This window comes from Amycolatopsis thailandensis (assembly GCF_042723255.1).
Classification (GTDB): domain Bacteria; phylum Actinomycetota; class Actinomycetes; order Mycobacteriales; family Pseudonocardiaceae; genus Amycolatopsis; species Amycolatopsis thailandensis.
In genome coordinates this window covers 1-51,410 of the sequence record NZ_JBHXJK010000060.1, presented here as the reverse complement: position 1 = coordinate 51,410, position 51,410 = coordinate 1, and the positions used below count along the sequence as shown (strand labels likewise).

General features: G+C 70.2%; 54 protein-coding genes and 1 pseudogene. 40 read left to right on the top strand and 15 right to left on the bottom strand.

What is annotated here, in order from left to right; translation table 11 throughout:
- Positions 1 to 122: 122 nt before the first annotated feature.
- Both ACFWMR_RS23820 and ACFWMR_RS23815 read right to left on the bottom strand, forming a co-directional pair.
- Entirely contained in the window at positions 123 to 803 is a 681-nt protein-coding gene (locus tag ACFWMR_RS23820; protein WP_378379940.1) for a TetR/AcrR family transcriptional regulator, read from the bottom strand.
- Positions 804 to 820: 17 nt separating this feature from the next.
- Positions 821 to 1,243 carry a hypothetical protein gene (locus ACFWMR_RS23815; RefSeq protein ID WP_005157215.1) on the bottom strand — a complete coding sequence of 141 codons (423 nt, stop codon included), beginning with the start codon at positions 1,241 to 1,243 and terminating at the stop codon, positions 821 to 823.
- Positions 1,244 to 1,381: 138 nt separating this feature from the next.
- Here ACFWMR_RS23815 and ACFWMR_RS23810 point away from each other — a divergent pair, with 138 nt between their 5' ends.
- Positions 1,382 to 2,581 carry an endonuclease/exonuclease/phosphatase family protein gene (locus ACFWMR_RS23810; protein ID WP_378379939.1) on the top strand — a complete coding sequence of 400 codons (1,200 nt, stop codon included), beginning with the start codon at positions 1,382 to 1,384 and terminating at the stop codon, positions 2,579 to 2,581.
- A 3-nt stretch (positions 2,582 to 2,584) separates the two neighbouring features.
- Here the strand turns inward: ACFWMR_RS23810 and ACFWMR_RS23805 are convergent, their stop codons facing one another.
- The gene (locus tag ACFWMR_RS23805; RefSeq protein WP_378379938.1) at positions 2,585 to 3,214 is read right to left on the bottom strand and encodes a maleylpyruvate isomerase family mycothiol-dependent enzyme; all 630 of its coding nucleotides are present in this window, start codon (positions 3,212 to 3,214) and stop codon (positions 2,585 to 2,587) included.
- Positions 3,215 to 3,306: 92 nt separating this feature from the next.
- Here ACFWMR_RS23805 and ACFWMR_RS23800 point away from each other — a divergent pair, with 92 nt between their 5' ends.
- Positions 3,307 to 4,248 carry a D-2-hydroxyacid dehydrogenase family protein gene (locus tag ACFWMR_RS23800; RefSeq protein WP_093934308.1) on the top strand — a complete coding sequence of 314 codons (942 nt, stop codon included), beginning with the start codon at positions 3,307 to 3,309 and terminating at the stop codon, positions 4,246 to 4,248.
- Here ACFWMR_RS23800 and ACFWMR_RS23795 read toward each other — a convergent pair.
- The 4 genes from ACFWMR_RS23795 to ACFWMR_RS23780 are packed head-to-tail and all read right to left on the bottom strand — an operon-like array spanning position 4,238 to position 7,471.
- Positions 4,238 to 5,062, bottom strand: a complete 825-nt coding sequence (locus ACFWMR_RS23795; RefSeq protein WP_093934307.1) for a serine hydrolase domain-containing protein — start codon at positions 5,060 to 5,062, stop codon at positions 4,238 to 4,240. The two genes, ACFWMR_RS23800 and ACFWMR_RS23795, sit on opposite strands and share 11 nt — an antisense overlap.
- A gap of 60 nt (positions 5,063 to 5,122) precedes the next feature.
- On the bottom strand, positions 5,123 to 5,389 hold the full coding sequence (locus ACFWMR_RS23790) for an HPr family phosphocarrier protein (RefSeq protein ID WP_093934306.1): 267 nt from the start codon (positions 5,387 to 5,389) through the stop codon (positions 5,123 to 5,125).
- Positions 5,390 to 5,429: 40 nt separating this feature from the next.
- Entirely contained in the window at positions 5,430 to 6,686 is a 1,257-nt protein-coding gene (locus tag ACFWMR_RS23785; RefSeq protein ID WP_378379937.1) for a PTS transporter subunit EIIC, read from the bottom strand.
- On the bottom strand, positions 6,683 to 7,471 hold the full coding sequence (locus tag ACFWMR_RS23780) for a GntR family transcriptional regulator (protein WP_076163796.1): 789 nt from the start codon (positions 7,469 to 7,471) through the stop codon (positions 6,683 to 6,685). The genes ACFWMR_RS23785 and ACFWMR_RS23780 overlap by 4 nt, the downstream gene beginning before the upstream one ends.
- A gap of 224 nt (positions 7,472 to 7,695) precedes the next feature.
- Between ACFWMR_RS23780 and ACFWMR_RS23775 the strand changes: the two are divergent.
- Together ACFWMR_RS23775 and ACFWMR_RS23770 are read left to right on the top strand one after the other, a co-directional pair.
- Positions 7,696 to 7,941 (top strand): annotated as a pseudogene (locus ACFWMR_RS23775) (glucose PTS transporter subunit EIIB); the annotation flags it as partial.
- A complete protein-coding gene (locus tag ACFWMR_RS23770) occupies positions 7,938 to 8,393 on the top strand; it encodes a PTS sugar transporter subunit IIA (protein WP_378379936.1) in 456 nt (151 codons plus the stop codon). The pseudogene ACFWMR_RS23775 and the gene ACFWMR_RS23770, both read left to right, overlap by 4 nt.
- A gap of 72 nt (positions 8,394 to 8,465) precedes the next feature.
- Here the strand turns inward: ACFWMR_RS23770 and ACFWMR_RS23765 are convergent, their stop codons facing one another.
- Positions 8,466 to 8,906 carry a QcrA and Rieske domain-containing protein gene (locus ACFWMR_RS23765; protein WP_093934302.1) on the bottom strand — a complete coding sequence of 147 codons (441 nt, stop codon included), beginning with the start codon at positions 8,904 to 8,906 and terminating at the stop codon, positions 8,466 to 8,468.
- Between the two features lie 132 nt (positions 8,907 to 9,038).
- On the opposite strand from ACFWMR_RS23765, the gene ACFWMR_RS23760 reads away from it, so the two are divergent.
- The 11 genes from ACFWMR_RS23760 to ACFWMR_RS23710 all read left to right on the top strand — a co-directional run bounded on the left by ACFWMR_RS23760 (position 9,039) and on the right by ACFWMR_RS23710 (position 17,669).
- A complete protein-coding gene (locus tag ACFWMR_RS23760) occupies positions 9,039 to 9,407 on the top strand; it encodes a hypothetical protein (protein ID WP_378379935.1) in 369 nt (122 codons plus the stop codon).
- Positions 9,404 to 9,916 (top strand): sigma-70 family RNA polymerase sigma factor, encoded by a 513-nt coding sequence (locus tag ACFWMR_RS23755; RefSeq protein WP_378379934.1) that lies wholly within the window; start codon positions 9,404 to 9,406, stop codon positions 9,914 to 9,916. The genes ACFWMR_RS23760 and ACFWMR_RS23755 overlap by 4 nt, the downstream gene beginning before the upstream one ends.
- Positions 9,913 to 10,542 carry an anti-sigma factor family protein gene (locus ACFWMR_RS23750; RefSeq protein ID WP_093934299.1) on the top strand — a complete coding sequence of 210 codons (630 nt, stop codon included), beginning with the start codon at positions 9,913 to 9,915 and terminating at the stop codon, positions 10,540 to 10,542. Before ACFWMR_RS23755 ends, ACFWMR_RS23750 begins: the two co-directional genes overlap by 4 nt.
- Positions 10,543 to 10,868: 326 nt before the next feature.
- Entirely contained in the window at positions 10,869 to 11,480 is a 612-nt protein-coding gene (locus tag ACFWMR_RS23745) for a prepilin peptidase (protein ID WP_378379933.1), read from the top strand.
- 47 nt (positions 11,481 to 11,527) lie between these two features.
- Positions 11,528 to 12,715 carry a chorismate synthase gene (gene aroC / locus ACFWMR_RS23740; protein ID WP_378379932.1) on the top strand — a complete coding sequence of 396 codons (1,188 nt, stop codon included), beginning with the start codon at positions 11,528 to 11,530 and terminating at the stop codon, positions 12,713 to 12,715.
- The gene (locus ACFWMR_RS23735) at positions 12,712 to 13,236 is read left to right on the top strand and encodes a shikimate kinase (protein ID WP_378379931.1); all 525 of its coding nucleotides are present in this window, start codon (positions 12,712 to 12,714) and stop codon (positions 13,234 to 13,236) included. Before aroC ends, ACFWMR_RS23735 begins: the two co-directional genes overlap by 4 nt.
- Positions 13,233 to 13,655, top strand: a complete 423-nt coding sequence (locus ACFWMR_RS23730; protein ID WP_093939302.1) for a hypothetical protein — start codon at positions 13,233 to 13,235, stop codon at positions 13,653 to 13,655. Before ACFWMR_RS23735 ends, ACFWMR_RS23730 begins: the two co-directional genes overlap by 4 nt.
- Positions 13,656 to 13,663: 8 nt before the next feature.
- Positions 13,664 to 14,773: a 3-dehydroquinate synthase gene (gene aroB, locus ACFWMR_RS23725; protein ID WP_093939303.1), complete on the top strand. Its 1,110-nt coding sequence runs from the start codon at positions 13,664 to 13,666 to the stop codon at positions 14,771 to 14,773.
- Positions 14,770 to 15,201 carry a type II 3-dehydroquinate dehydratase gene (aroQ, locus tag ACFWMR_RS23720; RefSeq protein ID WP_378379930.1) on the top strand — a complete coding sequence of 144 codons (432 nt, stop codon included), beginning with the start codon at positions 14,770 to 14,772 and terminating at the stop codon, positions 15,199 to 15,201. The genes aroB and aroQ overlap by 4 nt, the downstream gene beginning before the upstream one ends.
- Positions 15,198 to 16,124: a GNAT family N-acetyltransferase gene (locus tag ACFWMR_RS23715; protein WP_378379929.1), complete on the top strand. Its 927-nt coding sequence runs from the start codon at positions 15,198 to 15,200 to the stop codon at positions 16,122 to 16,124. The genes aroQ and ACFWMR_RS23715 overlap by 4 nt, the downstream gene beginning before the upstream one ends.
- 60 nt (positions 16,125 to 16,184) lie before the next feature.
- Positions 16,185 to 17,669, top strand: a complete 1,485-nt coding sequence (locus ACFWMR_RS23710; protein WP_378379942.1) for a beta-xylosidase — start codon at positions 16,185 to 16,187, stop codon at positions 17,667 to 17,669.
- Here ACFWMR_RS23710 and ACFWMR_RS23705 read toward each other — a convergent pair.
- A complete protein-coding gene (locus ACFWMR_RS23705; RefSeq protein ID WP_378379941.1) occupies positions 17,624 to 18,064 on the bottom strand; it encodes a hypothetical protein in 441 nt (146 codons plus the stop codon). The two genes, ACFWMR_RS23710 and ACFWMR_RS23705, sit on opposite strands and share 46 nt — an antisense overlap.
- A 490-nt stretch (positions 18,065 to 18,554) precedes the next feature.
- On the opposite strand from ACFWMR_RS23705, the gene ACFWMR_RS23700 reads away from it, so the two are divergent.
- From ACFWMR_RS23700 to nusB, 3 genes are read left to right on the top strand one after another with little or no spacing between them, the layout of a single operon-like run.
- Complete coding sequence (locus tag ACFWMR_RS23700; protein ID WP_093933934.1) at positions 18,555 to 19,646, top strand: M24 family metallopeptidase; 1,092 nt, start codon at positions 18,555 to 18,557, stop codon at positions 19,644 to 19,646.
- A 38-nt stretch (positions 19,647 to 19,684) separates the two neighbouring features.
- Entirely contained in the window at positions 19,685 to 20,248 is a 564-nt protein-coding gene (efp, locus tag ACFWMR_RS23695) for an elongation factor P (RefSeq protein ID WP_093933933.1), read from the top strand.
- On the top strand, positions 20,248 to 20,712 hold the full coding sequence (gene nusB / locus ACFWMR_RS23690; RefSeq protein WP_093933932.1) for a transcription antitermination factor NusB: 465 nt from the start codon (positions 20,248 to 20,250) through the stop codon (positions 20,710 to 20,712). Before efp ends, nusB begins: the two co-directional genes overlap by 1 nt.
- A gap of 109 nt (positions 20,713 to 20,821) precedes the next feature.
- Here the strand turns inward: nusB and bldD are convergent, their stop codons facing one another.
- The gene (gene bldD, locus ACFWMR_RS23685) at positions 20,822 to 21,310 is read right to left on the bottom strand and encodes a transcriptional regulator BldD (protein WP_003096372.1); all 489 of its coding nucleotides are present in this window, start codon (positions 21,308 to 21,310) and stop codon (positions 20,822 to 20,824) included.
- Positions 21,311 to 21,570: 260 nt separating this feature from the next.
- Here bldD and pyrR point away from each other — a divergent pair, with 260 nt between their 5' ends.
- The 13 genes from pyrR to ACFWMR_RS23620 all read left to right on the top strand — a co-directional run bounded on the left by pyrR (position 21,571) and on the right by ACFWMR_RS23620 (position 36,423).
- Positions 21,571 to 22,167, top strand: a complete 597-nt coding sequence (pyrR, locus tag ACFWMR_RS23680; RefSeq protein ID WP_093933931.1) for a bifunctional pyr operon transcriptional regulator/uracil phosphoribosyltransferase PyrR — start codon at positions 21,571 to 21,573, stop codon at positions 22,165 to 22,167.
- The gene (locus tag ACFWMR_RS23675) at positions 22,164 to 23,096 is read left to right on the top strand and encodes an aspartate carbamoyltransferase catalytic subunit (protein ID WP_093933930.1); all 933 of its coding nucleotides are present in this window, start codon (positions 22,164 to 22,166) and stop codon (positions 23,094 to 23,096) included. Before pyrR ends, ACFWMR_RS23675 begins: the two co-directional genes overlap by 4 nt.
- Positions 23,093 to 24,385 carry a dihydroorotase gene (locus ACFWMR_RS23670; protein ID WP_093933929.1) on the top strand — a complete coding sequence of 431 codons (1,293 nt, stop codon included), beginning with the start codon at positions 23,093 to 23,095 and terminating at the stop codon, positions 24,383 to 24,385. Before ACFWMR_RS23675 ends, ACFWMR_RS23670 begins: the two co-directional genes overlap by 4 nt.
- Positions 24,382 to 24,891, top strand: a complete 510-nt coding sequence (locus ACFWMR_RS23665; RefSeq protein WP_093933928.1) for a PH-like domain-containing protein — start codon at positions 24,382 to 24,384, stop codon at positions 24,889 to 24,891. Before ACFWMR_RS23670 ends, ACFWMR_RS23665 begins: the two co-directional genes overlap by 4 nt.
- Positions 24,891 to 26,027 carry a glutamine-hydrolyzing carbamoyl-phosphate synthase small subunit gene (gene carA / locus ACFWMR_RS23660; protein WP_093933927.1) on the top strand — a complete coding sequence of 379 codons (1,137 nt, stop codon included), beginning with the start codon at positions 24,891 to 24,893 and terminating at the stop codon, positions 26,025 to 26,027. Before ACFWMR_RS23665 ends, carA begins: the two co-directional genes overlap by 1 nt.
- The gene (gene carB, locus ACFWMR_RS23655; protein ID WP_093933926.1) at positions 26,027 to 29,341 is read left to right on the top strand and encodes a carbamoyl-phosphate synthase large subunit; all 3,315 of its coding nucleotides are present in this window, start codon (positions 26,027 to 26,029) and stop codon (positions 29,339 to 29,341) included. The genes carA and carB overlap by 1 nt, the downstream gene beginning before the upstream one ends.
- Positions 29,338 to 30,177, top strand: a complete 840-nt coding sequence (gene pyrF / locus ACFWMR_RS23650; protein WP_378379928.1) for an orotidine-5'-phosphate decarboxylase — start codon at positions 29,338 to 29,340, stop codon at positions 30,175 to 30,177. Before carB ends, pyrF begins: the two co-directional genes overlap by 4 nt.
- Positions 30,178 to 30,284: 107 nt before the next feature.
- A complete protein-coding gene (mihF, locus tag ACFWMR_RS23645; protein ID WP_003096398.1) occupies positions 30,285 to 30,602 on the top strand; it encodes an integration host factor, actinobacterial type in 318 nt (105 codons plus the stop codon).
- The gene (gene gmk / locus ACFWMR_RS23640) at positions 30,599 to 31,255 is read left to right on the top strand and encodes a guanylate kinase (protein ID WP_378379927.1); all 657 of its coding nucleotides are present in this window, start codon (positions 30,599 to 30,601) and stop codon (positions 31,253 to 31,255) included. The genes mihF and gmk overlap by 4 nt, the downstream gene beginning before the upstream one ends.
- Positions 31,252 to 31,521 (top strand): DNA-directed RNA polymerase subunit omega, encoded by a 270-nt coding sequence (gene rpoZ, locus ACFWMR_RS23635; protein ID WP_005152353.1) that lies wholly within the window; start codon positions 31,252 to 31,254, stop codon positions 31,519 to 31,521. Before gmk ends, rpoZ begins: the two co-directional genes overlap by 4 nt.
- Positions 31,514 to 32,734 (top strand): bifunctional phosphopantothenoylcysteine decarboxylase/phosphopantothenate--cysteine ligase CoaBC, encoded by a 1,221-nt coding sequence (coaBC, locus tag ACFWMR_RS23630; protein WP_378379926.1) that lies wholly within the window; start codon positions 31,514 to 31,516, stop codon positions 32,732 to 32,734. The genes rpoZ and coaBC overlap by 8 nt, the downstream gene beginning before the upstream one ends.
- Positions 32,735 to 32,830: 96 nt before the next feature.
- Complete coding sequence (metK, locus tag ACFWMR_RS23625; protein WP_364215911.1) at positions 32,831 to 34,033, top strand: methionine adenosyltransferase; 1,203 nt, start codon at positions 32,831 to 32,833, stop codon at positions 34,031 to 34,033.
- A gap of 293 nt (positions 34,034 to 34,326) precedes the next feature.
- A complete protein-coding gene (locus tag ACFWMR_RS23620) occupies positions 34,327 to 36,423 on the top strand; it encodes a primosomal protein N' (RefSeq protein ID WP_378379925.1) in 2,097 nt (698 codons plus the stop codon).
- Between the two features lie 72 nt (positions 36,424 to 36,495).
- On the opposite strand, the gene ACFWMR_RS23615 is transcribed toward ACFWMR_RS23620, so the two are convergent.
- Positions 36,496 to 37,884 (bottom strand): hypothetical protein, encoded by a 1,389-nt coding sequence (locus ACFWMR_RS23615; protein ID WP_378379924.1) that lies wholly within the window; start codon positions 37,882 to 37,884, stop codon positions 36,496 to 36,498.
- Between the two features lie 97 nt (positions 37,885 to 37,981).
- On the opposite strand from ACFWMR_RS23615, the gene ggt reads away from it, so the two are divergent.
- From ggt to ACFWMR_RS23595, 4 genes are all read left to right on the top strand, one after another.
- Positions 37,982 to 39,793, top strand: a complete 1,812-nt coding sequence (ggt, locus tag ACFWMR_RS23610; protein WP_378379923.1) for a gamma-glutamyltransferase — start codon at positions 37,982 to 37,984, stop codon at positions 39,791 to 39,793.
- Positions 39,794 to 40,035: 242 nt separating this feature from the next.
- On the top strand, positions 40,036 to 40,962 hold the full coding sequence (fmt, locus tag ACFWMR_RS23605) for a methionyl-tRNA formyltransferase (protein WP_378379922.1): 927 nt from the start codon (positions 40,036 to 40,038) through the stop codon (positions 40,960 to 40,962).
- A complete protein-coding gene (locus ACFWMR_RS23600) occupies positions 40,959 to 42,395 on the top strand; it encodes an RsmB/NOP family class I SAM-dependent RNA methyltransferase (RefSeq protein WP_378278556.1) in 1,437 nt (478 codons plus the stop codon). The genes fmt and ACFWMR_RS23600 overlap by 4 nt, the downstream gene beginning before the upstream one ends.
- The gene (locus ACFWMR_RS23595) at positions 42,392 to 42,898 is read left to right on the top strand and encodes a flavoprotein (protein WP_378379921.1); all 507 of its coding nucleotides are present in this window, start codon (positions 42,392 to 42,394) and stop codon (positions 42,896 to 42,898) included. The genes ACFWMR_RS23600 and ACFWMR_RS23595 overlap by 4 nt, the downstream gene beginning before the upstream one ends.
- Here ACFWMR_RS23595 and ACFWMR_RS23590 read toward each other — a convergent pair.
- The 4 genes from ACFWMR_RS23590 to ACFWMR_RS23575 all read right to left on the bottom strand — a co-directional run bounded on the left by ACFWMR_RS23590 (position 42,895) and on the right by ACFWMR_RS23575 (position 47,483).
- On the bottom strand, positions 42,895 to 44,010 hold the full coding sequence (locus ACFWMR_RS23590) for a serine hydrolase domain-containing protein (protein ID WP_378379920.1): 1,116 nt from the start codon (positions 44,008 to 44,010) through the stop codon (positions 42,895 to 42,897). The two genes, ACFWMR_RS23595 and ACFWMR_RS23590, sit on opposite strands and share 4 nt — an antisense overlap.
- An 88-nt stretch (positions 44,011 to 44,098) precedes the next feature.
- Positions 44,099 to 45,484, bottom strand: coding sequence for an alkaline phosphatase (gene phoA, locus ACFWMR_RS23585; protein ID WP_378278585.1), 1,386 nt, complete (start codon positions 45,482 to 45,484; stop codon positions 44,099 to 44,101).
- A 107-nt stretch (positions 45,485 to 45,591) separates the two neighbouring features.
- Positions 45,592 to 46,251, bottom strand: a complete 660-nt coding sequence (locus ACFWMR_RS23580; protein ID WP_378379919.1) for a response regulator — start codon at positions 46,249 to 46,251, stop codon at positions 45,592 to 45,594.
- Entirely contained in the window at positions 46,248 to 47,483 is a 1,236-nt protein-coding gene (locus tag ACFWMR_RS23575) for a sensor histidine kinase (RefSeq protein WP_378379918.1), read from the bottom strand. Before ACFWMR_RS23575 ends, ACFWMR_RS23580 begins: the two co-directional genes overlap by 4 nt.
- 155 nt (positions 47,484 to 47,638) lie before the next feature.
- On the opposite strand from ACFWMR_RS23575, the gene rpe reads away from it, so the two are divergent.
- The 5 genes from rpe to ACFWMR_RS23550 all read left to right on the top strand — a co-directional run bounded on the left by rpe (position 47,639) and on the right by ACFWMR_RS23550 (position 51,336).
- A complete protein-coding gene (gene rpe, locus ACFWMR_RS23570) occupies positions 47,639 to 48,307 on the top strand; it encodes a ribulose-phosphate 3-epimerase (protein ID WP_093933912.1) in 669 nt (222 codons plus the stop codon).
- Positions 48,308 to 48,420: 113 nt separating this feature from the next.
- Positions 48,421 to 49,044, top strand: coding sequence for a riboflavin synthase (locus tag ACFWMR_RS23565; protein ID WP_005152328.1), 624 nt, complete (start codon positions 48,421 to 48,423; stop codon positions 49,042 to 49,044).
- Positions 49,045 to 49,097: 53 nt separating this feature from the next.
- A complete protein-coding gene (locus tag ACFWMR_RS23560; RefSeq protein WP_208635937.1) occupies positions 49,098 to 50,372 on the top strand; it encodes a bifunctional 3,4-dihydroxy-2-butanone-4-phosphate synthase/GTP cyclohydrolase II in 1,275 nt (424 codons plus the stop codon).
- Positions 50,369 to 50,875: a 6,7-dimethyl-8-ribityllumazine synthase gene (ribH, locus tag ACFWMR_RS23555; protein ID WP_093933910.1), complete on the top strand. Its 507-nt coding sequence runs from the start codon at positions 50,369 to 50,371 to the stop codon at positions 50,873 to 50,875. Before ACFWMR_RS23560 ends, ribH begins: the two co-directional genes overlap by 4 nt.
- A gap of 17 nt (positions 50,876 to 50,892) precedes the next feature.
- Positions 50,893 to 51,336, top strand: coding sequence for a PH domain-containing protein (locus ACFWMR_RS23550; protein WP_093933935.1), 444 nt, complete (start codon positions 50,893 to 50,895; stop codon positions 51,334 to 51,336).
- Positions 51,337 to 51,410: the final 74 nt, after the last annotated feature.

Genomic DNA, 51,410 nt, shown 5'->3' with positions numbered 1-51,410 from the left:
AGATGTGAATAAGAGCCAGCCCCTCACCAACGAGACCGAGCGTGGAGGATCCGGGACGTTCAACGTCCCAAATCCTCCACGCTCGCCAGTCACACCAGTGGGCAGGCGACGCATTCAGAGGACTAAACGCGATCCGGAGCGGCATCGTCCCGCTTCGACAGGTCCCGGATCAGCGAGACGATCTCCCGGCTGACCGGGCGCAGCACCCGCAGCCGCGAAAGCCCCACCAGCCGCGCGATCAGCGGCACCGTCCGCTCCACCAGCACGCGGCTGCGTTTCTGGCCGCGAGAGCGATCGTGGACCCAGAACAGCACGACCCCCATCTGGTACAGCCACAGCAGATCGGGCAGTTCGTCGCGCAGGTCCGGGTCGAGTTTGGCGTCGGAGCCGTCGATGACGTCGCGCATCAGGCCGACGGAGGACTCCCGCGCGGGAGTCGACTCTTCGCTGAAAGGGCTCAGCGGCGATTCCGGGTCGGCGGCGTTGACGAAGAGCTGTGTGCCGAAGCGGTGGTACGGCTCGGCGACGTCGAGCCAGGTGAGCAGGACCGTCTTGAGCCGCTCGCTGAAGTCCCGCTCACCTTCGATCGCCTGGCGCGCCATCGTCAGGTGCCCTTTGGCGATCTCGTCGTAGAAACCCTGGATCAGCTGGTCTTTCGAGGCGAAGTAGTAGTAGGCGTTCCCGACCGACACGCCCGCTTCGCCCGCGATGGCCCGCATGGTCGTGCGGTCGTAGCCGTTCTCCGCGAACAGCCGCAACGCGGTCGCCACGATCAGCGACCTGGTTTCCTCACTCTTCGCCACCACTGCACGTTATCCGGTCAGGGCGCCGGGTGCGGAGCGGGCGCCGGGTAGCCGGGGTAGGGCTGCGGGGCCGGCGCGGGCCGCGGGGTGACGTGGTTGAGGTGCTTGCGCCGGATGCCGTTGAACACCAGCACGTTCCCGACGTGCATCACGCCGAGCACGAGTGCCACGGTGCCGACCTTGACCGACACCATCTCGAAGACGTCGCGCGCGTCGAGGACGGTGTCGTTGCTGGTCAGGAACAGGGTCACGAAACCCAGGCTGACCAGGTAGAACCCGACGACGAGCAGTTGGTTGACCGAATGCGCCAGCGCCTGCTTGTCCTGGAAGACGTCCTCCAGGAACGTCTTGCCGTGCCTGCTCAGGGTGCGGGCGACGAGGACGGTCAGGGGGACGGTGATGGCCAGGTAGAGCGCGTAGGCCACGACTACGGGTTGCATGGGGACCTCCCTTTTGAACGTGTTCAAGAAGTACCGTAGCCGAGATTTTGAACGCGTTCAAGAGATGCTGTTCACCTGAAGCTCACCCGGGCATGCGCGCGGTGTGCGTAAGGTCGCACCGACTCTGGGAGGTAAGACGTGAAACGCATCGCCGCCGTGCTCACATCGGGTGCCTTGCTGGCCGGGACGCTGCTGGCCGCCACCCCGGCGGAAGCCACCGTCGGGCAGAACGTCCGGTTCGCGACGTTCAACGCTTCGCTCAACCGCGGAGCCGCCGGTCAGCTGGTGACCGACCTGTCGCAGCCGGGCAACGTGCAGGCGAACGAGGTCGCCGAGGTGATCCAGCGCAACCGGCCGGACGTGCTGCTGATCAACGAGTTCGACTACGTGCCCGGCAACCGCGCTGCGGACCTGTTCCGCGAGAACTACCTGAAGCGCAGTCAGAACGGCGCCGCGCCGATCGACTACCCGTACGCCTTCACCGCGCCGTCGAACACCGGTGTCGCGACCGGTTTCGACCTCGACCGCGACGGCAAGGTCGGCGGCGGAAACGACGCGCACGGCTTCGGCCTCTTCGAGGGGCAGTACGGCATGCTCGTGCTGTCCAAGTACCCGATCGACACGAAGAGCGTGCGGACCTTCCAGAAGTTCCTGTGGAAGGACATGCCCGGCGCGCTGCTGCCGGACGACCCGGCCACGCCGGCGCCGAACGATTGGTACTCGCCGCAGGCGCTCGACGTACTGCGCCTGTCGTCGAAGTCCCACTGGGACGTCCCGATCCGCGTCGGCCGCTCGACCGTGCATTTCCTGGCCGCGCACCCGACGCCGCCCACCTTCGACGGTCCCGAAGACCGCAACGGCACCCGCAACAACGACGAGATCCGCTTCTGGGCGGATTACGTGACCCCGGGCAAGGGCCGCTACATCCACGACGACCGGGGCCGCCGCGGTGGGCTGGGCGCGCACGAGAAGTTCGTCATCGCCGGCGACCACAACTCCGACCCGCTCGACGGCGACAGCGTCCCGGGCGCGATCTCACGCCTGCTGAACGCGCCGCGAGTCATCGAGACCCGGCCGGGCAGCGAAGGCGGCGTCCGGGCGGCTCAGGACCAGGCCGGCGCCAACATCGGCCAGAAGGGCGACCCGTACTTCGACACCGGCGACTTCAACGACAACGCGCCGGGGAACCTGCGGATCGACTACGTCCTGCCGTCCAAGGGCCTGTTCCCCTGGCGCGCCGAGGTGTTCTGGCCGCTGCCCGATTCGCCGCTCGCCCGGCTCAACGACGCCTCGGACCACCATCTGGTGCGGGTCGACGTGTTCGTCCCGCGCTGGTGACCCTCAGCGGGCGCCGAGCAACGCGGCGCCCGGACCGGTGAGCGTGGCCAGGCCGGTGCTCCGGCCGCTCACGGCCAGGAGCAGGTCGACGAGCGGGCCCCGTACTTCCTCGGGGCCCGCTCCGCCGGACCACTCGGCGTCGGTGGCGATCAGCTTGAGGTCCCGGCAGCGCTTCTTGGCGCCCCAGAACGGGCTGACGAGCAGGTGCTCCAGGGAGGCGATCGCCGGCTGTTCCGGCATCGGCCTGGCGATACCGAGCGGGCGGGCGACGTCCTGGCCGTGGATCAGCACGTCGGCGAGCGGATCGACCGGTTTGGCACCGGGCGAGCGACGCGGTGATCCGGCGTCCTCGCGGATCTGGGCGACGAGTTCCGCGGGGGAGAACCGGGCGCCGTAGGCGATGGCCTGGTCGACGTTCATCCGGTCCCAATTCCCCTTGGCCTTGACGATGCCGACGAGGGTGTCTTTGAGCCGGTTCCTGGTGGACTGCGCCAGATGGGCGGCCATCGCGTGGACCGTCCATTCCGTACAGAGGGTGGTCACCGACCAGTCGTGCTCGGCGAGACTTCCCAGCAGATCCGCGAAGCTCAGCCGTTCCGTCTCGGTCCAGGCCAAGATCTCGCCGTCGTTCATCCCGCTCCTCTGTTCCGAGATACACCTCGCCGCCATGGAACCAGAGTTCGCGCCGTTCGGGTTCTTCGAAGGTGCTCAACTAGCCTGAGGGCATGAAGATCGCGATTCTCGACGACTACCAGGAAGTGGCGCTCGGTTTCGGGGACTGGGACTCCCTCGGCGCCGACATCGAGGTGTTCACGAAGCCGTTCGCGGACCCCGCCGACGTGGTGGCCCACCTACGGGACTTCGAGGTCGTGGTCGCGATGCGCGAGCGCACCCGTTTCCCCGCCGAGGTGCTCGACCGGCTGCCCGCGCTCAAGCTGCTGGTGAGCACCGGTCACCGCAACGCCGCGATCGACGTGGCCGCCGCCCGGCGCAACGGCGTGGTCGTCTCCTCCACGGGGTACATCGCCGCCCCGGCCGCCGAGCACACCTGGGCGCTGATCCTCGCCGCCGCGCGGAACGTGCCGGTGGAGTCGAAGAACATGCGCGAGGGCGGCTGGCAGACCACGGTCGGCACGATCCTGTCCGGCAAGACCCTCGGGCTGCTGGGCCTCGGCAGGCTCGGCGCCGGTGCGGCCAAGATCGGCCAGGCGTTCGGCATGGAGACCATCGCGTGGAGCCAGAACCTGACCCAGGAGAAGGCCGATCCGCACGGTGTCACGGCGGTGTCGAAGGACGAACTGTTCGCCCGCGCGGACGTCCTTTCGATCCACCTGGTGCTCAGCCGCCGCACCCGGGGGCTGGTCGGCGCGCCCGAGCTCGCCGCGATGAAGCCGTCGGCGATGCTGGTCAACACCTCGCGCGGCCCGATCGTGGACGAAGCCGCCCTGGTGGACTCCTTGCGCCGCAAGGAGATCGCGGTCGCCGCGCTGGATGTCTACGACGTCGAGCCGCTGCCGTCGGAGCATCCGCTGCGGACGCTCGACAACGTCGTGCTCACCCCGCACATCGGCTACGTCACCCGGGAGGCCTACGAGATCTTCTACCGCGACGCGGTCGAGGACATCGCGGCCTTCCAGGCGGGTTCGCCGGTCCGCGTCATGGAGTGAGGCCGCGCAGCTCCGAGAGCACGGCGTCGGTGTAGGGCGGCCACACCTCGGCCGCCCACGGGCCGAAAGCGCGGTCGGTGAGCGCGACACAGGCGGCGCCGGCGTCGGGATCGACCCAGAGGAACGTTCCGGACTGCCCGAAGTGGCCGAACGTCCGCGGCGAGCTCGATGATCCTGTCCAATGTGGACTCTTGTGGTCGCGGATCTCGAAACCGAGCCCCCAGTCGTTCGGCTTCTGGTGGCCGAAACCGGGCAGGACGCCGGAAAGTCCGGGGAAGACCACGGAGGTCGCCTCGCGCACGGTCTCGGCTGCGATGAGCTTCGGCGCCTGCAATTCGGCGGCGAAAGCGACGAGGTCGTCCACAGTGGACTCCGCGCCCGAGGCGGGGGAGCCGGTCAGCTTGGTCGACTTCATGCCCAGCGGCTGGAAAAGCGCCTCCGCCTGGTAGTCGGCGAAAGGGATCCCGGAATGCTCGGTGAGCGCGTCGGCGAGCTGCTCGAAACCGGCGTTGGAGTACAGGCGGCGGTTGCCCGGCGCGGCCATCGGCTTGTGCTCGTTGAAGGCCAGGCCCGAGGTGTGCGCGAGCAGATGCCGGATCGTGGCGCCTTCCGGCCCGGCGGGGGTGTCGAGTTCGACGACGCCCTCTTCGATGGCGATCAGCGCGGCGTAGGCCGTGAGCGGTTTGGTCACCGACGCCAGCCGGTACACCTTCGTCGTGTCGCCGTGGGTGCCCAGCACGTCACCGGCGGCGGTCACCACGGCCGTGGCGGCGTTGTCCACCGGCCACTGTTCGATCTCGCGCACGCTCTCCATGCCTACACCCTACGAAGCCCGGGCCGGTCGGGGACGGCCCGGGCTTCGCAGGGATGAGGATCAGGCGTCGAGGTCCGTCGCCACCAGCTCGGCGATGGCCTCGACGGCCGCCTCGGCACCTTCACCCTCGGCACTGATGATGACCTCGTCGCCGTAGCCGGCGGCGAGCGTCATCAGGTTCAGCACGCTGCCGGCCGCGACCGGGTCGCCGCCCGCCTTGGCGATCGAAACCGCGACGGGCTGCGCCGCGGCCGCCTTGGCGACCGTCGCCGCGGGCCTGGCGTGCAGGCCCACCTTGCTGGCCACGGTGACGCGTTTCTCCGGCATGTTCTTTCCCTTTCGTGCCTTCGGTTCTACTGAGCTGAAACTACTTGACGGGCTTCGCCGCGGTGGCTTCGAGATCGGCCTCGATCGCGTCGTCCTCGCGGCCCGGGGTCCGCAGGTTCCACTTGGTGATCACGAAACGGAAGATCACGTAGTAGATGACCGCGTAGGCCAGGCCGATCGGGATGAGCAGCCAGACGTTGCTGCTCGCCGCCGGGTGGCTGAAGTTGAGCCCGAAGTCGATCGCACCGGCGGAGAACCCGAAGCCGAGGTGGATGTCGAGCGCGTTCACCAGCGCCATCGAGGTACCGGTCAGGACCGCGTGGATCAGGTACAGCGGCCACGCGACGTACATGAACGAGAACTCGATCGGCTCGGTGACACCGGTCAGGAACGAGGTCAGCGCACCGGCGATCATCACACCGCCGACGATCTTCTTCTGGCTGGGCTTCGCGGTCTGCCAGATCGCCAGCGCCGCGGCGGGGATGGCGAACATGAAGATCGGGAAGAACCCGGTCATGAAGGTGCCGCGGGTCGGGTCACCCTTGAAGAACTGGGTCAGGTCGCCGCCGTCGAAGATGAACCACACCGGCACGTTCAGCAGCTGGTGCAGACCGACCGGGATCAGGAGCCGGTTGAGGAAGCCGTAGATACCGCCACCGACCACGGGCGCGCCGGTGACCGCTTCACCGGCGGCCTGGATGCCGTCGTTGACCCAGTGGAAGACCAGGCCTAGCGGCACCGCGAGGACCAGCAGCACCAGGGCGGTGATGATCGGCACGAACCGGCGGCCACCGAAGAAGGCCAGGTACGGCGGCAGCTTGATGCGGTAGAACTTCTGCCACAGCAGCGCGGTGACGAGGCCGACGATCACACCGGCCAGCACGCTGTAGGGCCATTTGATCGGGTTGAGCATCAGGCCGGCGGGCTTTGCGGGGTCCCAGCCGGGCAGCTCTTCGAACGGCGCGAAGACGCGAAGGACGCTGGTGAAGACGAAGAAGCCGACCACGGCGGCGAGGCCCGTGGCACCGTCGCTCTTCCGGGCGAACCCGACGGCGATACCCACCGCGAACAGGAGCGGCAGCCAGTTGAACAGCGAGTCCCCCGCGGCACCGATGGCCGCGGCGACCTTGTCCCAGCCGAGGCCGTCCTTGCCGAGCAGGTCAGGCTGACCGAGCCTGGACAGGAGCGCGGCGGCGGGCAGGGCGGCGATGGGGAGCATGAGGCTGCGGCCGAAGCGCTGAAGGCCGGCAAGTCCCTTGCCTTTGCTCTTCGCCCCCTCGGCGGTGGTGGAGCTCATCGGGTACCTCCGTAGTGAGGATGGTGACCGGAATCCGGGGTGTTCCGGTCAAGCTGCATGGTGACCTGGTAGTGATCGCCCCGGTACCAGGAAGTCATGTCTTCGATCGGTTCCCCGTTGACGCTGGAGACCCGGCGGAAGACAAGAAGCGGACTGCCGGCGCGCATGCCGAGCAGGCGTGCCGTTTCGCGGTCCGCGGATTCGGCCCAGACCGTCTGCCACGCGTGGTCCGGGCGGAGGTCATACGACTGGGCGAGTTGGACGTACAACGATCGAGTGAGATCGAGGTCGAGCAGACCGGGCATCCGGCCCGCGTGATACCAGCCACGTTCGACCGCGAGCGGCACCCCGTCGGCACGGCGGAGCCGTACCAGCCGGTGTGCCGGGGTTCCGGCGGTCAGGCCGAGAGCGTGCGCCGAGGGGGCGGGCGGGACCTCGGTGGCGGTCTTGACGACCTCCGTGGTCGGGGTCATCCCGCGACGGCGCATGTCCTCGGTGAAGGACATCAGGTAGAGCTGCAGTTCCATCCGCCTCGCGGCGGTGAACGTCCCCTTGCCGCGCACCCGCGACAAGAGTCCTTCTTCGACCAGCTTGCCGATCGCCGACCGGACGGTGAGCCGCGACACCTGATAGGTCTCGGCGAGGTCACGTTCCGAGGGGATAGGTGAGCCGGGGGGTAGCTCACGCTCCACCGTGCGGCGCAGAATCTCCCGCAGCTGGGCGTGTTTGGGCGTCGGTCCGTTGATCACACGGTCGGACGGCGGCAGCTGCGCCGAAGCGCTCATGACGGTCACCGTCCTTTCGGGCCGGTCGGTTGGGTAACCCGTACTCGCATCTGGTCCGGAAGATTGGTACGTTCCGGTCTAGACCAATGATCCGATGGGGCAGGATGCTCCGTCGCACGAGCGGGTGTCAACCACCGTTACGCGTTCGTGGCCAGGGATCGGGTGCGAGTCGGCGAACGGCGTAGTACAGCTGGTTCGCATGTGGGAAACCGACAGGGAACAGGGAGACCGCGATGGCGGATGACAGGCCGGAAAAGATCCTCGCGGCGCTCGGCGGCGCCGAGAACGTCATCGAGGTGGAGGGGTGCATCACCCGGCTGCGCTGTGAGCTGGAAGACATGAGCCTGCTCGACGAGGCCGCGTTGAAGGCCGCCGGCGCGATGGGTGTCGTGCGCATGGGCGCCGGTGTCCAGGTGATCGTGGGACCGGAGGCCGACACGATCGCCAGCGACATCGAGGACCTGATGTGAGCCTCGAAATTCTGAGCCCGGTAAGCGGCAAGACGACCGCTATGACCGAAGTGCCCGACCCGGTCTTCGCGCAGGCGATGGTCGGCCCCGGCCTCGCGGTCCTGCCCTCGGGCGGGCGCCAGGACGCCGTCGCGCCGGTCGACGGGACGATCGTGACCCTGCACCCGCACGCTTTCGTGGTGGCCACCGAAGACGGCCGCGGAGTGCTGGTCCACCTCGGGATCGACACGGTGAAGGAGAAAGGCGAGGGGTTCACCCTCCACGTCGTCAAGGGTGAGGCCGTCCGTGCCGGGCAGCCGGTCGTCGGCTGGGACCCGGACGCGGTCAAGGCCGCCGGCTACTCGCCGATCGTGCCGGTGGTGGCGCTGGACGCGAAGGCCGAAGTCCTTTCGGGACTGCTCACCGGCGGCGACGTCGAGGCGGGCGACCCGATCTTCACCTGGGACAGCTGAACTTCCGCGCCGATGTCATGAGGGGTCCCCTTAGGACACTTTTCGTCCTAAGGGGACCCCTCATGACGTTTCTCAGGCGGTGACGACCTGGCCGTTCGCGACCTTGACCGCGATCGAGGGCAGCGGCTGGTCCGCCGGTCCCTTCTTGACCGCGCCGGTCTTCGCGTCGAAGACCGAGTTGTGGCAAGGACATTTGAGTTCCGCGCCGTCCGGGACGACCGCGCAGCCCTGGTGGGTGCAGATCGCGCTGAACGCCGCCGCCGCGTCCTCGGCGGTCCTGGTGACGATGACGTCCTTGCCGTCGGCGGTCTTGGCGGCCTTCGCCTGGCCGACCTCGATGTCGGCGAGCGCGGTCAGGGTCTCGCCCGGTGCCGCGGCGGGTGGAGCGGCGGCCGAGCCGGACGACGGGGAGTCGCTTCCGCAGGCCGAGAGGGCCACGGCACCGACGGCCGCGCCGGCGACGGCGGCCCCGGTGGTCAGGACGGTGCGGCGGGAGTGAAGTTCGGCAGTCATGCCCATACACACGGCAGAAGCGGCCATCCGGTTCAATTTCGCCGACCGATCGGGTGCCGGATTGAACCGAAAGCCCCTCTTTTCCGTGTTCAAGGGCATAGGGGAACCGAACACGCGGAAAGAGATACGGACATGATCCGGTGGTTGTTGCGGGCGGTGGTGGCGGCGAGCCTGCTCGGCTCGGCGTGGGTGCATTACGTCGTATGGCAGGACTGGGCGTCGGAAACGGCCGTGGTCGGACCGCTCTTCCTGGTGAACGTCGTCGCGGGCGTGGTGCTCGCGATCGCCGTCCTGGCCTGGCACCACTGGCTTCCCGCGCTCGCGGCGATCGGATTCGGCCTGGCCACCCTGGGCGCGTACGTGCTCTCGCTGACCACCGGGTTCTTCGGCGTCTCGGAGCGCTTCACCAGCCAGGCCGAGATCTGGGGCGTGATCACCGAAGCGGCATGCGTGATCTTCGCCCTTCCCCTGCTCCGCAACCGCGAGAGCACGGATCGGTGAAGGAATTCGCGGAGGACCGGCTGATGCGGGCTCTGCACGACGAGCACGCCGCGGCGCTCTGGTCCTACGCACTGCACCTCACCAGTGGCGACCGGGTCCGCGCGGAGGACGTCGTCCAGGAGACGCTGCTGCGGGCCTGGCGCAACGCGAAGGTACTCGACCAGTCCGAGGGATCGGCGCGAGGCTGGCTGTTCACCGTGGCGAGGCGGATCGCCATCGACGACTGGCGTGCCTCCGAGGCGCATCCGGAGGTGGTGACCGGCCGGCCGCCCGAAACGGCGGTCACGGACGGCACCGAGCGGGCGGTCCAGGGCTGGCTGGTCGCCGAAGCCCTCGGCGAACTCTCGCCACGACATCGGGACGTACTCGTCCTGTGCTACTTCCAGGGTTACTCCGTCGCCGACGCGGCGAAGCGGCTGGGGGTGGCCGAAGGGACGATCAAGTCGCGGACGCACTACGCCCTGCGGGCGTTGCGGCTCGTATTGGAGGAAAGAGGGGTGACTCAATGACCGACCCCTTCGCCACCTACGACGCGGCCTATGTGCTCGGCGCGTTGTCCCCGGAAGACCGGTCCGCTTACGAGAGACACCTTCGCGTGTGCGACCGGTGCGCGGCTTCCGTGCGCGATCTGGCCGGGATCCCCGGACTGCTCGCCCAGGCCGGCGCCCCAGCGCTGGTGGAGGAGGAACCGGCGCCCTCGCCGGAACTGCTGCCCGCCGTGCTCAAACGGGTCCGCCGGGGGAGGCGGATCCAGCGGGCGATCACCACCACCGCGGCCGGGATCGCCGTCGCAGCCGGTGTCGCGCTCGTGGTCGTCCTGACCGGGCCGATCGCGGCGGCGGGCGACCCGATGACCCCGCTCGGCGACTACCCGGTGACCGCCGAGGTCGCCATGTCCGCCACGGACACCGGCACGAAGGTCGACATGACGTGCAGTTACGGCGGCAACCGCACCGGTGACTACATCCTGGTCGCCGTCGACGCCGACGGAGGCACCAGCGAACTGGCGTCCTGGCGGGCGATGCCCAAGGACACCGCGCACATCGTGGTCGGCACCGCGATGCGCGCCGGGGACATCAGGGCACTGGAGATCCGCACGCCCTCGGGTCTCCCGCTGCTGCGGATGAACCCCTGATCCCGGTGCCATGACAGGACTTCGGCGCCGGAAGCGGTGCGGATTGCCCGGGACCGGCCGAAGGTTTCGGAGCACCTCGCCGGGCCGGCGGCCGGGTGTCCCCAATGCCACATTGGGGGCAGGTGTCGCCGGGGTTGACGCGCCTGGCTGCACATCACTCGGCTGACAGGCAGCGCCTACAGCGGTTGCCTGCGTGCTGCCCGACGTGCGTGAACGGTCCGTTCACGACTTCCGCACCCGCGCCCGACCTGCCGAAAGTGCGTGAAAGTCCCTGTCACGAAAAGAAAATCTTGCCCGCGTGAACCGCCGGGCGCACTCTTGATCTTGTGTTCACGCCGATCGCCTTCGCGGTGGCGGGCGCCGGATCGGCGCTCGCCACACGCTCCTGCCTGCGCCGGGCGGGAGCGCCGGTGACGGCTTGGGCGGCCGCCCTCGCGGCGGCGGCGCTCGTCGCGGTCTGGCTGAGGCACCAGGCTGGCGCCTGGCCGTCGTGGTGGCTCGCGGTCCCCGCCGTGCTGACCGTCTTCGCGGTCCCGCTGGCGCTCGCCGACCTCAAGCACCGCCGCCTGCCCGACATCCTGACCCTGCCCGCGTACCCGGCGCTGGCCGTCGCGCTGGCGGTCGCCGCGCACGGGGGAGGGGCGGCCATCGCCTGGCGGGCCGTGCTGGGCGCGCTGGTCTTCGGCGGGGCGCACGCGCTCGTCCACGCGCTGTCGCCGCGCTCGCTCGGCGCCGGGGACGTGAAGCTCGCCGGGAGCGTCGGCGCGGTCCTCGCCGCGACGGGCTGGCCGTCGGTCGTGCTCGGCGCCGTCGCCGCGGCGCTACTGAGCGTGGCGCTCGCGGTGGGCGGGCCCCGGCATCCCGCGGTGCCGCACGGACCCGGTCTCCTGGTCGCGGCGTGGGCGCTCGCCGTCTTCGCCGGACCTGGTCCGGGATAGCCCGGCCTGTCCTGGGACGGAGAGGAGGTTGTGACAGGATCTGTCAGGTGTTGCGCTGGATAACCGCAGGGGAATCGCACGGACCCGCCCTCGCCGCCATCCTGGAAGGGATGCCCGCCGGGGTCGAGGTCACCACCGCCGAGGTGAGCGAGCAGCTCGCGCGACGGAGGCTCGGCTTCGGCCGCAGCCCCCGGATGGGCTTCGAGACCGACCACATCGAGTTCACCGGCGGTGTCCGGCACGGGCTCACCCAGGGTGGCCCCGTCGCGGTCCAGATCGAGAACGCCGAGTGGCCCAAGTGGGAGAAGGTCATGTCGGCCGATCCCGTGCCCGCCGAGGAGCTCGAAGGACTGGCGCGCAACGAGCCGCTGACCCGCCCCCGGCCCGGTCACGCGGACCTGCCCGGCATGCAGAAGTACGGCTTCCCCGAGGCCCGGCCGGTGCTGGAGCGCGCGAGCGCCCGCGAGACCGCGTCCCGCACGGCGCTCGGCACGGTGGCCCGCGCGTACCTCAAGCAGCTGCTCGGGGTCGAGATCCTCAGTCACGTCGTGTCCATCGGCGGTGCCTCGGCGCCGGAGGGCCCGCTGCCCGTGGCGGCGGACCTGCCCGCCATCGACGAGAGCCCGGTCCGCGCCTTCGGCCAGGAGGGGACCGACGCGATGGTCGCCGAGGTCGACGCCGTGCGGAAAGCGGGTGACACCGTCGGCGGCGTGATCGAGGTGATCGCCTACGGCCTCCCGCCGGGCCTCGGCTCGCACGTGCACTGGGACCGCAGGCTCGACGCCCGCCTCGCCGGCGCGCTCATGGGCGTCCAGGCGATGAAGGGCGTGGAGGTCGGCGACGGCTTCACCACGGCCCAGCGCTGGGGCAGCCAGGCCCACGACGAGATCGACCGCGGCACCGGCCCGGTCGGGGTGACCCGCCGGTCCAACCGGGCGGGCGGGCTCGAAGGCGGCATCACCAACGGCGAGCCGCTGCGCGTGCGCGTCGCGATGAAGCCGATCTCGACCGTCCCCAAAGCACTGTCCACTGTGGATGTCACGACCGGCGAACCCGCGGTCGCCATCCACCAGCGTTCCGACGTCTGCGCGGTACCCCGCGCCGGTGTCGTGCTGGAGTCGGTGGTCGCGCTGATCCTCGCGGACGCCGCACTGGAGAAGTTCGGCGGCGACTCGCTGGCCGAGGGCAAGCGCAACGCCGAGGCCTACCTGAAGGCGCTCGAGGAGCGCTGGTGACTCCTCGCGCGGTGATCATCGGGCCGCCGGGCTCGGGCAAGAGCACGGTCGGCCCGGCGCTCGCCGCCCGGCTCGGTCTCGCCTTCCGCGACAGCGACGACGACATCGTCGCGAGCGCGGGCAAGCCCATCACCGACATCTTCGCGGAGGAGGGCGAGCCCGCCTTCCGCGCGCTGGAAGAGAAGATGGTCGCGAAGGCGCTGGCCGAGCACGAAGGCGTCCTCTCGCTGGGCGGGGGAGCGCCGATCACCCCGAGCACCCGGGAGCGGCTGGCCGGGCACACCGTGATCTTCCTCAACGTCGGGATGGCCGCGGGCGTGCAGCGCGCCGGGCTCTCGACCGCGCGCCCACTGCTGGCCGGGGTCAACCCCCGCGCCACGTACAAGGCGCTCCTCGACGCGCGGCTGCCGGTGTACCGCGAAGTGGCCGCGTTCGAGATCGAGACCGACCGGCTGACCGCCGACGAGGTCGTCGATGCCGCCCTCATCGGGCTCGCCGAGATCAGCAAGGAACGAGCATGAAGCGCACCATCGCCGGCGTCGTCCTCGCCGCCGTGGCCTTGACCCTGACGGCATGCGGCGAGGAGAAGCAGCCCGCCGGCGCCGACGTCATCCAGACCGGCGCCGCGACCAGCGGCGCTCCCGCCTCGGGAGCGCCCGAGACGGATGTCGCCGCCGACGTCAAGGTCACCAAATGCGACAGCGGCGGCTACACGCCGAAGATCACCATCGAGGTCACCAACAGCACGGGCGAGGACGCGCGCTACGCCGTCACCATCGCGATCAAGGACGCCGACGGCAAGGCCTCCGGTGAGGCGCTGTTCGCGAAGAACCGGATGACGCCCGGCCAGAAGGTGACCGAGGAAATCCCGGGCGACACCCCGGTCAAGGGCAAGATCACCTGCGAGGTCGCCAGGGCCAAGCGGCTTCCGCCGAAGTGAGGGAAACGATGACCGAGCCGGTCCGCATCACCGTCAACACCGCCAAGCCGTACGACGTCGTCATCGGCCGCGGCCTGCTGGGCGAGCTCACCGAGCAGCTCACCGACGCCTCCAAGGTCGCGCTGATCCATCCGCCGACGCTGACCACCACCGCCGAGGCCATCCGCGAGGAACTGGCCGCGGCCGGGATCGACGCGCATCGCGTCGAGATCCCCGACGCCGAAGACGGCAAGGCGCTCACCGTCGCCAGCTTCTGCTGGGAAGTGCTCGGCCGCATGGGCCTCGACCGCCAGGGCGTGGTCGTCGGGCTCGGCGGTGGCGCCGTGACCGACCTGGCGGGCTTCGTCGCCGCCACCTGGATGCGCGGCGTGCGCCTGGTCAACGTGCCCACCACGCTGCTGGGCATGGTCGACGCCGCACTCGGCGGGAAGACCGGCATCAACACCGAGGCGGGCAAGAACCTCGTGGGCGTCTTCCACGAGCCGAGCGCGGTCCTGGTCGACCTCGCGACGCTGGAGACGTTGCCGCCCAACGAACTCGTCGCCGGAATGGCCGAGGTCGTCAAGGCCGGGTTCATCGCGGACCCGCGCATCCTCGAACTCGTCGAGCAGGACCCGGCCGCGGCGCTGGACACCACCGGCGAGGTCATCGGCGAGCTGGTCCGCCGCTCGATCCAGGTCAAGGCCGACGTCGTCGCCGCGGACCTGCGCGAGTCGGACCTGCGCGAGATCCTCAACTACGGCCACACCCTCGCCCACGCCATCGAACGCCGCGAGAAGTACCGGTGGCGCCACGGCGCCGCGGTCAGCGTCGGGCTGGTGTTCGCCGCCGAACTCGCGCGACTGGCAGGCCGTCTCGACGACGCCACCGCGGAGCGGCACACGTCCGTGCTCAAGCTCCTGGGCCTGCCGACGACCTACGACCCGGACGCGCTCCCGCACCTGCTGGAGACGATGAAGGGCGACAAGAAGACCCGGTCGGGGGTGCTGCGCTTCGTCGTCCTCGACGGGCTCGCGAAACCCGGCAGGCTGGAAGGGCCCGACCCGTCGCTGCTCGCGGCCGCGTACTCGGTGGTGGCGGGCGAGGCCCCCAAGGCCGGCGGGAGCGTGCTGCTGTGAAGGTGCTCGTCCTCAACGGTCCCAACCTCGGCAGGCTCGGTCTGCGCGAGCCGGGGATCTACGGTTCCGCGACACACGCCGACCTGGTCTCGGCCTGTGTCGGCACCGGGAAGGAACTCGGGATCGACGTCGAGGTCCGGCAGACCGACCACGAGGGCGAGATGGTCGGCTGGCTGCACGAGGCCGCCGACGCGGGCTGGCCGGTGGTGCTCAACGCGGCCGCGTGGACGCATTACTCGATCGCGGTCCGCGATGCCGCCGCCCAGCTCACGTCGCCGTTGATCGAGCTGCACATCTCCAACGTGCACAAGCGTGAGCAGTTCCGGCACCACAGCGTGCTGTCGGACATCGCCACCGCGGTCGTCGCCGGGCTCGGGGTCGACGGATACCCCTTGGCCCTGCGCTGGATGGCCGCGAACGCGGCATGAACAACCCGCCCGCGATCGAGACCGCGAGGCTGCGGCTGCGCGCGCTGACCGAGGCCGACACCGAAGCGATCGTCAAGCTCTTCGCCGACCCGGCGATGAGCGCGCATTTCGCCGTCCCGCTGACCGAGCCGGACCTGGTCCGCGAAATGGTCGGCCGCAGGCTGTCCTATGACGGCCCGGCGGGAATGGGGCATTGGGCGATCGAACGCGACGGCGAGGTCATCGGTCTCGCGCATTTGCGGCCGTCGGCGGAATTGCCGGGCGAAGTCCCGGAGATCGGCTATTACCTGTCGCGTGCGCACGGCGGGCAGGGGCTGGCGACCGAGGCCGCGCGCGCCCTGCTGGCACACGGGCTCGTCGGGCTCGGCCTTTCGTCGGTGTGGGCGCTGGTCGGCGAGTCCAATGTGGCCAGTCAGAACCTGGTGCGGCGCTTGGGTTTCCTCGACGTCGGCGGCGGTGACCACTACGGCAGCGGGCCGCATCGGGTGTTCGTCGCGCTGCCGTCGGACCACGGTCGCGCGCACCACATCGAACTGTGGGTGCCGGATCTCGCCCGCGCGGAGGAAAGCTGGGGCTGGCTGCTGCGGGAACTCGGCTGGCGCGAGTTCCAGCGCTGGCCCGCCGGAGTCAGCTGGAAGCACGGCGCGACGTACCTCGTCGTCGAGCGTTCTCCCGCGCTCAGCGGCGAAAAGCACGAGCGGACCGCGCCGGGTCTGAACCATCTCGCCCTGCACGTCGAGTCCCCCGATCGGGTGGACGAGCTGGCTTCGAAAGCGCTCGAACACGGCTGGTCGGCGATGTTCGCGGACAAGTATCCGAATGCGGGGGGTGATCACCACTACGCCGCCTACCTCGAAAACGCCGATGGCTTCGAAGTGGAATTGGTCGCCCTACCGGGGACTGACGTCACCCGGCCGGGTTAAGCCTCGCTACACTCGGCCATCATGCGCCTTTTTCGTGGGGGTCGGCGAACCGCCCGTGTCGTGGTGGCCCTCGTCGCGGCCGGCGCGGTCCTCATGGCGTGCAGCGACGGAAATGTGCAGTCCCAGGCCGACGGCAAAGGCGGCGGGATCGGCGGAGCCCAGCAGCCGCCCAAGGAGAAGCCGCGGCCGATGGACGTCGAGCTCGCGACGAGCGATCCCCGGGCCAGTGGCGGCGTGGTCGGCGCGGGCGATCAGGACGCGGTCTACAACTACGGCCCGACCGTGATGCAGGACGGCGGCAAGCTCAAGATGTGGTGGTGCAGCCAGTACGGCAGCGCCCAGCCCGCCGGTGACGACGTCCTCTACGCGCAGTCTTCCTCGCTCGACGGTCCCTTCACCGGCCCGTCCGGCGGCGGCCCGGCGGCGGTGTTCTCCGGCGCCCCAGGTGGTTTCGACGGGATGCACACCTGCGATCCGTCGGTGATCAAGGTCGGCTCGACCTACTACATGTATTACACCGGCGCGGCGGGCGACCACGCGCTCGGCAACTCGATCGGGCTCGCCACCAGCCCCGACGGGCTCACCTGGACCCGCGCGGCGGGCGGGCAGCCGATCATCGGGCCCGCGCACGACGTGCACCGCGACAACGTCTACGGCGCGGGCCAGCCTTCGGCGGTGTACCTCGACGGCTGGTTCTACGTGCTCTTCACCGACACCACGGCCAAGGCCGCCGGGTGGAACGGCGCCGGGCAGTTCCTGCTCCGTGCCAAGGACGCGGCGTTCACCCAGGGCGTGGAGACGCTGGGGGAGCAGGGCTTCGTCGCCAAGCCCAGCACGATCTCGCCGCGCACGCGCTCGCTGGTCGACGGATTCAGCACCGACCTGATGTGGGTCGGCGCGCTCGACGCGTTCGTGATCGCGCACGAGACCGACACCGGCACCACGCTCACCTTCTGGACCAGGGACTTCTCCGCGCAGCCGTACCGGCCCGCGATCATCCCCGGCGCGTGGAAGGAGGGCCCCGGCCTGGTCCGGCGGCCCGACGGGCACGCGCCGCTCTCCTCGGGCGACGTCTGCGACCGGGTCCCGTTCGACGTCGTCCGTGCCACGATCGTCGGCGGCGCGGGGGCGCCGACCGACCTCAAACATTTCGGTCTCGACGTCCGGGGCTCGCGGGCCTGCGACGGCGACGCCCGGATCCGGACCTCGTTCGAAGGCGTCGCGATGCCGTCGCCGCAGCGGACCATCGACCTGGTGGCCGACGGCGCCCTGGTGCGGGTCGACCGGCGCTCGGTGGCGGCCGCGCTCGCGGGCGAGGTGCTGGACAAGCGGCTCAAGGTCGTCGACAAGTTCCCGCAGGCCGCGCGCTTGAGCGCCGGGGCGAAAATGGTGCGCGCGCCGGGCCGCGGATTCGGCGTGGTGCTCGACGGCAAGCTGTACGTGGTGCCGGACGCGGGAGCGGCGGCGCTGAACGACTCGACCGTCGAAGAGATCAGTGATCAGGCCTGGGACGGCTTCCCGGCCGGTTTCCCGCTCGCGGGCTGAGCTTCGTCTTCGTCGTCGTCTTCTTCCGCCGGGGCCTTCTTGGCGATGAGCCCGCCGACGAACAGGCCGAGCCCGGCCGGGATCAGCACCAGCAGGGCCGAGAAGGCGGCGCCGCCGGTGAGCGCGCCGCCGAGCTCCGAGGCGCCGGTCTGATCGACGAACACCGCGCGGCCGATCACGTACAGCACGCCCGAGACCGGGCCCGCGATCAGCGCCGCGATGAACCAGTTCTTGCCGCGCTCGGGTTTGCCCTGCCAGGCGTCCACGGCGCTCCAGCCCGCCGCCGCGCCGACCAGGACGGCGAGGGCGAGGGAGGTGAAGAGGGTCTTGTCGGTGGGGTTGAAGACCTCGTACTTGGCCAGCACGGTGACGGCCGCGCCGTGCAGCAGCGCCATCACGAGTCCACGAGTCAGCCACGGTGCCATTGGAGAAGCTTAACTCGCCAGTAGCGACTCGTCGGCCAGGCGACCTGTCTCAAGTACATGAAGGCCCCCTTGCTTGCGCCTAGGTACGTGATGGCCCCCTTCATGTACTTCGGGATCGTCACGTTCGCCCCAGGCGCACCAGCTGTGACTTGTTGGGTCAAGGGGACTGTTGTGGTGCTTAAGCGGTCCGTGAAGGCCTCCTTGAGGGACCCAGAGTCCCTCAAGGAGGCCTTCACGGGCCGCCGGGCACGACAGGCACGAACGGGACCGAGGAAAGGGACCGGCTGACGGTCTCCCCGGAAGCGCGTCAGCGCGACGAGAAGACTTCACCGTCGCGCGCCCTCTTTCGGGCCGGAGGCCCACGGAAACGGATTGCAGGGCGCCCTTCATGACCACGCGAGCTGCAAGCGGGGCCAGCGCCCTGCGAGACGTTTCCGTCAGCGCGCGACATAATGCGACAGTGCGTGAATACTTCTCTCGCCGCCGCGCGGCGCTGCGTTCCCTTCTGGCCGACTCCGGGGTGGACGCGCTGCTGGTCACGGACCTGCTCAACATCAGGTACCTGACCGGCTTCACCGGGTCCAACGCCGCTCTCCTCGTCCACGAGGGCGGCGACGACAAGACGATCTTCTGCACCGACGGCCGCTACACGGTCCAGTCGGCGACCGAGGTCCCCGATCTCGAACGGGTGCTGGACCGCGCGAGCGCGGCCAAGCTCGCCGACCTGGCGGCCGGGAAGAAGCTCGGCAAGACCGGGTTCGAGAGCCAGCACGTGAGCGTCGAGCAGCACGAGGATCTCAAGGTGCGCTTCGACCGCGTCGAGCTGGTCCGGACGCCCGGCCTCGTCGAGCAGCTGCGGCTGGTCAAGGACGAGCAGGAGATCGAGGCGCTGCGCCAGGCGTGCGCGGCGGCCGACAGGGCGCTGGAGGACCTGGTGTCCGCCGGTGGGCTCCGGCCGGGCCGCACCGAGCTGGACGTCGCCCGCGACCTCGAGAACCGCATGCTCGGCCACGGCTCCACCGGGCCGTCGTTCGACACGATCGTCGCGGCGGGAGCCAACTCCGCGATCCCGCATCACCGGCCCACCTCGGCCGTGCTCGCGGCCGGAGGGTTCGTCAAGATCGACTTCGGTGCCACGGTCGACGGGTACCACTCCGACATGACCCGCACGTTCGTGATCGGCAAGCCCGCGGCCTGGCAGGAGGAGGTCTACGAGCTGGTCCAGCGCGCGCAGGCGGCGGGCTGCGAAGCCGTTCTCCCGGGCGCCGAAGTGTCCGAAGTGGACAAAGCGGCGCGTGGTGTGATCGTCGACGCGGGGCGCGGCGAGGAGTTCGGCCACGGTCTCGGCCACGGCGTCGGACTGCAGGTGCACGAGGCGCCCAGCCTGGCCACCACCGGCGTCGGTACACTGTCCGCCGGTATGGCCGTCACCGTCGAGCCTGGTGTGTATCTGCCCGGACGCGGAGGCGTGCGCATCGAGGACACGCTGGTCGTGCGGGAAGGTACGCCCGAACTCCTCACGCTGAGCACCAAGGAACTCGTGGTCGTCTGACGGCGGCCCGGAAGATCGACACAGGAGACTGCACACTCGTGGCCACCACCAACGACCTGAAGAACGGGCTCGTCCTCAAACTCGACGGCCAGCTGTGGACCGTCACCGCGTTCCAGCACGTCAAGCCGGGCAAGGGCGGCGCGTTCGTCCGCACCACGCTCAAGCACGTGCTGAGCGGCAAGGTCGTCGACAAGACCTTCAACGCGGGCACGAAGGTCGAGACGGCCACCGTCGACCGCCGCAACATGACGTACCTGTACAAGGACGGCGCGGACTTCGTGTTCATGGACGCGGAGACCTACGACCAGATCACCGTGCTGGCCGAGACCGTCGCCGACAACGCGAACTACCTGCTCGAGAACACCGAGGTCCAGGTCGCGGTGCACGAGGGTGTCCCGCTGTACATCGAGCTGCCGACCTCGGTCGAGCTGCTCGTCCAGCACACCGACCCGGGTCTGCAGGGCGACCGCTCCACCGGTGGCACCAAGCCGGCCACCCTGGAGACCGGCGCCGAGATCCAGGTGCCGCTGTTCCTCACCACCGGCGAGAAGATCAAGGTCGACACCCGTGACGGCCGCTACCTGGGCCGCGTCTCCAGCTGATGGCCGACTCAGCCAAATCGGGCAAGTCGCCGAACCGCGGCGGGCCGATCAGCCGTCGGCAGGCGCGCAAGCGTGCCGTCGAGATGATGTACGAGGCCGCCCAGCGCGGTGCCGACGCGGTGACGCTGCTGGCGGACAGGGTCGGTTCGGTCGAGGTCGACCCGATCGCGGACTACACGATCTCGCTGGTCGAGGGTGTCACGGGGCGCAAGGCCGCGATCGACGAGCTGCTTTCCGAGCACGCTCAGGGCTGGACGCTGGACCGGATGCCGCCGGTGGACCTCGCGGTGCTGCGGGTCGGCGTCTACGAGCTCCTGTGGGCCGAGGACGTGCCGGATCCGGTCGCCATCGACGAGGCCGTCGGGCTGGCGAAGGAGCTGTCGACCGACGACTCGCCGCGTTTCGTCAACGGCGTGCTCGGCCGCATCGGCACCATCGCCGACAGGCTCAGGGCCGTTCTCTAGAAGACGTACGACAACGGGCCGTGTCCTCTGCCGAGGGCACGGCCCGTTCTCGTGCTCGGTGGCTCCGCTTGGCGTTTCCGGTCCCCCCGGACCGAAAACGTCGCCATCTCTAGTCCTCTTTGGACGGTCGAGCCTCGGGCGGCAGCACACCCCAGTCGATCAGCTGCTCGGTGAGCTCGCCGGGGGTCATGTCGTAGATGATCGCCAGCGAACGCAGGTCCTCGGTGCGGATGGAGAGCACCTTGCCGTTGTAGTCGCCGCGCTGGCTCTGGATCGTGGCCGCGTAGCGGGCGAGCGGCCCGACCTTCTCCGCCGGGAGTTGCTGAAGCCGCTCCAGGTTGATGACGATCTTCGTGGCGGGTTCGGCGCCTGACGGCACCCGGCCCTCCGGCAGCAGCTCGACCACCGGGACGCCGTAGAAATCGGCGAGCTCGGCGAGCTTCTGCACGGTGACGGCGCGGTCGCCGCGCTCGTACGAACCGACGACGACGGCCTTCCAGCGGCCTCCGGACTTCTGCTCGACCCCGTGCAGGGACAGGCCCTGCTGCTGGCGGATCCCGCGGAGCTTGGCCCCGAGCGCCTTGGCGTAATCGCCCATCTGGTGGTTCTCCGTTTCCTCACCCCCAACCGGTCGGGGTGACCGGTCCAGGGGACTCCTCGAGTCGAATACTCAGAGTAATGGTTACGCATAGTTGTCACCAGGTCAAGCGGGTGCTTTCGCGAGGCCTTCGTCACCTGGGGCGCGCCACTCGTAAGAATGAGGGCCGACTCCTGCTAGTGTCGACTCGATTTCCTCGCTACGCAGGAAGTCGACGTCCTTTAAGGACCCGTCCAGAGAGGCGGGGAAGGAGGTCCGCCTTGTCGTCACGCCCGCGTGGCGCGGCGGAACCGGCGGGAGAGCGTGAGCTGCTCTCGTCCGGGGATGTCGCGCGCACGATCGCCCGAATGGCCCACCAGGTCATCGAGAAGACCGCTCTCGGTGCCGGTGGCTCGACTCCGCCCGTGTTGCTGGGCATCCCCACCCGGGGTACCCCGCTCGCCCTGCGGCTCGCGGACAAGATCGCCGAGTTCTCCGGCATCCGTCCGCCGACCGGCGCGCTGGACATCACGCTCTACCGTGATGATCTCCGCCGCCGCCCGCCCCGCGCGCTCGAACATTCGCAGCTGCCGCCGACCGGTATCGACGACGCGGTGGTGATCCTGGTCGACGACGTGCTGTTCTCCGGCCGCACCATCCGCGCAGCCCTCGACGCCCTGCGCGACCACGGCCGCCCGCGCGCGGTCCAGCTGGCCGTGCTGGTCGACCGCGGCCACCGCGAACTGCCGATCCGCGCCGACTACGTGGGCAAGAACGTGCCCACCTCGCGTGCCGAGGGGATCGAGGTTCTGCTGTCCGAAGTGGACGGACGGGACTCGGTTCTGCTGCGCACGCAACCAGAAGGAGATCGATCGTGAAGCACCTGCTCGCCACCGACGGGCTCGACCCGGCGCTCGCGACAGCCGTGCTGGACACCGCCGAAGAGCTCAAGCACACCCTGCTGGGCCGCGAGGTCCGCAAACTGCCGACGTTGCGCGGCCGCACCGTCATCACGTTGTTCTACGAGAACTCGACCCGCACCCGCGTCTCGTTCGAGATCGCGGGGAAGTGGATGAGCGCCGACGTGATCAACGTCTCCGCGTCCAGTTCCTCGGTCAACAAGGGCGAATCGCTGCGGGACACCGCGCTGACACTGGCCGCGGCCGGCGCCGACTGCGTGATCATCCGGCACCCCGCCTCCGGGGCGGCGCAGCGGCTTTCGGGCTGGCTCGCCGAAGCCGGGACGGCGGTCGTCAACGCGGGGGACGGCACGCACGAGCATCCGACGCAGGCGCTGCTCGACGCCGCGACGCTGCGGGAGCGGCTCGGTTCGCTGGAAGGTCGCCGGATCGCGATCGTCGGCGACGTCCTGCACAGCCGGGTGGCGCGGTCGAACATCCACCTGCTGTCCTCGCTCGGCGCCGAAGTGGTGCTCGTCGCGCCGCCGACGCTGCTGCCTGCCGGGGTCGAGACCCTGCCGGTCACGGTGTCGCACGAACTCGACGCCGAACTGCCCGCGGTCGACGCGGTCATGATGCTGCGGGTCCAGGCCGAGCGCATGCACGGTGGCTTTTTCCCGAGCGCGCGTGAGTACTCGATCGCCTACGGCCTCAACGAGCGGCGGATGAAGCTCCTGCCCGAGCACGCCGTCGTCCTGCACCCCGGCCCGATGCTGCGCGGGATGGAGATCGCCTCGGCGGTCGCCGACTCCCCGGCCTCGGCCATCACCGAACAGGTCCGCAACGGCGTCCACGTGCGCATGGCGGTCCTGTACCACTTGCTCGCCAGCGAAGGGGCAGCCGCATGAACACCGTCCTGATCAAGGGCGCCCGACCCTACGGCGAGGGCGATCCGGTCGACGTGCTCGTCGAGGACGGGGTCATCACCGACATCGGGTCCTTGGACACGCCCGAAGACGCCGAAGTGATCGACGCGGGCGGCCAGGTGCTGCTCCCCGGTTTCGTCGACCTGCACACCCACCTGCGCGAACCCGGCCGCGAGGACACCGAGACCATCGCCACCGGTTCGGCCGCGGCCGCGCTCGGTGGCTACACGGCGGTGTTCGCCATGGCCAACACCGACCCGGTGGCCGACAACGCGGTGATCGTCGACCACGTGTGGCGGCGCGGCCAGGAGGCCGGGCTGGTCGACGTGCACCCGGTCGGCGCGGTCACCGTGGGCCTCAAGGGCGAGAAGCTCGCCGAGCTGGGCACCATGGCGAAGTCCGAAGCCCAGGTGAAGGTGTTCTCCGACGACGGACTCTGCGTCGCGGACCCGCTGCTCATGCGCCGCGCGCTGGAGTACTCGACGGCGCTCGGCGTGGTCATCGCCCAGCACGCCGAAGAGCCGCGGCTGACCGTCGGCGCGCAGGCGCACGAAGGCGAGCAGGCCGCGCGCCTGGGCTACACCGGCTGGCCCGCTTCGGCGGAGGAGTCGATCGTCGCCCGGGACTGCCTGCTGGCCCAGCACGCGAACGCGCGGCTGCACGTCTGCCACGTCTCGACCTCGGGCACGGCCGACATCCTGAAGTGGGCCAAGGACCGCGGCACCCAGGTCTCCGCCGAGGTCACGCCGCACCACCTGCTGCTGACCGACGAGCGGCTCGCGACCTACGACCCGGTCAACAAGGTCAACCCGCCGCTGCGCACCGGATCCGACGCGGAGAAGCTCCGCGCCGCGCTGGCCGAGGGCGTCATCGACTGTGTCGCCACCGACCACGCGCCGCACGCGGTCCAGGACAAGGACTGCGAGTGGAACTCGGCCCGGCCCGGCATGCTCGGTCTCCAGACCGCGCTGTCGATCGTGGTCGAGACCATGGTCCGCACCGGCCTGCTGGACTGGCGCGGCGTCGCGCGGGTGATGAGCGAGCGGCCCGCCGAGATCGGCAACCTGGCCGACCACGGCCGTCCGATCGAGGTCGGCGAACCGGCGAACCTGACGCTGGTCGACCCGGACACCGAATGGACCGTGCGGGGCGCGGAGTTCGCGAGCATCGCGGCCAACACCCCGTACGAAGGAATGCGGCTCCCCGGCGTGGTGACGGCGACGTTGCTGCGCGGGCGGATCACCGCGCGGGAAGGGAAGATCACCGCATGAGCGACCGGATCCTGCTGACCCTGGCGGTCTTCGCCTTCTTCCTCCTCTGCGTCTTCCTGATGTGGCGTGGCTGGCGGCGCAAGTCCCGCGCCCAGAGCGTCCAGGTGCCGCCGTTCGCCGAGATCCCGGCCGAGCCGGGTGAGGCGTCGCTCGAATCGACCGGCGTCTACATCAGCACGACGACCGCGGGGCACTGGCAGGAGCGCGTGGTCACCCGCGGCGCCGGCCTGCGCACCGGCGCGGTCTGGCGCCTGCACGAAGACGGCGTCGCCATCGAACGCGGCGGCGCCCCGGACTTCTGGATCCCGCGCGCCTCGGTCACCGGCGTCCGCAAGGACAAGGGGATGGCCGGGAAGGTGATGGGCATCGACGCGCTGCTGGTCATCACCTGGCTGGCGGGCGACGTCGAACTGGACACCGGATTCCGCGGCGACGACGTCGACGACTATCCACAGTGGATCGAAGCTTTGCAAGACACTCGCAACGACATCAAGGGAGGTGCCTGATGAGCACCGTGAACGGCACCCGTGCGCCCGCCGCGCTGGTACTCGAAGACGGCCGCGTGTTCCGCGGCTCCGCCTATGGCGCCCGCGGCCGGAGCCTGGGCGAGGCGGTGTTCTGCACCGGCATGACCGGCTACCAGGAGACGCTGACCGACCCCTCCTACCACCGGCAGATCGTGGTCCAGACCGCGCCGCAGATCGGCAACACCGGCTGGAACGACGAGGACGACGAGTCCTCGCGCATCTGGGTCTCCGGTTACGTCGTCCGCGACCCCGCGCGCACGCCGTCCAACTGGCGCGCCAAGCGCACGCTGGACGAGGAGCTGGAGCGCCAGGGCGTAGTCGGGATCTCCGAAGTGGACACCCGCACGCTGACCAGGCACCTGCGCGAGCAGGGCGCCATGCGGTCCGGCGTCTTCTCCGGCGACGCGCTCGGCACCGACGAGGAGATGCTCGCCGAGGTCAAGGCCAGCCCGCAGATGAAGGGCGCCGACCTCGCCGGAGAGGTCAGCACCAAAGAGACCTACGTCGTCAAGGCGCAGGGGGAGACGCGCTTCCGTGTCGCCGCGCTGGACCTGGGCATCAAGTCCAACACCCCGCGCCTGATGGCCGCGCGCGGCATCGAGGTGCACGTGCTGCCCTCGTCGTCCACTGTGGACGATCTGCTCGCGATCGAGGCGGACGGTGTCTTCCTGTCCAACGGCCCCGGCGACCCGGCGACCACCGCGCACGCGACGGAGCTGACGAAATCGGTGCTGCAGCGGGAGATCCCGCTGTTCGGCATCTGCTTCGGCAACCAGATCCTCGGCCGCGCGCTGGGACTGGGCACCTACAAGATGCGCTACGGCCACCGCGGGATCAACATCCCGGTGATCGACGTGGCGACCAAACGCGTCGCGATCACCGCGCAGAACCACGGCTTCGCCCTCGAAGGCGAGCCGGGACAGCGGTTCGAGACGCCGTTCGGCGCCGCGCAGATCTCGCACTACTGCCCGAACGACGACACCGTCGAAGGTGTCCGCGCGTTCGACGTCCCCGCGTTCTCGGTGCAGTACCACCCCGAGGCCGCCGCCGGCCCGCACGACGCGGCGCCCCTGTTCGATGAGTTCGTCAGCTTGATGGAGAAGAAGGCCAAGTAATGCCGAAGAGGACAGACATCCAGCACGTGCTGGTCATCGGCTCCGGGCCGATCGTGATCGGCCAGGCCGCGGAGTTCGACTACTCCGGAACCCAGGCCTGCCGCGTACTCCGCGAAGAGGGACTGCGTGTCTCGCTGGTGAACTCGAACCCGGCGACCATCATGACCGACCCCGAGTTCGCCGACGCCACCTACATCGAGCCGGTCACGCCGGAATACGTCGAGAAGGTCATCGCCGAGGAGCGCCCCGACGCGATCCTCGCGACGCTGGGCGGCCAGACGGCGCTGAACTGCGCCGTCGCCCTGCACGACCGCGGTGTCCTGGAGAAGTACGGCGTCGAGCTGATCGGCGCCGACGTCGAGGCCATCCAGCGCGGTGAGGACCGGCAGAAGTTCAAGGACATCGTCCGCACGATCGGCGCCGAGGTGCCGCGTTCGCGGGTCTGCCACGACATGGACGAGGTCCGCGCGACCGTCGCCGAGGTCGGCCTCCCGGTCGTCATCCGGCCGTCGTTCACCATGGGCGGGCTCGGCTCGGGCATGGCGCACACCGACGAGGAGCTGGAGCGGCTCGCCTCCACCGGTCTCGACGAGTCGCCGGTCACCGAGGTGCTCATCGAGGAGAGCGTCCTCGGCTGGAAGGAGTTCGAACTCGAGCTCATGCGCGACCGGCACGACAACGTGGTGGTCGTCTGCTCGATCGAGAACATCGACGCGATGGGCGTGCACACCGGCGACTCGGTCACCGTCGCGCCCGCGATGACCCTGACCGACCGCGAGTACCAGCACATGCGTGACGTCGGCATCGCGGTGTTGCGCGAGGTCGGCGTCGACACCGGCGGCTGCAACATCCAGTTCGCGATCAACCCGGAAGACGGCCGCATGGTCGTCATCGAGATGAACCCGCGGGTTTCGCGGTCGAGCGCGCTGGCGTCGAAGGCGACCGGTTTCCCGATCGCCAAGATCGCCGCGAAGCTCGCCATCGGCTACACCCTCGACGAGATCCGCAACGACATCACCGGCGAGACCCCGGCGGCCTTCGAGCCGACGCTGGATTACGTCGTGGTGAAGGTGCCGCGGTTCGCCTTCGAGAAGTTCCCGGGCGCGGACCCGACGCTGACCACGACGATGAAGAGCGTCGGCGAGGCGATGTCGTTCGGCCGCAGCTTCCCCGAGGCCCTCGGCAAGGCGCTGCGCTCCATCGACACCAAGGCCACCGGCTTCTGGACCCGCCCCGATCCCGAAGGCGCGACGCTGGAATCCGTGCTGGAGGCACTGCGCACCCCGCACGACGGGCGTCTCTACGAGGTCGAGCGGGCGCTGCGGTTCGGCGGCACCGTGGAGCAGATCCACGAGGCGTCGGGCATCGACCCGTGGTTCATCGACCAGATCGCCCTCATCGGCGAGGTCGGCGCCGAGGTCCGCGACGCCCAGGTGCTGGACGAGCCGCTGCTGCGGCGCGCCAAGCGGATCGGTCTGTCCGACCGTCAGATCGCCTCGCTGCGGCCGGAACTGGCGGGGGAGGACGGCGTCCGCGCGCTGCGCCGCCGTCTCGGGGTGCGGCCGGTGTACAAGACCGTCGACACCTGCGCGGCCGAATTCGCGGCCAAGACGCCGTACCACTACTCGGCCTACGAGACCGATCCCGCCGCGCAGTCGGAGATCACCGCGCAGACCGAGAAGCCGAAGGTCCTGATCCTCGGCTCCGGGCCGAACCGCATCGGGCAGGGCATCGAGTTCGACTACTCGTGCGTGCACGCCGCGATCGCCCTGCGCGAGGCCGGTTTCGAGGCCGTCATGGTCAACTGCAACCCCGAGACCGTCTCCACCGACTACGACACCTCGGACAGGCTCTACTTCGAGCCGCTGTCGTTCGAGGACGTGCTGGAGGTCGTCAACGCCGAGCAGGAGTCGGGCACCGTCGCCGGGGTCATCGTGCAGCTGGGCGGCCAGACGCCGCTCTCGCTCGCGAAGCGCCTGGCCGACGCCGGTGTCCCGGTGATCGGCACCTCCCCGGACGCGATCCACCTGGCCGAGGACCGCGGCGCGTTCGGCGAGGTCCTCACCGACGCCGGGCTGCCCGCGCCGAAGTACGGCACGGCGACCTCGTTCGAGGGTGCGAAGCGGATCGCCGACAAGATCGGCTACCCGGTCCTCGTGCGGCCGTCCTACGTGCTGGGCGGGCGTGGCATGGAGATCGTGTACGACGAGGAGTCGCTCGCCGGCTACATCCACCGCGCCACCGAGGTCACCCCCGAGCACCCGGTGCTGGTGGACCGCTTCCTCGACGACGCCATCGAGATCGACGTCGACGCGCTGTTCGACGGCGACGAGCTGTTCCTCGGCGGCGTCATGGAGCACATCGAGGAGGCCGGGATCCACTCCGGCGACTCCTCGTGCGCGCTGCCGCCGATCACGCTGGGCCGGACCGACATCGAGACGGTGCGCCGCTCGACCGAGGCCATCGCGCGTGGCGTCGGCGTCCGCGGGCTCCTGAACGTCCAGTACGCGCTCAAGGACGACGTCCTGTACGTCCTGGAAGCCAACCCACGCGCGTCGCGGACCGTGCCGTTCGTGTCGAAGGCGACCGCGGTGCCGCTGGCCAAGGCCGCGGCGCTGATCATGACCGGCTCGTCGATCAAGGACCTGCGCGAGTCCGGCGTCCTCCCGGCCGAGGGCGACGGGGGCCACCTGCCCGCCGATTCGCCGGTCGCGGTCAAGGAAGCCGTCCTGCCGTTCCACCGCTTCCGCACGCCGGAGGGCCACGGCGTCGACTCGCTGCTCGGCCCGGAGATGAAGTCCACCGGCGAGGTCATGGGTGTCGACGTCTCCTTCGGCAAGGCGTTCGCCAAGTCGCAGGCGGGGGCCTACGGTTCGCTGCCGACTTCGGGCAAGGTCTTCGTCTCCGTCGCCAACCGCGACAAGCGTTCGCTGGTGTTCCCGGTGAAGCGCCTGGCGGACCTCGGGTTCGAGATCCTCGCCACCTCGGGTACCGCGGAAGTGTTGCGGCGCAACGGGGTCGCCTGCACTGTCGTGCGCAAGCACTACGAAGGTTCCGCCGAAGGCGAACAGAACGTCGTGGATGTCATCCTCAGCGGCGAAGTGCAGATGGTGATCAACACGCCCTACGGCAACAGCGGTCCGCGGATCGACGGCTACGAGATCCGCACCGCGGCGGTGTCGCGGGACATCCCCTGCATCACCACGGTGCAGGGCGCCGCGGCGGCCGTGCACGGGATAGAGGCCGTCATCAAGGGCGACATCGGCGTGCGGTCGCTGCAGAGCCTCCAGGCGGCGCTGAAGGCGAAGGCGTGAGCGGGCGGTTCGGGGCGAGGCTGGCGCGGGCGGTCGCGGAAAAGGGGCCGCTCTGCGCCGGGATCGACCCCCATCCCGGGTTGCTCCAGGCGTGGGGGCTCCCGGCGGACGCGGGCGGCTTGGAGAAGTTCGCCCTCACGGCCGCCGAGGCGATCGCGCCCGAGGTCGCGGTCGTCAAGCCCCAGTCGGCCTTTTTCGAGGCCTACGGGCCTCCTGGGGTCGCCGTTCTGGCCAAGACGATGAAGGTGTGCCGGGAAGCGGGCGCGCTCGTCCTGCTGGACGTCAAACGCGGCGACATCGGCTCCACGATGGCGGCGTACACGGCGGCTTTCCTGCCGTCCGGCGCGGAACTCGAGGCCGACGCCATAACGGTGTCCCCATACCTCGGGTTCGGTTCGCTGGACTTCGCCGTCGAGGTTGCGCAGGCGCAAGGCAAGGGGCTGTTCGTCCTCGCGCGCACCTCCAACCCGGAGGCGCAGGGATTGCAGAACGCCTTGCTGCCCAACGGAAAGACTGTCGCGCAGGACATCGTCGACACGGCGGGCGCGCATAACGCCGGCGTCGGTCCGCTGGGTGACATCGGTGTCGTCGTCGGCGCCACCATCAAGCCGGGAGAGCTCGATCTGAGCAAGCTGAACGGTCCCGTCCTGGCGCCCGGTTTCGGGGCCCAGGGGGCCACTCCGGCCGATTTGCGGGCCCTTTTCGGGCCGGGGCTGCCGGGTGTGCTCCCCGCGTCGTCCCGCGACGTCCTCAAGCACGGACCGGACCCCGAATCCCTCCGTGCGGCCGTTCGGCGGACACGGGATTCCCTCGGACCCCTGGAAAAAGGCCAATAGCAGGCCCGGGAATCCGTCATGACCAGCCACCCCCGCATTGTGGGCCGAGGTAACGGGTGGGTACCGTCGCCACACCCACCCAGATTTGAGAACTACCGGAGGAAAACGTGGCACTTCCCCAGCTGACAGAGGAACAGCGCGCTGCGGCGCTGGAGAAGGCCGCCGCCGCCCGCCGCATCCGTGCTGAGCTGAAGGAGCGGCTGAAGCGGGGCGGTACCACTCTGGTCGACGTGTTGAAGCAGGCCGAGGAGAACGAAGTCCTCGGCAAGATGAAGGTCTCGGCTCTGCTCGAGGCTCTTCCGGGTGTCGGCAAGGTCCGCGCCCAGCAGACCATGGAACGACTGGAGATCGCACCCAGCCGTCGTCTTCGCGGCCTCGGCGACCGGCAGCGCAAGGCGCTGCTGGCCGAATTCAGCGGCGAGTGAGCGGCATCGGTCAGGACCACCCGGTGAACCCGGGCGCTGACCGCGGCGGTGAGCCGGTGGCGGGAGTCGAATCCCGGCACCGGCTCACGGTCGTCTCAGGGCCTTCGGGGGTCGGGAAGTCGAGCGTGGCGAAGGAGCTGCGCAAGCTGGATCCGGAGATCTATTTCAGCGTCTCGGTGACCACCAGGAAGCCGAGGCCGGGTGAGGTGGACGGCGAGCACTACCACTTCGTCGACCGCGCCGAGTTCGACCGCATGGTCACCGACGGCGAACTGCTCGAACACGCCGAGTTCACCGGCAACTGCTACGGCACCCCGCGCGAGCCCGTGGACCGGGCTTTGGCGGCCGGGCGCAACGCGATCCTGGAGATCGAACTCCAGGGCGCGCGGCAGGTCCGCAAGGCGATGCCGGAGGCGCGGCTGGTGATGCTGATGCCGCCGTCGTGGGACGAACTGGTCGGCAGGCTGACCGGCCGCGGCACCGAGAACGAAGCCGCGGTGAAGGCCAGGCTGGCCGAGGCCGAGCGCGAACTCGCCGCCGCCGGGGAGTTCGACGAGCGCGTCGTCAACGCCGACGTGCGAGAGGCCGCCGAGCAGTTGCTAAACTTGATAACCGGCGATCATCAGACCGAAGATTCGGAGCACCACGAGTGACGACTCAGGCCACGCTGCACGAAGAGCTCGAAGGCATCACCAACCCGCCCATCGACGACCTCCTCGAGAAGGTCAGCTCGAAGTACGCGCTGGTGATCTACTCGGCCAAGCGCGCTCGCCAGATCAACGACTACTACGCCCAGCTGGGCGAGGGCCTGCTGGAGTACGTCGGCCCGCTGGTCGAGCCGGGCCCGCGCGAGAAGCCGCTGTCCATCGCCCTGCGCGAGATCCACGGCGGTCTGCTCGAGCACACCGAGGGTGAATAAACCTCGCGTTGTCCTGGGCGTAGGTGGCGGGATCGCCGCCTACAAGGCCTGTGAGGTCCTGCGCGGACTGACCGAGACCGGTCACGACGTCCGCGTGGTCCCCACCGACGCCGCGCTGAACTTCGTCGGCGCGGCCACCTTCGAGGCACTGTCCGGGAACCCGGTCCACACCGGCGTGTTCACCGAAGTGCCCGAGGTCCAGCACGTCCGCGTCGGCAAGGAAGCCGACCTGGTGATCGTCGTGCCCGCCACGGCGAACCTCCTCGCCAAGGCCGCGCACGGTATCGCGGACGACCTGCTGACGAACACCCTGCTCACCGCCCGGTGCCCGGTCGCCTTCTTCCCGGCGATGCACACCGAGATGTGGGAGCACCCGGCCACCCGCGACAACGTGGCGCTGCTGCGCTCGCGCGGACTGGTCGTCGCCGAACCCGCCGCCGGCAGGCTCACCGGCAAGGACACCGGCAAGGGACGGCTCGCCGACCCGGCCGAGATCGTCGACCTCGCCCGGCTCCTGCTCGCCGTGCCGAACGCCCTCCCGCGCGACCTCGAAGGCGTGCGCGTGGCTATCTCGGCGGGCGGTACCCGCGAACCGCTGGACCCTGTCCGCTATCTGGGCAACCGCTCGTCGGGCAAGCAGGGCTACGCGCTGGCCCGGGTCGCCGCCCAGCGCGGCGCGGAGGTCACCCTGGTCGCCGCGCACACCGTCGCGCTGCCGGAGCCCGCGGGCGCGAAGGTCGTCCACGTGTCGACAGCCGAGGAGATGCGCCAGGCGATGCACGCCGAGGCCGCCTCCGCCGACATCCTGGTGATGGCCGCCGCCGTCGCCGACTTCCGGCCGTCGAACCGGGCCGATCACAAGATCAAGAAGTCCGACGACACGCCGGATCCCGTGGTCGAGCTCGCGCGGAACGCGGACATCCTGGCCGAACTGGTGCGGAACCGGACGAACGGCCAGCTGATCGTGGGATTCGCCGCCGAAACCGGGGACGACAAGGGTGGCGTGCTCGATCACGCCCGGGTCAAACTGAAGCGCAAGGGCGCGGACCTGCTGGTGGTGAACGCCGTCGGCGAAGGGAAAGCGTTCGGGACCGAGGACAACTCGGGCTGGCTGCTCGGAGCGGACGGGACCGAGATCCCGATTCCACTGGGTGCCAAGGCCGAACTGGCGTCCACATTGTGGGACGCTGTTGTGACCTTGATGAAGCGTTGAGAGTCCCCACAGCGATAGTCAGTAGGCTTGAGCACAAGCTGAGGGGTGCCTAACTTACTGGGCATCAGACGTCTAGGTGAGGGAGTGACGGCCACCGTGACCGCGTCCACGAGCAGACTGTTCACATCGGAATCGGTGACTGAGGGTCATCCTGACAAAATTTGCGACGCCATCAGCGACTCGATCCTGGACGGCCTGCTGGCCAAGGACCCGCGCAGCCGGGTGGCGGTCGAAACCCTCATCACCACCGGGCAGGTGCACGTCGCCGGTGAGGTGACCACCGAGGCCTACGCGGACATCCCGACCATCGTCCGCGACGTGATCCTGAAGATCGGCTACGACTCGTCGGCCAAGGGCTTCGACGGCAACTCGTGCGGCGTCAACGTCGCGATCGGCTCGCAGTCGCCGGACATCGCGCAGGGTGTCGACACCGCGTACGAGTCCCGCGTCGAGTCCGACGAGGACGAGATCAACCGCCAGGGCGCCGGCGACCAGGGCCTCATGTTCGGCTACGCCTGCTCGGACACCCCCGAGCTGATGCCGCTGCCGATCGCGCTGGCGCACCGGCTCTCGCAGCGGCTGACCCGGGTCCGCAAGGACGGTGTGCTGCCGTACCTGCGCCCGGACGGCAAGACCCAGGTCACCATCGAGTACGCCGGTGACCAGCCGGTGCGGCTCGACACGGTGGTCGTGTCCACCCAGCACGCGGACGGCATCGACCTGGAGCAGATGCTCGGTGTCGACGTCCGCGAGCACGTGGTCGCCCCGGAGATCGCCGAGCTCGGCCTCGACACCTCCAACGTGCGGCTGCTGGTCAACCCGACCGGCCGGTTCGTCATCGGCGGACCGATGGGTGACGCGGGCCTGACCGGCCGCAAGATCATCGTCGACACCTACGGCGGCATGGCCCGTCACGGTGGCGGCGCGTTCTCGGGCAAGGACCCCTCCAAGGTGGACCGCTCGGCCGCGTACGCGATGCGCTGGGTGGCGAAGAACGTCATCGCCGCCGGGCTCGCCGCGCGCGCCGAGGTCCAGGTGGCGTACGCGATCGGCAAGGCGGCCCCGGTGGGCCTCTTCGTCGAGACCTTCGGCACCGAGACGGTCGACCCGACGAAGATCCAGGCCGCCATCACGGAGGTCTTCGACCTGCGTCCGGCCGCGATCATCCGCGACCTCGACCTGCTTCGCCCGATCTACGCGCCGACGGCCGCGTACGGCCACTTCGGCCGTCCCGAGCTGGGTCTCCCTTGGGAGAGCACTGCCCGTGCGGCGGACCTGAAGTCGGCCGCGGGCGCCTGATCGCTCGCTCCGTGAAGGCCTCCTTTCCTACCTTGAGGGTAGGGAAGGAGGCCTTCACTACGTCCCGGGTCTGACGTGGTGCGTGCCGTGACTCGCGTGATCAGGGACCGCACTCACGTGCTTGGAGGCGTAACTCGCGTGCTTGGAGGCGGAACTCGAGTGTGCGGCCTCCAAGCACGCGAGTTCCGTCTCCACGCACGCGAGATCCGTCTCCGAGCACGCGAGTTCCGTGTTCGACCACCCTGGGCCACGCGGTACGGCCAGCGGCGACGGAGTCTGGTAGAGATCACCGGGTGAGCAGCAGTCCCGAACCGACCCCGCTGTGGGACCTTCCGGAGCCTCCGCCGAAGGCCGAGCCCGCGCGGAAGGCCAAGCCGTCGCGCGCGAAGAGCGCCAGCCGTCGCGGCGCGCAGAACCCCGCGCCCGAGAACCCGGTCGCGCGGATCGTCGTGGACATCCCGCTCACGCATCTCGACCGCACCTTCGACTACCGGATCCCCGAGAAGCTGCACGAGACCGCCGTGCCCGGCTGCCGGGTGCGGGTCCGGTTCGCGGGGCAGCTCGTCGACGGGTACCTCGTCGAACGCGCCGACACCACGGAATTCACCGGGAAGCTCGCGTACATCGACAGGGTGACCTCCAGCGAGCCCGTCCTGCCTCCCGCGCTGCACGCGCTCTGCCGGTCCGTCGCGGACCGGTACGGCGGCACGCTCAGCGACGTCCTGCGGCTCGCGATCCCGTCCCGGCACGCGAAGGCCGAGGGCGAGCCACCCGCCGAGCCCGCGCCGACACCGGAGGCGCCCGAGACCACGCTTTGGGACAAGTACCAGAGCGGTCCGGCGTTCCTGGAGGCCGTCGCGGAACGGCGTCCGGCCAACGCCGTCTGGCAGGCGTTGCCGGGGGAGGACTGGCCGCGTCGCCTGGCCGAAGCCGCCGCCGTCGCGGCCGCCGCCGGGCGCGGTGTCGTCATGGTCGTCCCCGACCATCGTGACCTGACGCGGCTGCACGACGCGTGCGTTTCCTTGCTGGGCGCCGATTCCGTGGTCGCGCTGATCGCCGGACTGGGCCCCGCCGAGCGGTACCGCCGCTGGCTCGCGGTGCTGCGCGGCGCGGTGCGCGTCGTCGTCGGCACGCGCGCGGCGATGTTCGCGCCGGTCGCCGATCCCGGCCTGTTCGTGGTGTGGGACGACGGCGACGACGTCCACCTCGACCAGCACGCCCCTTATCCGCACGTCCGCGACGTGCTGATGGACCGCGCGCACGCCGCGAAGGGATCCATGCTCGTCGCCGGTTTCGCGCGGACGGCCGAGGCGCAGTTCCTGGTGGAATCGGGCTGGGCGCAGCCTCTCGTGGCGGCCCGCCCCGAACTGCGGGCCGCCGCGCCGCGGGTCACACCGGTCGGCGAGGACTTCGACGTCGCCCGGGACGAAGCGGCGAAAGCGGCACGGCTCCCGTCGGTCGCCTTCGAGGCGGCGCGGCAGTCGCTGGCGGGCGGATTTCCCGTCCTGGTGCAGGTTCCGCGCCGCGGCTACGTCCCGGGACTCGCTTGCGGCAACTGCCGGACGTCGGCGCACTGCCGTCGCTGCGCGGGTCCGCTTTCCCTGCCCGGTGGGTTGATCGACGGCGCGCCGAGGCCGCCAGCGTGCCGGTGGTGCGGGGTCCCCGAGACGAACTTCCATTGCGCCGCTTGCGGTTCCGTCCGGTTGCGGGCGGTCGTCGTCGGCTCCAAACGGACCGCGGAGGAACTGGGGCGCGCGTTCACCGGATTCCCGGTGCGGACCTCGGGCGCGACGGAGGTTTTGGCTTCGGTGCCCGGAAAACCGGCGCTGGTGGTGTGCACGCCGGGAGCCGAGCCGGTCGCGGAAGGCGGTTACGGCGCGGCGCTGCTGCTGGACGGCTGGGCGCTGCTGGGGCGGCAGGACCTGAGGGCGGGGGAGGAGACCCTGCGCCGGTGGATGGCGGCGGCGGCCTTGGTACGGCCGGGGACCGAAGGCGGTCGCGTGTTCGTCGGCGCGGAAGCGGGTCTCTCGGTGGTGCAGGCGCTGGTCCGGTGGGATCCGGGCTGGCACGCGAGCCTGGAACTGGCGGAGCGGCGCGAACTCGGCTTCCCGCCCGCGATGCGGATGGCGAGTATCGAAGGCACCCCGGACGCGGTCGCGGGGCTGCTCGACGACCTCCAGCTGCCGGAGACCGGCGAGGTGCTGGGCCCGGTGCCGCTCGGCGAGGTCGACGAGGACGGCAACGCCGAACGGGAACGGGCCCTGGTGCGGGTCGCGCGCCCGGACGGGAAGGCGCTCGCCGCCGAGGTCCACGCCGCCGCCGGCCGCCGGGACGCGCGCAAGGCGTCCGAACCCATCCGGATCCAGCTGGACCCCTTGGAGCTCATCTAGGACTCGCGTTTCGTCCTCTGGATGCGGTAGTTCAGCGTCGAACTACCGCATCCAGAGGACTAATTGCGTGGGTCAGAGGGTGGTGCCGAGGGTGGCGAGGACGTCGGCGCGGGCTGAAGCATCCGAAGTGCCCGGAGCGGGCGTAGCGGCCTTGGGTGCGGAGCCGCCCAGAGCGGCGGTCAGCAGCGTGACGATCTGCGACGAGATCGCCGCCCGCCGTGCCTCGAAATCGGCGTCGGTCAGGGCCGAAGGATCGGCGGGCGTGCCGAGGACGGGCGTGTGCAGGTGCCCGCCCGCGATCCCGGTCAGCCCGAGCCCGGTCCGCAGCCGGTTGCTTCGGTACATGGACTCATTGCTCAGGTAGTTGCCGCCGCCGCCGGAAGCGGCGATCTCACCGGGCTTCGGCGCGTCCGTCCGGCACACCGCGGTCCCCGTCCCCGGTTTCGAGCTGTCCGGCCAGACACAGAACGCCTGGTTGTACTGCACGTCGTACGCCCCGGCGGGCGCGGCGAGCATCTTTTCGTACGGCAGCGTGGTTTCGATGAACTGGACGTCCGGCTGCGGCCACCCGGCGGCGGGCGGGACCTGGCCGCGAACCGCCTCGTCGAGGTTGTCCGGCGAACCGCCGCGCCAGGCACCGGCCCACCGTTCGATGTCGAACCGCCCGGGACGGCCCTGGCTGATCGTCATGATCAGCTCCGGACGGCGGAGACGGTCCTTGAACGCCTGACCATAGGCCGCCTCGACGATGCCCGCGTCGAAGTAGCTCCACACCACCGGGAACGACACGGCCTGCACCTGCGCGGGCCCGGTCGGGGTCTGGACGACCTTGCCGTCCAGATGCAGCGCGGCCGCGCCGGACGGGTTCCCGATGCGGACACCCGCGCCGTTGAGGGTGAACGGGTCGAACCCGCTCACCAGCACCCGGCGCAGCTTCGGGCCGGCAGGGAAGCGGGAGTCGTCGAGCCCGCGGGCGCCGACGTCGAACGTCTTCAGCAGGCCGGCGCGGGCGGGCGCGGACAGCGGGAAACGCGGCGTCCACTGGCGCAGCGCCTTGCTCATCCGGAGGCGCGCCCAGTAGAGCGGCCGGTCGTCGGCCTTGTCGATGCTGCCGAGATCGGGACGGCGGCCCTGCGCGCGGTCGACCGCGGTCCGCCAAAGCCCGTCACCGGCCGTCTCGGCGAGTTTCTCGGCGCGCAAAGCGGTCTTCGTCGAGCAGAGGCGCGTGGTGAACTCGGCGACGAGCTTGTCGAAACCGGCGAGCCGGACCAGTTCCGGGCCGACCGCCGGGCCGCCGGAAGGCATGGTCGCGGTGAGCCGCTTCTCTTCGACGGTGATCGCCGCGGAGTCGTCGAAGCAGGCACGCGCGCCTTCGGCCTGGGCGACGCCGGGGACCGCGAGGACGGGGAGAGCGATGAGCAGCGGGAGGAGCGCGCCCCACCGCCTGCCGGGAGTCTTCATGGACCGCATTCTGCTCACGCGGGCACGGCCGCACTACCGACGATCGCAGGTCTGGACGGGTCTTGTCCGAGGTGGACAGGCGGGGCAGACTCGCGCCATGGCCGCGCACAGAAGCACTCTGGGACGCATCACCGCAGTGACCGCGATCGCCGCCCTGGCCGCCACCGTGGCGCCGGGCACCGCGGCGGCGGCACCACCGACGCCCAAATCCCCGGTCGCCGTCGGCTACCTGGGCGCGGTGTCGAGCATCGACGCGGACGCGACCGCGATCGGCACCAAGATCCTGCGCGAGGGCGGCAACGCCGTGGACGCCGCCGTCGCGACGGCCGCCGCGCTGGGCGTCACCGACCCGTTCTCCGCCGGGGTCGGCGGTGGCGGCTTCTTCGTCTACTACGACGCGCGCACCGGCAAGGTGCACACACTGGACGGCCGTGAGACCGCGCCGTCGTCGGCGGACGAAAACCTCTTCGTCGAGAACGGCAAGGCGATCCCGTTCGCCGAGGCCGTCACCAGCGGACTGAGCGTCGGCGTGCCCGGCACACCCGCCACCTGGCAGGAAGCCCTGCGCAAATGGGGGACCAAGTCGCTGGCGAGGGCGATCAAGCCCGCCGAAGACCTCGCCCGCAAGGGTTTCACCGTCGACCAGACCTTCGCCACCCAGATTTCGAACAACGCCGCCCGCTTTGCCGCGTTCCCGTCGACCCGGTCGCTGTACCTGCCCGGCGGAACGCCGCCCGCGGTCGGCACGACGTTCAAGAACCCGGACCTCGCCGGGACGTACGCGCAGCTCGCCGCGAAGGGCACCGACGTGCTCTACCGCGGCCCGATCGGCGCGGACGTCGTGAACACCGTCCGGAAGCCACCGGTCGACCCCGCGTCGACGCTGAATGTCCGCCCGGGCGACCTGACGGCGGCCGACCTCGCCAAGTACCGCGTCGTCGAGCGGAAGCCCACGAAGACCGAGTACCGCGGCCTCGACGTCTACGGGATGCCCGCGCCGTCCTCCGGCGGGCTGACCGTCGGCGAGGCGCTGAACATCCTCGAGAACACGAAGCTCTCCAAGCTGCAGAAGGCCGACTACCTGCACTACTTCCTGGAATCGACCCGGTACGCCTTCGCCGACCGCAACCGGTGGATCGGCGACCCGGCCTTCGTCGACGTCCCGGCGAAGGAACTCATCAGCCAGAAGTTCGCCGACAGCCGCGCGTGCCTGATCGACCCCGCGAAGGCCGGGACGAGCCCGGTCGCGCCCGCCGATCCGCGTAAGCCGGCGCCGTGCGTGGCGGGGACGAACCCCGCGCCGACGCCGTACGAGGGCGAGAACACCACGCACCTCACGGTCGCCGACCGGTGGGGCAACGTCGTCGCGTACACGCTGACCATCGAGCAGGAGGGCGGGAGCGGCATCGTCGTGCCGGGCCGCGGGTTCCTGCTCAACAACGAGCTGACCGACTTCTCCTTCACCCCGGTGACGCCCGGCGTGCCCGACCCGAACCTGCCGGGCCCGGCCAAGCGGCCGCGGTCGTCGATGGCGCCGACCATCGTGCTCGACCACGGCAAGCCGTTCCTCGCCGTGGGTTCGCCCGGTGGCGCGTCGATCATCACCACCGTGCTCCAGGTCCTGACCGGCCGTATCGACCGCGGCCTGAAGCTGGTCGACGCGATCGCCGAACCGCGCGCCTCGCAGCGCAACTCGGCGGCCGCGCAGGTCGAGCAGGCGTTCCTCGACCAGACCGACGTGCTCGCGATCCTGAAAGCCAAGGGACAGGGCTTCTCGACGGCGCCCGCGGAGATCGGGGCGGCGACCGGCGTCGAACGACTGCGGGACGGCCGATGGCTCGCCGCGGCCGAGCCGACCCGGCGGGGCGGCGGCTCGGCGGCCGTCGTGCTGCCCTGGCCACGCCCGTAGAACCGACCCGAAGGTGACCGGCAGTACGTCTCCTGGGAGCGCGTCAGCGCGACAGGAGACTTCACCGTCGCGCGCCTCTTTCGGCCGAAGGCCACGGAAACATTTTGCAGGGCGCCCTCTGCGCCCGCGTGACGTGATAGCGGTGCCGCGCCCTGCGAAATGTTTCCGTCAGCGCGCGACATAGACTGCAGAGCGATGTTCGCCCAGTCAGAGGTACCCGTCCCCCCGGTGGAGGTGCGTTGATGCGCCTGGTCTTCGCCGGTACCCCAGAACCCGCCGTCCCGTCGCTGCGCGCGCTCCTCGCGTCCGAAGAGCACGAGGTCGTCGCCGTGGTCACCCGCCCGGACGCGCAGGCCGGCCGCGGCCGCCGGGTCGTCCGGTCCCCGATCGGTGCGCTGGCCGACGAGCACGGGATCGAGGTGCTGACCCCGCCGAAGGCGAGCGACCCCGCGTTCCTCGCCCGGCTCGCGGAGATCGCCCCGGACGCGTGCCCGGTGGTCGCGTACGGGGCGTTGCTGCCCCAGGCCGCCTTGGACATCCCGGTGCACGGCTGGGTCAACCTGCACTTCTCGCTGCTGCCCGCGTGGCGCGGCGCCGCCCCGGTCCAGGCCGCGATCCGCGCCGGGGACGAGATCACCGGCGCCTCGACGTTCCGGATCGTCAAGGAACTCGACGCGGGCCCGGTCTACGGCGTGATCACCGAGCGGATCGGCGCCGGCGACACCGCCGGGGAGCTGCTCGGCAGGCTGGCGGAGTCCGGGGCGAAGCTGCTCGTGTCCACGATGGACGGGATCGCCGACGGCACGCTGCGCGCGGTCGAGCAGACCGGTGACGGCGTGAGCTACGCGCCCAAGGTGACCGTCGAGGACGCGCGCGTCTCGTTCGCCGACCCGGCCACCGCGGTCGACAGGCTGATCCGCGCGGTCAGCCCGGAGCCGGGCGCGTGGGCGGAGTTCCGGGGCGAGCGGCTGAAGCTCGGCCCGGTGACGGTCGTCGACGAGCCGGGGCCCCCGCCCGGTGAACTGGTCGTGGAACGCAAGCGGGTACTGGTCGGCACGGCGTCGAAACCGGTGCGGCTGGGCGAAGTGCAGGCGCAGGGGAAGAAGCGGATGGCGGCCACCGACTGGGCGCGCGGTACGAGGATCGAACAAGGAGAGCGCCTGCAGTGAACGAGCGTAGGGAACGCCGGCCGTCGAGGCCGGAGCGAGGCCGTCCGGGCCCGCGCAAGGAAGGGCCCAGCCGCCCGCCGCAGATCGACCCGGCCCGTCAGGTCGCCTTCGACGTGCTGCGCGCTGTCCGCGAAAAGGACGCGTACGCGAACTTGGTGCTGCCGGAACTGTTGCGCAACCGCCGGATCTCCGGCCGGGACGCCGCGCTGGCCACCGAACTGACCTACGGCACCTGCCGCGCGGTCGGCATGCTGGACGCCGTCATCGCGGCCTGCCTGGACCGCCCGCTGGAGAAGGTCGACGCCATCGTGCTCGACGGGCTCCGGCTCGGCGCGTACCAGCTGCTGCGCACCCGTATTCCCCAGCATGCCGCTGTCGGGTCCACTGTGGACCTCGTCCGCGCCGAAGTCGGTTCCTGGATCGCGGGTTTCGTGAACGCGGTGCTGCGCTCTGTGTCCGAAAAGGACGAAGAGACCTGGCTGAACGAGCTGGCCCCGGACGAAGCCGCCGACCCGATCGGCGCCTACGCGCTGCGGACGGCGCACCCGCGCTGGGTCGCGCGTTCGTTCGCGGAAGCGTTGGGGGACAAGGGAGCCGACCTGAAGGCGGCCCTGGAGGCCGACGACGACCGCCCCGACGTGCACCTGGTCGCCCGGCCCGGCGAGATCAGCGCCGACGAACTGGCCGCCATCACCGGCGGCGACGTCGCCCCGTACTCGCCCTACGGCGTGCGGATGCCCGCGGGCTCCGGTGACCCCGGCGACATCGAGCCGATCAAGGAGAAGCTGGCCGCGGTCCAGGACGAGGGCAGCCAGCTGTGCGCGGTCGCCGTCACGAAGGTGCCGCTCACCGGCTCCGACGAGCGCTGGCTCGACCTGTGCGCAGGTCCCGGCGGCAAGGCCGCGCTGCTGGGCGCGCTGGCGTCGATCAGCGGCGCGACCGTCGACGCCGTCGAGAAGGCGCCGCACCGCGCGAAGCTGATCGAGAACGCCGTCCAGGGGCTTCCGGTGACCATCCACGTCGCCGACGGCCGCGAGACCGGCCTCGAACCGGGCTACGACCGCGTCCTGGTCGACGCGCCGTGCAGCGGTCTCGGCTCGCTGCGCCGCCGCCCGGAGGCGCGCTGGCGCCGTCAGCCCAGCGACATCTCGGATCTGACGAAACTCCAGGGCCAGCTGATCACCGCGGCGCTGGACCTGGTCCGTCCCGGTGGCGTCGTCACCTACGTCGTCTGCTCGCCGCATCTGGCCGAGACCGAAGGCGTCGTGGGGGAGACCGCGCGCCGCGCCGGTGCCGAGATCGTCGACGCGCGGGAGTTCTTCCCCGGCGTCCCGCAGCTCGGCAACGGCCCGTACGTCCAGCTGTGGCCGCACCGGCACGGCACCGACGCGATGTTCTGCGCCGTCCTGCGGAAGCCGGAAACCGCCGGGTGAGCAGGGTTCTCGGCCTGGTCGCGAGCTCGTGCGGCGGACTGGACACCCGGTTCGCCGCGCAGCTCGCGAAACCGGCCGCGGACCGCGGCTGGGAGCTCGCGATCACGCTGACCCCGACCGCGGCCCGCTGGCTGGAGAAGACCGGCGGGCTCGGTGAACTCGAAGCGTGCACCGAGCTGCCGGTCCGCAGCACCTCCCGGCTGCCGGGCGAACCCCGGCCGCATCCGGATCCCGCGGTGTTCCTGTTCGCGCCCGCGTCCGCGAACTCCGTGGCGAAACTGGCCTTGGGCATCGCCGACAATCAGGCGCTGACCCTGCTCGGTGACGTCCTCGGCACGCCGGGGATCACCATCGTGGTGGGCTATCAGATCCAGGACACGCGGGTGCACCATCCGGCGTGGCAACGGCACCTCGACACGCTCGCCTCGGCGGGTGTCACCACCGCGCGGCTCACTCCCGACGCGTCCTGGACCTCCGTGCTGGACCTGCTCCCGGCGGCTTAGCGGGCGCAGAACGCCGTGTCGACGGCGGTGGCGAGATGTGCCGACGCCCCGTCCGGCAGCGGGTCCATGTTGGCCACGACGTTCACCCGCTTCCCGTACGGGACGGCGCCCGAGATGTTCGAGAACCCGACGAGGTTCCCGCCGTGGCCCCAGAACCTTCCCCCGCAGGACAGCGGTACGGACGCGATCCCGAGCCCGTATTCCGCACCGGGGATGCCCAGCCCCGCCGGAACGGTCCGCTGCATCTCCGCCTGCTGTGCCTTCCGAAGGAGCCGGCCGTCGACGAGCGCCCCGTAGAAGCGGTTCAGGTCCTCGCCGGTCGAGATGAGCCCACCGGAAGCACCGGCCGCGGACGGGTCCAGTTCGGTGTAGTCGACGAGACCGGGCGCGTAACCCCTGGCGTGCGGCAGCGGCAGGCTTTCGTCGCCTCGCAGCGGCAGGTAGGTGTCGCGCAGGCCGAGCGGCCTGGCGATCCTGTTCCGGATCTCGGTGGCGACGGAACGGCCGGTGAGCTTCTCGATGAGCATCCCGGCGATGACGTAGTTCGTGTTGGAGTACGCCCACTTCGCGCCCGGTGCGAAGTCCGGCGGATGCGCGAGACCGACCGCCAGCAGCTCTCCCGGTTCGGCGCCGCGATGCCGCCACTCGTCGATGTCGAGATCGCGGACGTAGTTGTAGAGGCCGCTGGTGTGCTGGAGCAGCTGCCGGACGGTGATCTTGGTGCCGTCGTTGCCGTTCCCGCGCACGAGGCCCGGCAGGTACCGGTCGATCGGCGTGTCCAGCCGGACTTTTCCTTCGGCGACCAGTTGCAGCACCACGACGGCGACGAAGGTCTTGGTGACACTGGCGGCCCGGAACTTCGAACCGTGCGGGAACGGCGTCCGAGTCTCGATGTTCCCGACGCCCTCGCGCTCCGACCACGTCCGGCTGGACGCGCTCGTCACCGTCGCCTGCGCGCCGGGGACCCCGTCCTGTACCAGCGTTTTCAGCGCTTTGTCGACCTCGTCGTGCGGTCTGGTCACGGCGAGCGCCGGAGCGGCCGTAGTGGTGGCCAGTAGTGCGATCAGCGAGCCGACGGCGATGATTTTCTTACCTGGCAAGGTTTTTCGCATGGATCAAAGCTAGGGACGCCGTCGGGAAGCGGCCATGGGGCAGGCCCCCACCCCTCACAGGGGGCCTGCCCCACCTTCACGAAACCGGTCAGCGCAGGCGAAGAGCGCGCTTCAGGGTGTCGAAGAGGTCGGTCTGGTTGGTCAGGCCGACGACGTTCGCCGCCTGCGGCCCGTAGCCCGCGACGCGGATCTGCGTGCCGGTGTGGTCCTGCGACGAGCCGGGCATGCCGGTGCCGTAGTTGATGGTCATGTTCGCGCCCTCGTTGGTGATCAGGGTCGCGGTCTGGCCGGGGCTGACGGTGCCGTTGCCGATGATCTGGCTGGTGTGGCCGTGGTCGCCGGTGACGATCACCAGGGTGTCGGGGTTGCTGCGCGCGAACGCGAGTCCGGCGGCGATGGCCTGGTCGAAGTCGATCGTCTCACCGATCTGGCCGCACGGGTCGGCGGCGTGGTCCTGCTTGTCGATGCTCGCGCCCTCGACCTGGAGGAAGAAACCCTTGTCCTTGCGGCGGTCGTCGAGCAGCGAGATCGCCTTGCGGGTCTGGTCGGCCAGCTTCGGCTGGGTCTTCGGCAGCGCCGGGTTGGGCGTGCAGCGGGTCGGCGGGGTACCGCCGAGCTTCGCGGCCGGACCGGTCCAGTTGACCGGCAGGTTGCCGGCGGCGAACAGGCCGAGCAGCGGCTTGCCGGGCTTGGCCGCGTCGAGGTCGGCCGCGGTGTTCACCACCTGGTAGCCGGCGGACTTCGCCTGGTCCAGCACGGTCTTGCCGGCGAACTTCCCGGCCTTGACCTGCTGGTCGAAGTACTTCGCGCCGCCGCCGAGCAGGACGTCCGGCTTGGTCTGGACCAGCTGCTCGGCGATGGAACCGGCGCCGCCGTTCTCCTTGGCGTTGACCGCGCACTTCTTGCTGGTCTCGTCGGGTCCCTTGCAGTCGCGGTTGACGACGTGCGAGCCCAGCACCGCGGGGGTGGCGTCCTGGACCTCGGCCGTGGTGACGTCACCGGTGCGCAGGCCCGAACGCTTGGCGATCTCGAGGATCGACGGGACGGCGTTGCCGTACGGGTCGACGGAGATCGCGCCGTTGTAGGTCTTCACGCCGGTGGCCCAGCCGGTGCCGGAGGCGGCCGAGTCGGTCACGTAATCGGGCTTCGAAGGGTTGTTCTTCTCGACCGCGTACGTGGTGTAGTCGCCGGTGAGCGGGAGGCCGTCCATCGCGAGCCGTCCGGCCGCGCCGCGTTCGTAGTTGCGCGCCGACGTGATCTCGGACTGGCCCATGCCGTCGCCGATGAACAGGATGACGTTGCGGGCGTGGCCGCCCTTGATCGCGGCGCGCACGTCCTGGGTGCGGTCACCCTGCGCGGACGCGAGGCGGGCGTCGTCGCCGGCGGCGAGCGCGGCGGGCGCCAGCGCGATCAGCGTGACGCCGAGCGCCCCGCCCGCGAGCCATTTGCGCCGTCCTGTGAACAGCGAAGCCATCGAAAATCTCCTTGGGATACCAGGGGAATGGGGCAGTCCCATTAGTCACCGCGCATGTGTGCGGCCGGGGATTTCCGGATGAACGCGAGTGGAACAACGGCCGTCCGCTAGCGCAGGCTGTGACCCGGTGCGACGATGCCGCTCTCGTAAGCGAACACCACCGCCTGGCTGCGGTTGGCCGCGCCCAGTTTCCCGAAGATGTTGCCCACATGGGTTTTGACGGTTTCGAGGCTGATGACCAGATCGGCCGCTATGTCCACATTGGACTTCCCGGTGGCGATGAGCCGCAGCACCTCGGTCTCCCGTTTCGTCAGGGAAGACGGCCGGGGCGCCAGGCCGGACGGCGCCGGGCGCGCGGTGACCATCCGCCGGATGGCGTCGGGGAACAGCAGCGTCTCCCCGGCGGCGATGGTCCGGATGGCGTGCGCGAACTCCTCCTTGCGCGCCCGCTTCAGCAGGAAACCGCTCGCCCCGGCCAACAGCGCGTCGTAGACGTAGTCGTCGTTGTCGAACGTCGTGATCACGAGGACCTTCGGCGGCTCGGGGATCTCCGCCAGCACCCGCCGGGTCGCCTCGATCCCGTCCATCCCCGGCATCCGGACGTCCATCAGGACCACGTCGGGATTCACCCGCCGCACCAGGCCGACCACCTCGCCGCCGTCGCCCGCCTCGCCGACCACGGAAAGGTCGGGCTGGTTGTCCAGCAGCGAGCGCAATCCGGCGCGCAGCAACGGTTCGTCGTCGACGATCAGGACACGCAAGGTCATGAGCGCGACCGTAGCGGGATCGTGGTCACCAGCCGCCACAGCGGTTCCCCGTCGATCGCGGGCCCCGCGATGAGCTCGCCACGCAGCGCCTCGACGCGTTCGGTGAGCCCCGGCAGTCCGTTGCCGCCGCGGCCGGAAGCGACCGCGTGCTCCACGAGCGGGTTCACGATCTCGATCCGCAGCGCGTCGGCGAGCACCGCGACCCGCACGGTCACCGGGCCGGGATGGGCGTGCCGCAACGCGTTCGTCAGTCCTTCTTGGACGATCCGGTACGCCTCGCGGGAAAGCGTCGCGGGCAGTTCGGCGGCGGGCCCGGTCAGTTCGTAGTCGATCACCGCGCCGCCCGCGCGGGCCCGTTCGGCCAGCGTCCCGGCTTCCAGGAGCCGCCGTTCGGGCTCGCGGGACGACCGGTCCTCCCGCAACAGGCCGAGGACGTGGTCGAGGTCTTCGAGCGCCGCCCGGGACGACTCCTCGATGGTGCCCAGTGCCCGGCGCACCAGCTGCGGCTCCGAATCGACCAGTTCGGCGGCCGCGGCGGCCTGGATGGTCGACGTCGTCAGCGTGTGACCGATGGAGTCGTGCAGCTCACGGGCCAGCCGGTTGCGCTGCTCGAAGTGGTTCGCCCTGACCTCCGCCGCGGCGAGGCGTTCGGCGGCCGACGGGCCCAGCAGCGAGAGCGCGCTGTGCTGGAAGAGCTTGGTGAAACCGGCGAGGACATAGGCGACGACGACGAGGGTGACCAGCGCGACCGGCACCGTCCACAGCCCGGCGGCGCCGGATTCGACCCGCACCCGTTCCCCGAAGACCTCGATGGGAGCGCCGCCGCCACCCAGCCAGATCACAGCGAACACGCAGCCGAGCATCAGGAAGCAGCCGAGCCCGAACAGGATCCAGCCGAGCCCGGTGTGCACGAGCAGCCAAGCCGCCGAGCGCCAGCGTTCCGCCCAGGCGATCTTCGCGTGCGGTGGCGGCTGCGCGATCCGGGTGCCCAGCATCTGGTTGGAGAACCAGATGCTCACCCGCCGCATCGGACCCGGCAGTCCGGCGAGCCCGACCAGCACGGCCATCGCGAGCATGCCGTAGACGAGTTTCGCCTTCGCGTCGCCGGGAATGAGGACGGCGGGGATGAGCGCGATCGGGAACGGCACCGCCGTCGCCGCCATGCCGAGGAGACCGAACGGCACGCTGCGGTAGCTGCCGATCCGGACCAGTGTTCCGAGGGGGTTGACCATGACGGGAACGCTATTCGCCCGCCGCGTGCGCGCACCTCCCACTGCGGTGCCATTTCGCGTCATACTCCAGACCGGGACGCCGGTCACGCCGGTCACAGCCGGTTAGCGGGCGTTAGCGGCCTCCTCCTACACTCGGGCGCGTGGCTCACCGACCTTTGATCGCCCCCAGCATCCTTTCCGCGGACTTCGCCCGGCTCGGCGACGAGATCCGCGCCGTCGCCGGTGCGGGGGACACCCGCGCGGACTGGGTCCACGTCGACGTCATGGACGCGCACTTCGTGCCGAACCTGACCCTCGGGCTGCCGGTCGTGCAGTCGCTGCTCAAGGCCACCGACGTGCCGATCGACTGCCACCTGATGATCGAGAACCCGGACAAATGGGCCATCGGGTACGCCGAGGCGGGCGCCTACAACGTCACCGTGCACGTCGAGGCCGCGCACGACCCGGTCATGCTGGCGAAGAACCTCCGCGCCGCCGGTGCGAAGGCCGGTCTGTCGATCAAGCCGAACACGCCGATCGAGGACCACCTCGACACTCTCAAGCACTACGACACGCTGCTGGTGATGTCGGTCGAGCCCGGCTTCGGCGGCCAGTCGTTCATCGAAGGTGTCCTCGACAAGGTGCGCACCGCGCGGCGCCTGGTCGACACCGGTCACCTGAAGCTCGTCGTCGAGATCGACGGCGGGATCAACGCCGACACCATCGAGCGGGCCGCCGAGGCCGGGGTGGACTGCTTCGTCGCCGGTTCCGCCGTCTATGGCGCCGAAGACCCTGGTAAGGCCGTCGCGGCGCTGCGCGAGCAGGCCGCCCGCGCCCGCGGCTGATCCCGGCTCTTGATCCACCCGTCGGGTCAGGCGAAGGAATCGGCCCCGATGGGTGTTGGATGAGAGGAGCACCGTTTCCAGCGACGGTGCGACCCACGAGGAGGGCAGCAGGAGTGTTCACCGGCATTGTCGAGGAACTCGGCGAGGTCACCGCGGTCGAGCAGGTCCCCAACGCCGCGCGGCTGACCGTGCGGGGGCCGCTGGTGACCAGCGACGCCGGGCACGGCGACTCCATCGCGGTGAGTGGCGTGTGCCTCACCGTGGTCGCGGTGGCGGGCGGTGAGTTTACCGTCGATGTCGTGCACGAGACCCTGCAGCGCTCCAGCCTCGCGAAGGTGAACGTCGGCGACGTCGTCAACCTCGAACGCGCGACGCCGGCCGGCGGCAGGCTCGGCGGGCACATCATGCAGGGCCATGTCGACGGCACCGGCGTCTTCCTGAAGCGGGACGAGCAGGGACTCACCTCGTTCGCCCTGCCTCCGAAGCTGGCCAGGTACGTGGTCGAGAAGGGGTCGATCGCGGTCGACGGCGTCTCCCTCACGGTCGCTTCGGTGACCGACGAGGAGTTCTCCGTCGCCTTGATCCCGACCACTCTCGAGCTGACCACCCTCGGCCGGAACACCCCGGGTGACCTGGTGAATCTCGAGGTCGACGTGGTCGCCAAGTACGTCGAGAAGCTGGCCATGCCGCACCTGCGCACGCAGGGGGACAATGGCGGTACGGAGGAGCGGGCGTGAGCGAGACGAGTGCGATTCCGGGGTCGGCCGACCTGACCCCCTGTGGAAGCGGGGTGGCCGTGAACACCGACTCCATCGAGGCGGCGATCGCCGACATCAAGGCGGGCCGTCCGGTCGTCGTGGTGGACGACGAGGACCGCGAGAACGAGGGCGACCTGATCTTCGCGGCGGAGAAGGCCACGCCCGAACTGATGGCCTTCATGGTGCGCTACACCTCGGGTTACGTCTGCGTGGCGCTGACCGAGGCCGAGGCGGACAGGCTCGACCTGCCGCCGATGTACCACACGAACCAGGACCAGCGCGGCACCGCGTACAGCGTCACGGTCGACGCCGCCGAGGGCATCACCACCGGCATCTCCGCGGCCGACCGGTCGCACACCGTCCGCCTGCTCGCCGACCCGGCGTCCAAGGCGTCGGACTTCCGGCGCCCCGGCCACGTCGTCCCACTGCGCGCCAAGCAGGGCGGCGTCCTGCGGCGTCCCGGGCACACCGAAGCCTCCGTCGACCTGGCCCGCCTCGCCGGGCTCTCGCCGTCCGGTGTGCTCTGCGAGATCGTGTCGCAGAAGGACGAGGGCGACATGGCCCGTCGCGACGAGCTCGAGGTGTTCGCCGCGGACCACGACCTCAAGATGATCACCATCGCCGATCTGATCGCGTACCGGCGGCGCACCGAGAAGCAGGTCGAGCGGGTCGCCGAGGCGCGCATCCCGCTGTCCGCGGGCACGTTCCGCGCGGTCGGTTACGACAGCCTGCTCGACGGCATCGAGCACATCGCGTTCGTCTACGGCGAGATCGCCGACGGCGAGGACATCCTGGTCCGCGTGCACTCCGAATGCCTCACCGGCGACGTCTTCGGCTCGCTGCGCTGCGACTGCGGCCCGCAGCTGGAGGCGGCCCTGGAAGCGGTGGCCAAGGAAGGCCGCGGCGTCGTGCTCTACATCCGCGGCCACGAGGGCCGCGGCATCGGCCTGCTGCACAAACTGCAGGCCTACCAGCTGCAGGACGCCGGCGCGGACACCGTCGACGCGAACCTGCAGCTCGGCGTGCCCGCCGACGCGCGGGACTACGGCACCGGCGCGCAGATCCTCTGCGACCTCGGCGTCCGCTCGATGCGGCTGCTGACGAACAACCCGGCCAAGCGCGTCGGGCTGGAGGGCTACGGCCTGCGGGTCACCGGCCGGGTGTCGCTGCCGATCTCGCCGAACCCGGAGAACCTGCGCTACCTCAAGACCAAACGGGACCGGATGGGGCACGACCTGTCCCAGCTGGAGCATTTCGACCAGGTCGGCGCCGAGGTCGACCAGGGCAACGGAGGGGGCACGCGGTGAGCGGCGAGGGCCGTCCGGACGTCGAACTCGACCTGTCCGACTGTAAGAACATCCGGCTCGGGATCGTGGCCACGCGCTGGCACACCAAGATCACCGGCGCCCTGCTGGAACGCGCCCTCGAGGCGGCCAAGGTGGCAGACCTGGAGGAAGAGCCGACGGTCGTGCGCGTCGCGGGCGCCGTCGAGCTGCCCGTCGCCGCGCAGGCGCTGGCCCGCACGCACGACGCGGTCGTCGCGCTGGGCGTGGTCATCCGGGGCGGGACGCCGCACTTCGAGTACGTCTGCGACGCGGTCACCGCGGGCCTGACCAGGGTGGCGCTCGACGAGAGCACCCCGGTCGGCAACGGCGTGCTCACCTGCGACACCGAGGAGCAGGCCCTCGACCGGTCCGGCCTGCCCGGCTCCGTCGAGGACAAGGGCTACGAAGCGACCGTCGCGGCGCTGGACGCCGCGCACGCGCTGCGGAACCTGCGTCAGCCGTGGACCGAGCGGGGCTTCGTGTGAGCGTCGAGGCGGATGTGATGACAGAGTCCGAGGTCGTGGTGGTGCGGCCCCGCCGTGCCCTGGTGATGTGCTCGGTGCTGGCGGTGATCCTGCTGGCGACGTTCGTGGTCGTCGCGGTCCTGCTGCGCGGCTCGGACACCGGCGTGATCTTCCAGCCGTCCGACCAGGCGGCGATGATCGGCATCGGGATCCTGCTCGCCGCGGGCACGATGCTGTTCGCGACCGCGCGCGTGAAGGCCGACGCCGACGGCATCGAGGTCCGGAACGTGCTGATGACCAAGAAGTTCGCGTGGAGCGAGGTGCTCTCGGTGAGCTTCCCCGACGGTGCTTCGTGGGCGCGACTGGAGCTGCCGGACGACGAGTACTACTCGGTCATGGCCGTGCAGGCGGTGGACCGGGACCGCGCGGTGGCCGCGGTGCGGGCGCTGCGGCGGCTGCACAAGGCGGCTTGGAACGGCTGACGCTCCTTCGCGCTCTTTCGCGTGCTATGAACGGCCCGTTACTTTCAACAATTTCAAGTAACGGGCCGATCATA

Bases quoted from the DNA above. Each gene is read 5' to 3' on its own strand.
- ACFWMR_RS23815 (WP_005157215.1), bottom strand. From the start codon at position 1,243: ATGCAACCCGTAGTCGTGGCCTACGCGCTCTACCTGGCCATCACCGTC.
- ACFWMR_RS23805 (WP_378379938.1), bottom strand. From the start codon at position 3,214: ATGAACGACGGCGAGATCTTGGCCTGGACCGAGACGGAACGGCTGAGC.
- ACFWMR_RS23800 (WP_093934308.1), top strand. From the start codon at position 3,307: ATGAAGATCGCGATTCTCGACGACTACCAGGAAGTGGCGCTCGGTTTC.
- ACFWMR_RS23795 (WP_093934307.1), bottom strand. From the start codon at position 5,062: ATGGAGAGCGTGCGCGAGATCGAACAGTGGCCGGTGGACAACGCCGCC.
- ACFWMR_RS23790 (WP_093934306.1), bottom strand. From the start codon at position 5,389: ATGCCGGAGAAACGCGTCACCGTGGCCAGCAAGGTGGGCCTGCACGCC.
- ACFWMR_RS23785 (WP_378379937.1), bottom strand. From the start codon at position 6,686: ATGAGCTCCACCACCGCCGAGGGGGCGAAGAGCAAAGGCAAGGGACTT.
- ACFWMR_RS23780 (WP_076163796.1), bottom strand. From the start codon at position 7,471: ATGAGCGCTTCGGCGCAGCTGCCGCCGTCCGACCGTGTGATCAACGGA.
- ACFWMR_RS23765 (WP_093934302.1), bottom strand. From the start codon at position 8,906: ATGACTGCCGAACTTCACTCCCGCCGCACCGTCCTGACCACCGGGGCC.
- ACFWMR_RS23760 (WP_378379935.1), top strand. From the start codon at position 9,039: ATGATCCGGTGGTTGTTGCGGGCGGTGGTGGCGGCGAGCCTGCTCGGC.
- ACFWMR_RS23750 (WP_093934299.1), top strand. From the start codon at position 9,913: ATGACCGACCCCTTCGCCACCTACGACGCGGCCTATGTGCTCGGCGCG.
- ACFWMR_RS23730 (WP_093939302.1), top strand. From the start codon at position 13,233: ATGAAGCGCACCATCGCCGGCGTCGTCCTCGCCGCCGTGGCCTTGACC.
- aroB (WP_093939303.1), top strand. From the start codon at position 13,664: ATGACCGAGCCGGTCCGCATCACCGTCAACACCGCCAAGCCGTACGAC.
- ACFWMR_RS23715 (WP_378379929.1), top strand. From the start codon at position 15,198: ATGAACAACCCGCCCGCGATCGAGACCGCGAGGCTGCGGCTGCGCGCG.
- ACFWMR_RS23705 (WP_378379941.1), bottom strand. From the start codon at position 18,064: ATGGCGCTGCTGCACGGCGCGGCCGTCACCGTGCTGGCCAAGTACGAG.
- nusB (WP_093933932.1), top strand. From the start codon at position 20,248: ATGGCCGACTCAGCCAAATCGGGCAAGTCGCCGAACCGCGGCGGGCCG.
- bldD (WP_003096372.1), bottom strand. From the start codon at position 21,310: ATGGGCGATTACGCCAAGGCGCTCGGGGCCAAGCTCCGCGGGATCCGC.
- ACFWMR_RS23670 (WP_093933929.1), top strand. From the start codon at position 23,093: ATGAACACCGTCCTGATCAAGGGCGCCCGACCCTACGGCGAGGGCGAT.
- ACFWMR_RS23665 (WP_093933928.1), top strand. From the start codon at position 24,382: ATGAGCGACCGGATCCTGCTGACCCTGGCGGTCTTCGCCTTCTTCCTC.
- carA (WP_093933927.1), top strand. From the start codon at position 24,891: ATGAGCACCGTGAACGGCACCCGTGCGCCCGCCGCGCTGGTACTCGAA.
- carB (WP_093933926.1), top strand. From the start codon at position 26,027: ATGCCGAAGAGGACAGACATCCAGCACGTGCTGGTCATCGGCTCCGGG.
- ACFWMR_RS23615 (WP_378379924.1), bottom strand. From the start codon at position 37,884: ATGAAGACTCCCGGCAGGCGGTGGGGCGCGCTCCTCCCGCTGCTCATC.
- ggt (WP_378379923.1), top strand. From the start codon at position 37,982: ATGGCCGCGCACAGAAGCACTCTGGGACGCATCACCGCAGTGACCGCG.
- fmt (WP_378379922.1), top strand. From the start codon at position 40,036: ATGCGCCTGGTCTTCGCCGGTACCCCAGAACCCGCCGTCCCGTCGCTG.
- ACFWMR_RS23590 (WP_378379920.1), bottom strand. From the start codon at position 44,010: ATGCGAAAAACCTTGCCAGGTAAGAAAATCATCGCCGTCGGCTCGCTG.
- phoA (WP_378278585.1), bottom strand. From the start codon at position 45,484: ATGGCTTCGCTGTTCACAGGACGGCGCAAATGGCTCGCGGGCGGGGCG.
- ACFWMR_RS23580 (WP_378379919.1), bottom strand. From the start codon at position 46,251: ATGACCTTGCGTGTCCTGATCGTCGACGACGAACCGTTGCTGCGCGCC.
- ACFWMR_RS23575 (WP_378379918.1), bottom strand. From the start codon at position 47,483: ATGGTCAACCCCCTCGGAACACTGGTCCGGATCGGCAGCTACCGCAGC.
- ACFWMR_RS23550 (WP_093933935.1), top strand. From the start codon at position 50,893: ATGACAGAGTCCGAGGTCGTGGTGGTGCGGCCCCGCCGTGCCCTGGTG.